The organism is Bradyrhizobium sp. USDA 3262, from assembly GCF_054060035.1.
This window is the reverse complement of sequence record NZ_JBSSCT010000001.1, coordinates 4912634-4965997: the sequence shown is the minus strand read 5'-3', so window position 1 is coordinate 4965997 and position 53364 is coordinate 4912634. Positions and strand designations below refer to the sequence as shown.

60 protein-coding genes (2 of these 60 only partly in view) are annotated in these 53364 nt (G+C 65.6%); 18 read left to right on the top strand and 42 right to left on the bottom strand.

The genetic code is table 11. The features are described from left to right. A protein-coding gene (locus ACVWYP_RS22725) for a nuclear transport factor 2 family protein (RefSeq protein ID WP_304499942.1) crosses the window boundary here: on the top strand, positions 1-242 show its 3' portion. It extends 151 nt beyond the left edge of the window; only the last 242 of its 393 coding nucleotides appear in the window; its start codon lies beyond the left edge, outside the window; its stop codon occupies positions 240-242. Positions 243-280: 38 nt separating this feature from the next. On the opposite strand, the gene ACVWYP_RS22720 is transcribed toward ACVWYP_RS22725, so the two are convergent. From ACVWYP_RS22720 to ACVWYP_RS22675, 10 genes are all read right to left on the bottom strand, one after another. Further along, positions 281-1528 (bottom strand): MFS transporter, encoded by a 1248-nt coding sequence (locus ACVWYP_RS22720; RefSeq protein ID WP_304499941.1) that lies wholly within the window; start codon positions 1526-1528, stop codon positions 281-283. Beyond that, on the bottom strand, positions 1525-2907 hold the full coding sequence (gene der / locus ACVWYP_RS22715) for a ribosome biogenesis GTPase Der (RefSeq protein ID WP_304499940.1): 1383 nt from the start codon (positions 2905-2907) through the stop codon (positions 1525-1527). The genes ACVWYP_RS22720 and der overlap by 4 nt, the downstream gene beginning before the upstream one ends. Positions 2908-2959: 52 nt before the next feature. Continuing rightward, entirely contained in the window at positions 2960-3517 is a 558-nt protein-coding gene (locus ACVWYP_RS22710; RefSeq protein WP_304499939.1) for a hypothetical protein, read from the bottom strand. Between the two features lie 109 nt (positions 3518-3626). Continuing rightward, positions 3627-4283, bottom strand: a complete 657-nt coding sequence (locus ACVWYP_RS22705; protein WP_304499938.1) for a tetratricopeptide repeat protein — start codon at positions 4281-4283, stop codon at positions 3627-3629. 317 nt (positions 4284-4600) lie between these two features. Continuing rightward, entirely contained in the window at positions 4601-5614 is a 1014-nt protein-coding gene (locus tag ACVWYP_RS22700) for an IS5 family transposase (protein ID WP_259244704.1), read from the bottom strand. Between the two features lie 220 nt (positions 5615-5834). Then, positions 5835-7433, bottom strand: coding sequence for a class I adenylate-forming enzyme family protein (locus ACVWYP_RS22695; protein WP_304499937.1), 1599 nt, complete (start codon positions 7431-7433; stop codon positions 5835-5837). Between the two features lie 10 nt (positions 7434-7443). Beyond that, on the bottom strand, positions 7444-8265 hold the full coding sequence (panB, locus tag ACVWYP_RS22690) for a 3-methyl-2-oxobutanoate hydroxymethyltransferase (protein ID WP_304499936.1): 822 nt from the start codon (positions 8263-8265) through the stop codon (positions 7444-7446). Between the two features lie 2 nt (positions 8266-8267). Continuing rightward, positions 8268-8852 carry an NnrU family protein gene (locus tag ACVWYP_RS22685; protein WP_028344769.1) on the bottom strand — a complete coding sequence of 195 codons (585 nt, stop codon included), beginning with the start codon at positions 8850-8852 and terminating at the stop codon, positions 8268-8270. Between the two features lie 193 nt (positions 8853-9045). Then, the gene (locus tag ACVWYP_RS22680) at positions 9046-9657 is read right to left on the bottom strand and encodes a hypothetical protein (protein ID WP_304499935.1); all 612 of its coding nucleotides are present in this window, start codon (positions 9655-9657) and stop codon (positions 9046-9048) included. A 238-nt stretch (positions 9658-9895) separates the two neighbouring features. Beyond that, complete coding sequence (locus ACVWYP_RS22675; protein WP_304499934.1) at positions 9896-11515, bottom strand: peptide chain release factor 3; 1620 nt, start codon at positions 11513-11515, stop codon at positions 9896-9898. Between the two features lie 153 nt (positions 11516-11668). On the opposite strand from ACVWYP_RS22675, the gene sugE reads away from it, so the two are divergent. Further along, a complete protein-coding gene (gene sugE, locus ACVWYP_RS22670) occupies positions 11669-11983 on the top strand; it encodes a quaternary ammonium compound efflux SMR transporter SugE (protein ID WP_016839884.1) in 315 nt (104 codons plus the stop codon). 58 nt (positions 11984-12041) lie between these two features. Here sugE and ACVWYP_RS22665 read toward each other — a convergent pair whose 3' ends face one another. The 7 genes from ACVWYP_RS22665 to ACVWYP_RS22635 form a co-directional block, all read right to left on the bottom strand. Further along, on the bottom strand, positions 12042-13046 hold the full coding sequence (locus tag ACVWYP_RS22665) for an inorganic phosphate transporter (protein ID WP_304499933.1): 1005 nt from the start codon (positions 13044-13046) through the stop codon (positions 12042-12044). Between the two features lie 13 nt (positions 13047-13059). Beyond that, positions 13060-13704 (bottom strand): DUF47 domain-containing protein, encoded by a 645-nt coding sequence (locus ACVWYP_RS22660; protein ID WP_028344763.1) that lies wholly within the window; start codon positions 13702-13704, stop codon positions 13060-13062. Between the two features lie 145 nt (positions 13705-13849). Continuing rightward, positions 13850-14818, bottom strand: coding sequence for a branched-chain amino acid ABC transporter permease (locus ACVWYP_RS22655; RefSeq protein WP_304499932.1), 969 nt, complete (start codon positions 14816-14818; stop codon positions 13850-13852). A gap of 1 nt (position 14819) precedes the next feature. Further along, positions 14820-15683: a branched-chain amino acid ABC transporter permease gene (locus tag ACVWYP_RS22650; protein WP_016839880.1), complete on the bottom strand. Its 864-nt coding sequence runs from the start codon at positions 15681-15683 to the stop codon at positions 14820-14822. Between the two features lie 64 nt (positions 15684-15747). Beyond that, positions 15748-16977 (bottom strand): ABC transporter substrate-binding protein, encoded by a 1230-nt coding sequence (locus ACVWYP_RS22645; protein ID WP_304499931.1) that lies wholly within the window; start codon positions 16975-16977, stop codon positions 15748-15750. 40 nt (positions 16978-17017) lie between these two features. Next, positions 17018-17761 carry an ABC transporter ATP-binding protein gene (locus tag ACVWYP_RS22640; protein ID WP_018271255.1) on the bottom strand — a complete coding sequence of 248 codons (744 nt, stop codon included), beginning with the start codon at positions 17759-17761 and terminating at the stop codon, positions 17018-17020. Then, a complete protein-coding gene (locus ACVWYP_RS22635; protein WP_016839877.1) occupies positions 17754-18509 on the bottom strand; it encodes an ABC transporter ATP-binding protein in 756 nt (251 codons plus the stop codon). The genes ACVWYP_RS22640 and ACVWYP_RS22635 overlap by 8 nt, the downstream gene beginning before the upstream one ends. 327 nt (positions 18510-18836) lie before the next feature. Between ACVWYP_RS22635 and ACVWYP_RS22630 the strand changes: the two genes are divergently transcribed. Together ACVWYP_RS22630 and ACVWYP_RS22625 are read left to right on the top strand one after the other, a co-directional pair. Continuing rightward, positions 18837-19010 (top strand): hypothetical protein, encoded by a 174-nt coding sequence (locus ACVWYP_RS22630; protein ID WP_304499930.1) that lies wholly within the window; start codon positions 18837-18839, stop codon positions 19008-19010. Positions 19011-19013: 3 nt separating this feature from the next. Next, positions 19014-19631, top strand: coding sequence for a hypothetical protein (locus ACVWYP_RS22625; RefSeq protein ID WP_304499929.1), 618 nt, complete (start codon positions 19014-19016; stop codon positions 19629-19631). Positions 19632-19676: 45 nt separating this feature from the next. Here the strand turns inward: ACVWYP_RS22625 and ACVWYP_RS22620 are convergent, their stop codons facing one another. From ACVWYP_RS22620 to ACVWYP_RS22610, 3 genes are all read right to left on the bottom strand, one after another. Further along, on the bottom strand, positions 19677-20045 hold the full coding sequence (locus tag ACVWYP_RS22620; protein WP_143201626.1) for an ArsC family reductase: 369 nt from the start codon (positions 20043-20045) through the stop codon (positions 19677-19679). Positions 20046-20379: 334 nt separating this feature from the next. Continuing rightward, positions 20380-20889 carry a cytochrome P460 family protein gene (locus ACVWYP_RS22615; protein WP_304499928.1) on the bottom strand — a complete coding sequence of 170 codons (510 nt, stop codon included), beginning with the start codon at positions 20887-20889 and terminating at the stop codon, positions 20380-20382. Positions 20890-20909: 20 nt separating this feature from the next. Beyond that, positions 20910-21950 carry an alpha/beta fold hydrolase gene (locus ACVWYP_RS22610; protein WP_304499927.1) on the bottom strand — a complete coding sequence of 347 codons (1041 nt, stop codon included), beginning with the start codon at positions 21948-21950 and terminating at the stop codon, positions 20910-20912. A gap of 164 nt (positions 21951-22114) precedes the next feature. Here ACVWYP_RS22610 and ACVWYP_RS22605 point away from each other — a divergent pair, with 164 nt between their 5' ends. Beyond that, positions 22115-23668, top strand: coding sequence for a winged helix-turn-helix domain-containing tetratricopeptide repeat protein (locus ACVWYP_RS22605; RefSeq protein ID WP_304499926.1), 1554 nt, complete (start codon positions 22115-22117; stop codon positions 23666-23668). A gap of 126 nt (positions 23669-23794) precedes the next feature. Here the strand turns inward: ACVWYP_RS22605 and ACVWYP_RS22600 are convergent, their stop codons facing one another. The 4 genes from ACVWYP_RS22600 to ACVWYP_RS22585 all read right to left on the bottom strand — a co-directional run bounded on the left by ACVWYP_RS22600 (position 23795) and on the right by ACVWYP_RS22585 (position 28279). Then, positions 23795-24607 carry an aminoglycoside phosphotransferase family protein gene (locus ACVWYP_RS22600; RefSeq protein WP_304499925.1) on the bottom strand — a complete coding sequence of 271 codons (813 nt, stop codon included), beginning with the start codon at positions 24605-24607 and terminating at the stop codon, positions 23795-23797. Positions 24608-24780: 173 nt separating this feature from the next. Then, on the bottom strand, positions 24781-25590 hold the full coding sequence (locus ACVWYP_RS22595; RefSeq protein ID WP_304499924.1) for an aminoglycoside phosphotransferase family protein: 810 nt from the start codon (positions 25588-25590) through the stop codon (positions 24781-24783). A 283-nt stretch (positions 25591-25873) separates the two neighbouring features. Continuing rightward, complete coding sequence (locus tag ACVWYP_RS22590; RefSeq protein ID WP_304499923.1) at positions 25874-26518, bottom strand: glutathione S-transferase family protein; 645 nt, start codon at positions 26516-26518, stop codon at positions 25874-25876. Positions 26519-26950: 432 nt separating this feature from the next. Further along, positions 26951-28279 (bottom strand): dicarboxylate/amino acid:cation symporter, encoded by a 1329-nt coding sequence (locus tag ACVWYP_RS22585; RefSeq protein WP_028344753.1) that lies wholly within the window; start codon positions 28277-28279, stop codon positions 26951-26953. A 140-nt stretch (positions 28280-28419) separates the two neighbouring features. Here ACVWYP_RS22585 and ACVWYP_RS22580 point away from each other — a divergent pair, with 140 nt between their 5' ends. Then, on the top strand, positions 28420-28578 hold the full coding sequence (locus ACVWYP_RS22580; protein WP_304499922.1) for a DUF5993 family protein: 159 nt from the start codon (positions 28420-28422) through the stop codon (positions 28576-28578). A gap of 8 nt (positions 28579-28586) precedes the next feature. Next, positions 28587-29141, top strand: a complete 555-nt coding sequence (locus tag ACVWYP_RS22575; RefSeq protein ID WP_304499921.1) for a disulfide bond formation protein B — start codon at positions 28587-28589, stop codon at positions 29139-29141. Here the strand turns inward: ACVWYP_RS22575 and ACVWYP_RS22570 are convergent. Beyond that, a complete protein-coding gene (locus tag ACVWYP_RS22570) occupies positions 29138-29842 on the bottom strand; it encodes a glutathione S-transferase family protein (RefSeq protein WP_304499920.1) in 705 nt (234 codons plus the stop codon). The two genes, ACVWYP_RS22575 and ACVWYP_RS22570, sit on opposite strands and share 4 nt — an antisense overlap. A 94-nt stretch (positions 29843-29936) precedes the next feature. Between ACVWYP_RS22570 and ACVWYP_RS22565 the strand changes: the two genes are divergently transcribed. Continuing rightward, on the top strand, positions 29937-30818 hold the full coding sequence (locus ACVWYP_RS22565) for an SDR family oxidoreductase (protein WP_304499919.1): 882 nt from the start codon (positions 29937-29939) through the stop codon (positions 30816-30818). 32 nt (positions 30819-30850) lie between these two features. Here ACVWYP_RS22565 and ACVWYP_RS22560 read toward each other — a convergent pair whose 3' ends face one another. Next, positions 30851-31195: a Lin0512 family protein gene (locus ACVWYP_RS22560; RefSeq protein ID WP_304499918.1), complete on the bottom strand. Its 345-nt coding sequence runs from the start codon at positions 31193-31195 to the stop codon at positions 30851-30853. 62 nt (positions 31196-31257) lie between these two features. Beyond that, positions 31258-32481 carry an MFS transporter gene (locus tag ACVWYP_RS22555; protein WP_304499917.1) on the bottom strand — a complete coding sequence of 408 codons (1224 nt, stop codon included), beginning with the start codon at positions 32479-32481 and terminating at the stop codon, positions 31258-31260. A gap of 98 nt (positions 32482-32579) precedes the next feature. Here ACVWYP_RS22555 and ACVWYP_RS22550 point away from each other — a divergent pair, with 98 nt between their 5' ends. Beyond that, complete coding sequence (locus ACVWYP_RS22550) at positions 32580-33521, top strand: LysR family transcriptional regulator (RefSeq protein ID WP_259243987.1); 942 nt, start codon at positions 32580-32582, stop codon at positions 33519-33521. 48 nt (positions 33522-33569) lie between these two features. Here the strand turns inward: ACVWYP_RS22550 and ACVWYP_RS22545 are convergent, their stop codons facing one another. The 5 genes from ACVWYP_RS22545 to ACVWYP_RS22525 all read right to left on the bottom strand — a co-directional run bounded on the left by ACVWYP_RS22545 (position 33570) and on the right by ACVWYP_RS22525 (position 37496). Then, the gene (locus ACVWYP_RS22545) at positions 33570-34274 is read right to left on the bottom strand and encodes a PA1136 family autoinducer-binding transcriptional regulator (protein WP_304499916.1); all 705 of its coding nucleotides are present in this window, start codon (positions 34272-34274) and stop codon (positions 33570-33572) included. 153 nt (positions 34275-34427) lie between these two features. Further along, a complete protein-coding gene (gene hchA / locus ACVWYP_RS22540) occupies positions 34428-35303 on the bottom strand; it encodes a glyoxalase III HchA (protein WP_304499915.1) in 876 nt (291 codons plus the stop codon). 100 nt (positions 35304-35403) lie between these two features. Then, entirely contained in the window at positions 35404-36099 is a 696-nt protein-coding gene (locus ACVWYP_RS22535) for a GNAT family N-acetyltransferase (RefSeq protein ID WP_304499914.1), read from the bottom strand. A 108-nt stretch (positions 36100-36207) separates the two neighbouring features. Beyond that, positions 36208-36852 carry an O-methyltransferase gene (locus ACVWYP_RS22530; RefSeq protein WP_304499913.1) on the bottom strand — a complete coding sequence of 215 codons (645 nt, stop codon included), beginning with the start codon at positions 36850-36852 and terminating at the stop codon, positions 36208-36210. Between the two features lie 23 nt (positions 36853-36875). Then, a complete protein-coding gene (locus ACVWYP_RS22525) occupies positions 36876-37496 on the bottom strand; it encodes a PadR family transcriptional regulator (RefSeq protein WP_304500285.1) in 621 nt (206 codons plus the stop codon). Between the two features lie 200 nt (positions 37497-37696). On the opposite strand from ACVWYP_RS22525, the gene ACVWYP_RS22520 reads away from it, so the two are divergent. Next, positions 37697-38050 carry an MmcQ/YjbR family DNA-binding protein gene (locus ACVWYP_RS22520; RefSeq protein WP_028344741.1) on the top strand — a complete coding sequence of 118 codons (354 nt, stop codon included), beginning with the start codon at positions 37697-37699 and terminating at the stop codon, positions 38048-38050. Between the two features lie 21 nt (positions 38051-38071). On the opposite strand, the gene ACVWYP_RS22515 is transcribed toward ACVWYP_RS22520, so the two are convergent. Together ACVWYP_RS22515 and ACVWYP_RS22510 are read right to left on the bottom strand one after the other, a co-directional pair. Beyond that, positions 38072-38638 (bottom strand): histidine phosphatase family protein, encoded by a 567-nt coding sequence (locus ACVWYP_RS22515; RefSeq protein WP_304499912.1) that lies wholly within the window; start codon positions 38636-38638, stop codon positions 38072-38074. A gap of 86 nt (positions 38639-38724) precedes the next feature. Next, positions 38725-39690 carry a GlxA family transcriptional regulator gene (locus ACVWYP_RS22510; RefSeq protein WP_304499911.1) on the bottom strand — a complete coding sequence of 322 codons (966 nt, stop codon included), beginning with the start codon at positions 39688-39690 and terminating at the stop codon, positions 38725-38727. 205 nt (positions 39691-39895) lie between these two features. On the opposite strand from ACVWYP_RS22510, the gene ACVWYP_RS22505 reads away from it, so the two are divergent. After that, positions 39896-40537, top strand: a complete 642-nt coding sequence (locus ACVWYP_RS22505) for an HD domain-containing protein (protein ID WP_304499910.1) — start codon at positions 39896-39898, stop codon at positions 40535-40537. Between the two features lie 7 nt (positions 40538-40544). On the opposite strand, the gene ACVWYP_RS22500 is transcribed toward ACVWYP_RS22505, so the two are convergent. Then, a complete protein-coding gene (locus ACVWYP_RS22500) occupies positions 40545-41003 on the bottom strand; it encodes an SRPBCC family protein (protein WP_028344737.1) in 459 nt (152 codons plus the stop codon). A 77-nt stretch (positions 41004-41080) separates the two neighbouring features. Between ACVWYP_RS22500 and ACVWYP_RS22495 the strand changes: the two genes are divergently transcribed. Continuing rightward, complete coding sequence (locus ACVWYP_RS22495; protein ID WP_304500284.1) at positions 41081-42172, top strand: adenylate/guanylate cyclase domain-containing protein; 1092 nt, start codon at positions 41081-41083, stop codon at positions 42170-42172. A 5-nt stretch (positions 42173-42177) separates the two neighbouring features. Here ACVWYP_RS22495 and ACVWYP_RS22490 read toward each other — a convergent pair whose 3' ends face one another. Beyond that, positions 42178-42426 carry a hypothetical protein gene (locus ACVWYP_RS22490; protein ID WP_304499909.1) on the bottom strand — a complete coding sequence of 83 codons (249 nt, stop codon included), beginning with the start codon at positions 42424-42426 and terminating at the stop codon, positions 42178-42180. A gap of 92 nt (positions 42427-42518) precedes the next feature. On the opposite strand from ACVWYP_RS22490, the gene ACVWYP_RS22485 reads away from it, so the two are divergent. Together ACVWYP_RS22485 and ACVWYP_RS22480 are read left to right on the top strand one after the other, a co-directional pair. Beyond that, complete coding sequence (locus ACVWYP_RS22485; protein WP_456684139.1) at positions 42519-43739, top strand: helix-turn-helix domain-containing protein; 1221 nt, start codon at positions 42519-42521, stop codon at positions 43737-43739. Between the two features lie 134 nt (positions 43740-43873). After that, positions 43874-44521 carry a Vgb family protein gene (locus ACVWYP_RS22480; protein WP_304499907.1) on the top strand — a complete coding sequence of 216 codons (648 nt, stop codon included), beginning with the start codon at positions 43874-43876 and terminating at the stop codon, positions 44519-44521. Positions 44522-44533: 12 nt separating this feature from the next. Here ACVWYP_RS22480 and ACVWYP_RS22475 read toward each other — a convergent pair whose 3' ends face one another. The 3 genes from ACVWYP_RS22475 to ACVWYP_RS22465 all read right to left on the bottom strand — a co-directional run bounded on the left by ACVWYP_RS22475 (position 44534) and on the right by ACVWYP_RS22465 (position 47544). Then, the gene (locus ACVWYP_RS22475; RefSeq protein ID WP_304499906.1) at positions 44534-44866 is read right to left on the bottom strand and encodes a hypothetical protein; all 333 of its coding nucleotides are present in this window, start codon (positions 44864-44866) and stop codon (positions 44534-44536) included. Between the two features lie 158 nt (positions 44867-45024). After that, complete coding sequence (locus tag ACVWYP_RS22470; RefSeq protein ID WP_304499905.1) at positions 45025-46242, bottom strand: MFS transporter; 1218 nt, start codon at positions 46240-46242, stop codon at positions 45025-45027. A gap of 135 nt (positions 46243-46377) precedes the next feature. Further along, entirely contained in the window at positions 46378-47544 is a 1167-nt protein-coding gene (locus ACVWYP_RS22465) for an ABC transporter substrate-binding protein (protein WP_304499904.1), read from the bottom strand. Positions 47545-47757: 213 nt separating this feature from the next. Between ACVWYP_RS22465 and ACVWYP_RS22460 the strand changes: the two genes are divergently transcribed. After that, on the top strand, positions 47758-48324 hold the full coding sequence (locus ACVWYP_RS22460; RefSeq protein ID WP_304499903.1) for an AAA family ATPase: 567 nt from the start codon (positions 47758-47760) through the stop codon (positions 48322-48324). Between the two features lie 8 nt (positions 48325-48332). Here ACVWYP_RS22460 and ACVWYP_RS22455 read toward each other — a convergent pair whose 3' ends face one another. The 3 genes from ACVWYP_RS22455 to bamA form a co-directional block, all read right to left on the bottom strand. Then, positions 48333-48749 (bottom strand): carboxymuconolactone decarboxylase family protein, encoded by a 417-nt coding sequence (locus ACVWYP_RS22455; protein ID WP_304499902.1) that lies wholly within the window; start codon positions 48747-48749, stop codon positions 48333-48335. Positions 48750-48752: 3 nt separating this feature from the next. Further along, complete coding sequence (locus ACVWYP_RS22450) at positions 48753-48884, bottom strand: hypothetical protein (protein ID WP_304499901.1); 132 nt, start codon at positions 48882-48884, stop codon at positions 48753-48755. A gap of 140 nt (positions 48885-49024) precedes the next feature. After that, positions 49025-51535 (bottom strand): outer membrane protein assembly factor BamA, encoded by a 2511-nt coding sequence (gene bamA, locus ACVWYP_RS22445; protein WP_304499900.1) that lies wholly within the window; start codon positions 51533-51535, stop codon positions 49025-49027. 42 nt (positions 51536-51577) lie between these two features. Between bamA and ACVWYP_RS22440 the strand changes: the two genes are divergently transcribed. The 3 genes in view from ACVWYP_RS22440 to ACVWYP_RS22430 are tightly spaced (at most 20 nt apart) and all read left to right on the top strand, a layout consistent with a single transcriptional unit that may run on beyond the window. Continuing rightward, entirely contained in the window at positions 51578-51799 is a 222-nt protein-coding gene (locus ACVWYP_RS22440) for a hypothetical protein (RefSeq protein ID WP_304499899.1), read from the top strand. A 20-nt stretch (positions 51800-51819) separates the two neighbouring features. Further along, positions 51820-52542 carry a response regulator gene (locus ACVWYP_RS22435; RefSeq protein ID WP_026192667.1) on the top strand — a complete coding sequence of 241 codons (723 nt, stop codon included), beginning with the start codon at positions 51820-51822 and terminating at the stop codon, positions 52540-52542. Next, positions 52539-53364: the 5' portion of an ATP-binding protein gene (locus ACVWYP_RS22430; RefSeq protein WP_304499898.1), read on the top strand. It continues 515 nt past the right edge of the window; 826 of the gene's 1341 nt are visible here — the first part of the coding sequence; the start codon lies at positions 52539-52541; its stop codon lies off the right edge, out of view. Before ACVWYP_RS22435 ends, ACVWYP_RS22430 begins: the two co-directional genes overlap by 4 nt.

Below are 53364 nucleotides of genomic sequence, written 5' to 3'. Positions count from 1 at the left end.
GCGGATTGGACGCGTACAGCAAGACGTGGGATCTGTTCTTCAGGTATCACCGCCCCTCCTACGCCTTCGATATCGAGGAGATCGCGATCACGGCCGGCGATGACGTCGCCTTCGCGTTCGCGGTGATGCGGTGCGGCCCACCTGATGCCACGTTCCAGTTCAGGCTGACGATCGGATTGCGCAAGGTCGACGACGAGTGGCGCGTCATCCACGAACACCATTCGGCGCCGGCGACGGAATAGAACGTCTCGCGGTGGATCCGTCGGCGCCTTTGCCCGCCCTAGGCTTTCTTCGCCGCCGTCGCGCGCCAGGCGATGGCGAGCGCGAGCAGCAGCAGCGCGCCGGCCAGGTAGAACGGCGCGCCGGGCATTTTGACCGGCACGTTGTCGCCGATGAAATACGCAAACGTCAGCGTGAACAGGAACGGGCCGATCAATTCCGACATGCTCTGCACGCTCGATGTCGCGCCCTGCAGCTGGCCCTGCTGGTCGGCGGCAACGAGCTGCGTCGTCAGCGCCTGCGTCGCAGCGCCCGAGAGGCCCCACAGCGCCATCACGGGAATGCCGATCCAGAACAGCTGGCCGGTCGGCGCGGCGCCGAAGATCACGAAGCCCAAGGCGCCGCAGACGAGGCCGAGGAACAGCGCGTTGCGCTCGCCGAGGCGCTGCACGATCGGGCCGATCGCCGCGCCCTGCACGATCATGCCGCAGAGGCCGACCAGCGCCAGCGTCGCGCCGACGGTGCCGGTGTCCCAGCCATAGCGATAGGTGGCGTAGAGCACGAACACCGAGGGCAGCACGACATGCGCGAGCTGGCCGAAGAACGTCGCCAGCGACAGGCCGGCGAGCGTCCGGTTCGAGCGCAGGAAATGCAGCGCGCCGATCGGATTGGCGCTCTTCCATTTGAACGGCGCGCGCCGCTCCACGGGCAGCGATTCCGGCAGGATGAACAGGCCATAGAGCCCGTTGACGAAGCTCAAACCCGCCGCTGCCCAGAACGGCAGCCGCGGATCGATCTCGCCGAGCAGGCCGCCCAGCGCCGGTCCGAGAATGAAGCCGGCGCCGAAGGCGACGCCGATCTTGCCGAACATCGCGGCGCGCTGCTCCGGCGCGGTGACGTCGGCGATATAGGCGAACACGGTCGAGATGCTCGACGAGGTGATGCCCGAGATCGCCCGCCCGATGAACAGCCAGATCAGGTTCGGCGCCAGCGCCATCAGCACATAGTCGGCGGCGAGACCGAAATTCGACAGCAGCACCACCGGCCGGCGGCCGAAGCGATCGGACAGCGCGCCGAGGATCGGCGAGCAGACGAACTGCATCAAGGCCCAGATCGAGCCGAACACGCCGAAGATGCGAGCCGCGTTTGCGGTGTCGTTGTCGACGAAGCCCTCGATCAGCTTCGGCAGGATCGGGATGATGATCCCGAGCGCGAGCATGTCGAGCAGCAGGGTGATGAAGATGAAGATCACCGCGCCGCTGCGCGGTTGCGCTACAGCAACCGTGTCACTCCCCGCCTCTTCGCTCACGACGGCCGTTTGCGCTTGTGGGCGAACGGATTGGCCTTCTCGCGCAGCGTGATCCGGATCGGCGTGCCCGGCAAATCGAAGGTCTCGCGCAGCGAGTTGATGAGGTAACGCAGATAGGATCGCGGGATCGCGTCGGCGCGCGAGCAGAACAGCACGAAGCTCGGCGGGCGCGCCTTCACCTGCGTGATGTAGTTCAGCTTCAGCCTGCGGCCCGAGACCGCCGGCGGCGGGTTGGCCTGGATCGCCTGCTCGAACCAGCGATTGAGCGCCGAGGTCGGCAAGCGCCGATTCCAGACCGCATAGGCCTCCTGGATCGCCGTCATCAGGCGGTCGATGCCCTCACCCATCAGGCCGGAGACGGCGACGATCGGTGCGCCCTTGACCTGCGGCAGCCAGTGGTCGGCATCGGTGCGCAGTTGCGAGATCTGGTTGGGCTTGCGCTCGACGAGATCCCATTTGTTGACCGCGAGCACGATGGCGCGCCCTTCGCGCTCGATCAGGTCGGCGATGCGCAGGTCCTGCTCCTCGAACTTGTTCTGCGCGTCCATCATCATCACGACGACTTCGGCAAAGCGCACCGCGCGCAACGCGTCGGCGACCGAGAGCTTTTCCAGTTTCTCCTCGATCCGCGAGCGGCGGCGGAGGCCGGCGGTGTCGAACACCCGGAACTGGCGGCCTTGCCAGGTGATCTCGACCGCGATGGAATCGCGCGTGGTGCCGGCCTCGGGGCTGGTCAGCAGCCGCTCCTCGCCGAGCAGATGGTTGATCAGCGTCGACTTGCCGGCATTGGGACGACCGACAATGGCGACGCGGATCGGGCGCTGCGCGGCCTCCTCCTCCGAGATGTCCTCGTCATCCTCGAGCTCGTCGTCGTCCTCCGGTGTCTCCGGCACCAGCGCGCTCAGCGCCTCGTGGAGGTCGCCCATGCCCTCACCATGCTCGGCCGAGATCTGGACGGGATCGCCGAGCCCGAGCGCGTAGGATTCCATCGCGCCGATCTCGCCATGCTTGCCCTCGGCCTTGTTGGCGACCAGCACCACCGGCTTGTTGGCCTTTCGCGCGAAGTCGGCGAAGGCGCGGTCGGTCGGCGTCAAGCCGACGCGGGCGTCGATCACGAACATCAGGGCGTCGGCGAGCTCGATCGCGGTTTCGGTCTGCTCCTGCATCCGCGCCGTCAGTGAGCCCTTGGCGCCTTCGTCGAGGCCCGCGGTGTCGATGATGGTGAAGTCGAGGTCGTAGAGCCTGGCCTGGCCCTCGCGGCGGTCACGCGTCACGCCGGGCTCGTCGTCGACCAGCGCGAGCTTCTGGCCGACCAGCCGGTTGAACAGCGTCGACTTTCCGACATTGGGCCGGCCGATAATGGCGATGGTAAAAGACATGGATTATCCCGGCGCCGCGTCGCGGCGCGCGTCAATGAATTGAAGCAGGAGCCTAGCGGCTAAATCCGCCGCTCGGTAGCGGTGCGGGGAAGGCGCCGCCGGATTGTTGCGTGGTCTGGGTCTGCTGGGCCGGCGCCGCGGGCTGCGCCTGCTGATCGTCGGCGGGTGGCGCGGTGGTGCGGCGGCGGACGATCTTCTTCGGCTTCGGCTCCGGCGGCAGCGCGGCGGGCGCGCCCTCCTCGGCTGCGGCATCGGGCGCAGCCGCCTGATCTGCGGCTGGCGCTGCCCTGCCCTTGGCGTGCTTCTTGGCGCCCTTCGGCGGCTCCGGCGGCGGGGCCGGCTGGGCGGCAGCGGCTGCCGCGGCGTTCTGCTGATCGAGCTGTTCCTGCGGCGAGCCCTTGTACATTTCCTTCGGCACGCCCTGCTCGAGGCCGGGCACGCCCTCGGGGAAGACCGGCTTGCGGTCGCCCTGCAGCTTCTTCTTGGTATCGAGGAAGTCGAGCAGGTCGCTCGGATCGAAATTGGACATGCCGCCACCGCCGCAACCCGCCAGCACGCTGCAAAGCGCTGTCAGAACTGCGGCTGCGATCAGGCGTTGCGAGCGGCGCATGGTCGATCTCTCACTCAAACTCGGGTTTTGTCTGGGCATGATCTCCGCGCAAACGCTTCGCGTTTGTCGCGAGGGAAAACCGGTTCCCACTTTTGCAGATCATGCCTCCTCAGCTCTTGGCGACCGGCGGCAACAGTGCCTGCAGCGCCTCGGCGCGCGAGCGCATGCTCGGCGGCGTCTCGCCGTCATTGGCAATCTGGTCGAGCCACTTCCGCGCGGCGGTGGCATCGTTGGCGCGCCAGGCCGACAGCGCCAGCAGCTCGCGCGCGGAATGGCGGAACGTCGAGTCCTTCGCCGTTGCCGTCGCCTCGAGCCGTTGCAGCATGTTCGGATAGGTGGTGGTCTCCATCAGGATTTGCGCGGCGCGGATCCGCGCCAGGTCCTGCTCGGGACCGCCGACGCTGCGGTCGGCTGCGATCTCGTCATAGAGCTTCGCGGCGGCCGGCTGATCGCGGGTCGCGACCTCGGCGGCCATGCGCAGCCGCGCCAGATTGCGGTAACCCGACGGCGCCTTGGTGATGAGGGCGGCAAAGGCGGCCTCCGCCTCGGCATGCTTGTTCTGATCGGACAGTTCGACGGCGCGGTCGAACGCCGCGCCGGCCTCGGCGGCCTTCCTGGCCTCGAGATACTGGTAGCCGCGCCAGCCACCGACGCCCGCAACGATCAGGATCGCCAGGGCGATGATAAAGAGCGAGTACTTGTCCCACAGCTTCTTGAGCTGATCGCGACGGACTTCCTCGTCGACTTCGTTAAATAATTCAGACACTTAAGGCTATCCCATCCCCTCGGGACCGCTGCCATCGGTGGGGCCCAGCCCCTACCCGATCCCCACATCGCGGCGGCGTTACCCTAATGGTGTGGCGGAGGCAAGGCAAAGCGAGGCGGATCAAAGCGTTAACGGGGGACGTTTGCAGCTACGCGACGGGACTGCATAGGCTCCCTCTCCCGCTTGCGAGGGCTTTGCGCAATCGGGCGTGCGCGGGTGCAGGCCAGTGTCAGGCATTTTTTTGCGTGGCTTCTGGGGGCGCGCGGGAGTGGACAGCTTCGTTTGGGCGGCCGATTGACGGCATTGCGGAGCGGCGGTCACAGCGCAACACCCGTTGGACGCAGCATTGCCCATCGTTTGAGGTTCATGGCGAGGCAGAGAAGATGCAGATGGGTCTGATTGCGTGCCAAGCCCAGATAGCGAGCGCGCGCCCAGCCATAGACGCCCTTGAGGCGCGCGAAGACCTGCTCGACCGGGGCGCGGCGCCGTCCCACGGCGTCGTTGAAGCGCTTCTGACGCGCGGTCAGGGGATGATGCTTGTTGGGCCGGAACATCAGCCGCGGCTTGATGCCCCGGGCCGCGAGGAGGGCGCGGCGCTCGTGCTTGTCATAGGCCTGGTCGGCGTAGACCGCCTTCTCGTCGCCGCAGATCAACTCGTCGGCCGGCACCGTGTCGTTGACCGCGGCGTCGGTCAGCTTGCTGCGACGGATGATCGCCGAGCCCTGGTCGACGCCGACATGCGCCTTGTAGCCGAAGTACCGCTTGCCACCCTTCTTGGTCCATCGCGCATCCGCATCCCGCTCGCTGTTGACCAGCTTGCTCGGCGCACGCCCGTCCGGGCCGAGCGGCAGCGGGTCTTTCGGCGGCTTCGGCGGCTTCACCGCCGCCGGGATCAGGCTCGCATCGATCAATGTGCCCCGGCGCAGCACCAGCCCGCGCGCGTCGATCTGGCGCAGGATCTCGCCGAACAGCCTCTCCTCCAGATCGGCCTGCTGCAAAGCTTCGCGGAAGCGCCAGATCGTCGTGTGGTCGGGCGTCTCGTCACCGAGCACAAAGCCGCAGAATTCGCGGAACGAGGCCCGATCATCGAGCGCCTCCTCCAGCTCCGGATCAGACAACCCATACCATTGCTGCAACAGCAACGCCTTGAACATCACCAGCCGTGGATAGGGCGGCGCTCCACGCTCCGGTTCAGCAAGGCTGCGCAGCACGCACTCCACAGCCGCCCAATCGACCAGCTCGCAAATCCGCCTCAGCACCGAACTCCCTTTCCCCCGCCGCGACACCAGCGCATCTGCGAAGCTCGCTTGACCAACCTGCCGATACGCCATCCCCGCCTCCCCCTTCAGATCGGTCTTAGAGAATCGCAGATTCCCCTTTGCGCAAAGCCCTCGCTTGCGGGGGAGGGTTGGGGTGGGGGTGTCTCCGCGAGTCGGAGCAGAGATAGAGTCCCATTGGCGCGAGAGCCCCCACCCGCCGCGCTGCGCGCGCCGACCTCCCCCGCAAGCGGGAAAGGTGCACCGAGTTGGCGGAGGGCACGTTGGCGTCGCACTACGGCGCCCCCGCCGACAGGCTCTCCCTGATCTGGCGCTTGATCACCTTGCCGTTGGCGTTGCGAGGCAGCGGCTCTGATGTCAGCGCCATGGTCTCCGGCACCTTGTAGTCCGAGAGCCGCTCGGCGCACCAGGCGCGCAGGCTCTCCGCATTCACGTCCGTGCGGGTCACGATCACGGCGTGCACGCGCTCGCCGAGCACCGGGCACGGTTTGGCGATGATCGCGCTCTCGACCACGGCCGGATGGCCGGCCAGGACCGACTCGACCTCGGCGGAATAGATCTTCAGGCCGCCGCGGTTGATCATGTCCTTCTGGCGGTCGAACACGCGGACGAAGTTCTTCGTATCGATCGAACCGAGATCGCCGGAATGCCAGAAGCCGGCCGTAAAGCTCTCCGCGGTCGCCTTCGGATTGTTCCAGTAGCCCTTGATGACCGAGGCGCTGCGGATCCAGAGCTCGCCGATCTCGCCGCGCGGCAGTTCGCGGCCGTCGGCGCCCATCGCGATGATCTCGGCACCGGGGCAAGGCAGGCCGACGCTGTCGATATGGGCGGCGGTCAGTTCGCCCGGCATCAGCGTCGAGGGCGACGTGGTCTCGGTCGCGCCGTAGCAATTCGCAAGCTTCAGCCCGGGAATCTTGGCGTCGAGTTTTTCGATGGTCGCGACCGGCATCGGCGCGCCGCCGAAGCCGCCGATCCGCCAGCTCGACAGATCGTAGCTGTCGAAATCCGGCTGCATCAGGCAGAGATTGTACATCGCCGGCACCATCACCGTGTAGGTGACGCGCTCGCGCGCCGCGACCTTCAGATATTCCGAGGCCTTGAACTCCGGCATAATGATCAGCGCGCCGGCGCAGCGTGCCATCGTGGTGATGTTGGCGACCGCGCCGGTGACATGCGCGAGCGGGACCGCCGCGATCGAGCGATCAGCCCTGGTCAGCTTCAGGCACGAGGCGAACACCATCGAGGAGTGGATGATGTTGCAATGGGCGAGCATGGCGCCCTTCGGCCGGCCCGTGGTGCCCGAGGTGTAGAGGATCATCGCGGTGTCCTCTTCCCTCACCTGTGCCGGCGCCTGGGGCGGAGCGTTATCGGCGAGGCCGGCGAATTGCGATGCGCCGTCGTCGCTGACGGAAACGCGATGCTTGAGGCCGGGAATGTCGGCCGCACCGGGGATGCGGTCGGCAAGCGTGGCTTCATGGACCAGAAGCGTTGCGCCGCAATCGTTCAGCACATAGGCGATCTCGGGCTTCTGCTGGCGCGTCGAGAGCAACACCGTGACCAGCCCGGCATGCGCAGCGGCGAACATCGTCAGCACGAATTCGATGCGGTTGCCGAGCAGGATCGCGACGCGGTCGCCGGGCGCAAGGCCGAGTTTGGCAAAGCCCGCCGCGACCTTGGCCGATTTCTCCGCGACCTCGCGCCAGCTCAGGCGCGTCGCGCCGCAGACCAGCGCCTCGCCGTCGCCGTTCTGCGCAACGGCGTCCGCGATCATCGCCCACAGGCTGCCGGGCCGCTCCGGGAAAGCCGGCACGACGCGGTCACCGAAGCGCGGCTCGAGCCGCATCGGCGGAATTGCGTGCTGCGACCAGTCCATGTCTGCCCCGTCAGCTCTTCTTCATGCCGTAGACGTGCTCCGGCCCAGGGAAGGCGCGGCTCTTCACGTCGCGCGCATAGCCCGCGATCGCCTCCTCGATCATCGGACCGAGATTGCCGTAGCGGCGCACGAATTTCGGCGCCCGCGGCGACAAGCCGAGCATGTCCTCCAGCACCAGCACCTGGCCGTCGCAGGCCGCGCTGGCGCCGATGCCGATGGTGGGCACGGCGATCGACTGCGTGATCTTGCGCGCCAGCGGCTCGGCGACCGCCTCGACCACGATCGAGAACGCGCCCGCCTCCGCGATCGCCTTGGCGTCGTTCTCGATCGGCGCCCAGTTCTCCTCCTCGCGGCCCTGCGCGCGGAACGAGCCGAGCGTGTTGATCGACTGCGGCGTCAGACCAATATGCCCCATCACCGGAATGCCGCGGTCGGACAGGAACGCCACCGTCTCCGCCATCCGCGCGCCGCCCTCGAGCTTGACCGCGCCGCACAGCGTTTCCTTCATGATCCGCACCGCGGATTGAAACGCCTGCTCCTTCGAACCCTCATAGGAGCCGAACGGCATATCCACCACGACGAGCGCGGCTTGCGAGCCGCGCATCACCGCGCGGCCCTGCAGGATCATCATGTCGAGGGTCACCGGCACGGTGGTCTCAAACCCGTGCATGACGTTGCCGAGGGAATCGCCGACCAGGATGGCGTCGCAATGACGGTCGACCAGCGCCGCGGTGTGCGCATGATAGGACGTCAGCATCACGATCGGCTCGCCGTTCTTGCGGGCGCGCAGATCGGGCGCGGTCTTGCGCTTGATGGCGGATTGAACAGACATAGTCAGGCTCCCATGACAGGCACGCCGATCACGACCGGGTGGAACGCAAACGCCAGCGCCAGATAGACGATGACACCGACCGCGATCGCGATCAGGTCGTTGGTTGGGCCGCCCACCGGAATCGGCGGCGCGCCGGCATCCGCACGGCGCTTCAGCGAGATGCGGTCATAGACCGCCCAGCCGAGAAACGAGCCGAACAGGATGATCGAGCCGAGGTCGCCATTGGCGAGCAGATGCGCGAACGCCCACAGCTTCACGCCGGCGAGCATCGGATGCTTCAGCGTGGTGTAGATGCGGCCGCGGACATAGGAGGCGACGACGAGGATGACGGCGGGCAGCATCAGCGCCACGGCGATGTGCTTGAACGCTGTCGGCGGCGTCCAGACGTCGATCCATCCGGTCGCGCGATAATGCGCAAAGCCCCAGATGATCAGCACGAGCCCGGCCGCGGAGGCGAGCGAATAGGCGATCTTGTAGACGCCCTCGCCCATCGCCTTGATCAGGCCGGCGCGCATCTCGCGCAGGCTCGTCAGCACATGGACGCCGAGGAACAGCACGAGACCCAGGATCATGACGAGCAGTCCCACGATGTTCCTCCCCTGATCAATCAATGCCTTCGCGTATCACCTTCGGGCCGCGAAAAGCAATGCGCTGCACTCTACACCGTCATTCCGGGGCGCGCTGAAAGCGCGAACCCGGAATCTCGAGGTAATCGGGCGCGCAAGCCAACCTCCAGATTCCGGGTTCGATGCTTCGCATCGCCCCGGAATGACGGTGCCATCAAGGCTTGTCGGCCGATTTGGCCAGCTCGCGGTTGTCGACATAGCGGATCATGATCGGCCGGCCGGCCAGCGCCCCGCCCAATCCGCCGGTGAATTTCAGCGGCAGGCAGGCATCCAGCGAGGCATTGATCGCGTTGAGGTAGGTGGTGCGGGTGTCGGCCGGGGTGCCCCGCGTCGAAAATGTCAGGCGCGGCGTGCCGATCATCTCGCCGGTCCGCTTGAAGCTGAAGCGCACCGACATCTGCATGCCCTCGCGCGCGTCGTCCGGTGGTGGCGGCGCCCAACAGGCGCGCAGCGCGGCGAAGAGATCGCCGATGGTATCGAGATCATGATCCGGCTTGCGGTACTTCTCGGCCTGATCCTGCGGCGGCACCGTGAGGATCGTGAGCTGGAGATTTTCGCCGTACGGATAATCGATCTCGGGCAGGCACGGCCCGTGGTTGAACACGCTGCAATAGGATGGGATGCAGGGTCCGCTGTCGAGCACGCTGCAGGGTGTGTGCGCGAACGGCACCGGGTTGGTCTGATGCCGCTGCCGCGCAGAGGCCGAGCCCGCGAGGGCAAAGGCCAGCACGGCAAAAGCGAGGCAGATGGCGACGCGTCGGAGCATGCAGATGGACCCGGATTGCGCTTCCGGGGAAAGTGGTGCCGCAGCCGGAGCGCATCAAGCGGGGGCCGGTTCACGTCCTCGCGCTTTTCGCGCCACAACCTCGCTGTCATCGCCCGGCTCGACCGGGCGATCCAGTATTCCAGAGACGGCAGCGGGTAACGGACAGGCCGCGGCGTACTGGGTCCCCCGGTCGAGCCGGGGGACGACACCGAAGATGCGGCGCGATGCGTATGCCGCGCTACGCCTTCTTCTTCACGTCCTTGACGTTGGAGAAGGTGATGCCCTCGGCGCGCTCGCGGGTGTAGCCGAGATAGAACTCGTTCTTGGCCATGAACACGGGATCGCCGTCGACGTCGTCGGCGATGCCGGAATTGTTGGCGGCGACGAACGCATCAAGCTGCTTGCGGTCGTCGGACGAGATCCAGCGCGCCAGCGAGAATTCGGAGATCTCGAACTCGACCGGCAGCGAATATTCGGCGTCGAGCCGCGCCTTCAGCACGTCGAGCTGCAGCGGGCCGACCACCCCGACCAGCGCCGGCGCGCCATCGCGCGGGCGGAACACCTGCACGACGCCCTCCTCCGACATCTGCTGCAAGGCTTCCTTCAGCTTCTTCGCCTTCATCGCGTCGGTGAGCCGGACGCGGCGGACGATTTCCGGCGCGAAGCTCGGCACGCCGACGAAGGTCAGATCCTCGCCCTCAGTGAGGGTGTCACCGATCCGCAGCGTGCCGTGGTTCGGAATGCCGACGACGTCGCCGGCAAAGGCCTCGTCGGCGACCGAGCGGTCCTGCGCGAAGAAGAACTGCGGGCTCGACAGGCTCATGTTCTTGCCGGTACGCACCAGCTTGGCCTTCATGCCGCGGCTCAGCTTGCCCGAGCACAGCCGGGCGAAGGCGATGCGGTCGCGGTGGTTCGGATCCATGTTGGCCTGGATCTTGAACACGAAGGCACTCATGCGCGGCTCGGCGGCCTCGACCTTGCGCAAATCCGAGTCCTGCGCGCGCGGCGCCGGCGCGAACTTGCCGAGGCCTTCCAGCAAATCGCCGACGCCGAAATTGCGCAGCGCGCTGCCGAAATAGACCGGCGTCAGATGGCCTTCGCGGAATGCCGCGAGCTCGAACGGCTTGCAGGCCTCCGACGCCAGCGCGAGCTCATCCTTGACCTCGGCGACGTCGAGATTGGGGTTGCGCTTGCCGAGATCGGCGATGTCGATCTGCTCGGTGGCGCCGGTCTTGGCGCCGCCGCCCTCGAGCAGCCTCACGCCGCCATTGACGACGTCATAGGTGCCGAGGAAGTCGCGGCCACGGCCGACCGGCCAGGTCATCGGCGTGGTGTCGAGCGCCAGCGTCTTCTCGATCTCGTCCAGGAGCTCGAACGTGTCGCGGCTCTCGCGGTCCATCTTGTTGATGAAGGTGATGATCGGGATGTCGCGCAGCCGGCACACCTCGAACAGCTTTCGGGTGCGCGCCTCGATGCCTTTCGCGGCGTCGATCACCATGACCGCGGAGTCGACCGCGGTCAGCGTGCGATAGGTATCTTCCGAAAAGTCCTCGTGGCCCGGCGTGTCCAAGAGGTTGAACACAAGGTCGTTGAACTCGAAGGTCATCACCGAGGTGACGACCGAAATGCCGCGCTCGCGCTCGATCTTCATCCAGTCCGAGCGCGTGTTGCGCCGCTCGCCCTTGGCCTTGACCTGGCCCGCGAGATTGATGGCGCCGCCGAACAGCAGCAGCTTTTCCGTCAGCGTGGTCTTGCCGGCGTCCGGGTGCGAGATGATCGCAAAGGTGCGCCGTCGCGCCACTTCCTCTGAAAGCGGCGAGCGGGACGGCGATTCGGCTGAAACTGAAATGTCGGACATGGCGGGGCATTTGGCAGGGAAAACGGGCGCAATCAAGGGCGTTTTGTCGCAATGCGGAACGGCCGCACCATCCCCATATGGGCAGCGGAAGGACGACCTTCTCCTCACCATACCATTCGCGGGGACGACCCTGCCTTATCCGGAGGGTTCGTGATGGCTTGGACCATTCTGTTCACCGCTGGCCTGCTCGAGATCGGTTGGGCGATCGGGCTGAAATATACCGAAGGTTTCTCGCGGCTGGTGCCGTCGGTGCTGACGCTGGCGGCGATGGCCGGCAGCGTCATCCTGCTCGGCCTCGCGCTCAAGACGCTGCCGATTGGAACCGCCTACGCGGTCTGGACCGGGATCGGCGCGGTCGGCACCGCGGCGCTCGGCATCATCCTGCTCGGTGAACCCGCGACCGCGATGCGGCTAGCCAGCATCGGGCTGATCGTTGCCGGCATCGTCGGGCTGAAGCTGGTCGGCTGATGACTTCCTTGGGACGCGTTTTGTTAGCGCGAACCGGCTTCCACTTCGCTCGAAAACGCTACTTCAAAATCTGAACCGCCCAATACGTCGCGGCTGCGACCGCGCCCGACGCCGGGATCGTGATCACCCAGGCATAGACGATCGAGCTCGCCACACTCCAGCGCACGGCGGAGAGCCGCCGTGCCGCGCCGACGCCGACGATGGCGCCCGTGATGGTGTGCGTGGTCGATACGGGAACCCCGAGATAGGTCGCCATGAACAGCGTCGCGGCGCCGCCGGTTTCGGCGCAAAAACCCTGCATCGGCGTCAGCTTGGTGATCCGCAGCCCCATGGTGCGGACGATCCGCCAGCCGCCCATCAGCGTGCCCAGCGCCATCGCGCTCTGGCAGGCCAGCACCACCCAGAACGGAATCTCGAAGGTGTCGCCGAGATGGCCCTGTGAATAGAGCAGCACGGCAATGATGCCCATGGTCTTCTGCGCGTCGTTGCCGCCATGGCCGAGCGAATAGAGCGACGCCGAGGCGAATTGCAGGATGCGGAAGGCGCGATCGACCGCGAACGGCGTCGAGCGCACCGAGAGCCAGGACACGATCGCGACCAGCACCAGCGCCAGCAGGAAACCGACCAGCGGCGACAGCACGATCGCGAGCAAGGTCTTGGAGAGCCCGCTCCACACCGCCGCCGAAATCCCCGCTTTCGCCATGCCGGCGCCGACCAGGCCGCCGATCAGGGCGTGCGAGCTCGACGACGGAATCCCCAGCGCCCAGGTGATCACGTTCCAGACGATCGCGCCGACCAGCGCGGCGAAGATCACGGTCGCATCGACCACCGACGGCTCGATGATCCCGGTGCCGATGGTATTGGCAACGTGCAGGCCGAACACCAGGAACGCGACGAAGTTGAAGAACGCCGCCCAGAACACCGCGTATTGCGGCCGCAGCACGCGGGTCGAGACGATGGTCGCGATCGAGTTCGCCGCATCGTGCAGGCCGTTCAGGAAGTCGAACAGCAGCGCGACCGCGATCAGGATGGTCAGAATTGGAAGACCCAGCGTGGCGTCCACGTGATGCCCCGCTCTACACTTGCTCGATCACGATCGAATTGATCTCGTTGGCGACGTCGTCGAAGCGGTCGGCCACCTTCTCGAGATGGTCGTAGATCTCCGCGCCCACGATGAAGTCCATCGTGTTGGCGTTGCGGTGCTTCAGGAACAGCTCCTTGAGCCCGATATCATGGAGATCGTCGACCCGGCCCTCGAGCTTGGTCAGCTCCTCGGTGATCTGGGTCAGCATCGAGACGTTCTGGCCGATGCCCTGCAACAAGGGCAGCGCGCGGACCACCAGATTGGCGCATTCCACGATCAGCGTGCCGATCTCGCGCATCGGCGGCTCGAACTCGCGCACCTCGAACAGCATGACCGCCTTTGCGGTCGCCTGCATCTGGTCGACCGCATCGTCCATCGAGGTGATCAGGTTCTTGATATCGCCGCGATCGAACGGGGTGATGAAGGTGCGGCGAACCGCGGTCAGGACCTCACGGGTGACGCTATCGGCGTCGTTCTCGAACTGATTGACGCGCTGGCAAAAGACGGGTGTCTCCTCCCCGCCCTTCAGCATGTCCTGCAACGCCAATGCGCACTGCACGGAGGTCTGGGCGTGGCGGGCGAACAGGTCAAAAAAGCGCTCTTCCTTGGGCAGGAAAGCGCGAAACCACCGCAGCATGTCTCAGTTCCATCGTTCCGGGACAGCCCTTTTAGCGACTGTCACAGAACTGTCATAGAGCATCTGGCGGGGAAAGCATCGGGATCGACCGCCCAAACGGGCGGTCGTCCACCGCTATGTCGGCCGAAAATCGCCGAGACGTGCCCTACAGCGACCGCCGCAACAGGTGGGCCAGCTCACCGACCAGGCCGCGCCGGAACAGCAGCACGCAGGCCACGAAGATCACGCCCTGGATCACCGTCACCCACTGGCCGAAACCGGCGAGATATTGCTGCATGGCGATGATCACGAAGGCGCCGACCACCGGGCCGAAGATGGTGCCGAGACCGCCGACCAGCGTCATCAGCACGATTTCACCGGACATCGACCAGTGCACGTCGGTGAGCGAGGCATTCTGCGCCACGAACACCTTCAGCGAGCCGGCAAAGCCCGCCAGCGTGCCCGACAGGATGTAGGCCAGCATCTTGTACTGGTCGGTCTTGTAGCCGAGCGAAATCGCGCGCGGCTCGTTCTCGCGGATCGACTTCAGCACCTCGCCGAACGGCGAGTTGATGGTGCGGTAGATCAGCAGGAAGCCGGCGAGGAAGCCGACCAGCACGACGTAATAGAGCACCAGCGGCTTCGACAGGTCGAAGATGCCGAGCAGGTGGCCCTGCGGGATGCCCTGGATGCCGTCCTCACCATGGGTGAACGGCGCCTGCAGGTAGATGAAGTAGAGCAGCTGCGACAGCGCCAGCGTGATCATCGAGAAATAGATGCCCTGGCGGCGGATCGAGATGAAGCCGGTGACCAGGCCGAGCAAGGCCGCGGCCGCGGTGCCGACCAGGATGCCGAGCTCCGGCGACAGCCCCCACACCTTCAGCGCGTGCGCCGAGACGTAACCGGCGGTGCCGAGGAACATCGCGTGGCCGAACGACAGCAGGCCGCCATAGCCGATCAGGAGGTTGAAGGCGCAGGCGAGCAGCGCGAAGCACAGCGCCTGCATGACGAAGAACGGATAAATCCCCGTCCACGGCACGATCGCCAGCAACAGCGCCATCGCGGCGAATACGATCATCTCGTCGCGCATCGCGCGCGGCGTGATCGGAAGTGTATCGTCGGTCAATGCTGACATATCAAGCCGCCCGTCCCGTCAGTCCCGTTGGCTTCACCAGCAACACCACCACCATCAGGACAAACACCACGGTGTTGGAGGCCTCGGGATAAAAATACTTGGTCAGTCCCTCGATCACGCCGAGCGCGAAGCCGGTGATGATCGAGCCCATGATCGAGCCCATGCCGCCGATCACGACCACCGCGAACACCACGATGATGAGATCGGCGCCCATCAGCGGGCGGACCTGGTTGATCGGCGCCGACAGCACGCCGGCGAGCGCGGCAAGACCGACGCCGAGCCCGTAGGTCAGCGTGATCATGCGCGGCACGTTGATGCCGAATGCGCGCACCAGCGTCGGGTTCTCGGTTGCGGCGCGCAGGTAGGCGCCGAGCTGCGTCTTTTCGATCAGGAACCAGGTCGCAAGGCACACCACGAGCGAGAAGATGACGACCCAGCCGCGATAGATCGGCAGGAACATGAAGCCGAGATTGACGCCGCCCTTGAGCTGATCCGGGATCGAGTAAGGCAGGCCCGAGGAGCCGAAATAGTTCTGGAACACGCCCTGCACGATCAGCGCGATGCCGAAGGTCAGCAGCAGTCCGTAGAGATGATCGAGGCCGGTCAGCCATTGCAGCATGGTCCGCTCGAGGATCATGCCGAAGATGCCGACCACGACGGGTGCGATGATCAGCGCCCACCAGTAATTGATGCCGCCCAGGTTGAGCAGGAAATACGCCACGAAGGCGCCCATCATGTAGAGCGCGCCATGCGCGAAATTGATGATGTTGAGCATGCCGAAGATGACGGCGAGCCCCAGACTGAGCAGCGCGTAGAACGAGCCGTTGATCAGTCCCACCAGAAGCTGTGCGTAGAGAGCCTGCATCGAATGAGCTTTCGCTAGATAGATGAAGCCCGCCGGCCACGCGCATGGCCGGCGGGCATGATCGTCACTTCTTCAGAAGCGCGCAGGTGCTCTTGTCGAGCGGCGTGAAGGCCTGGTTGCCCGGCACGGTGCCGACCAGCTTGTAGAAGTCCCACGGTCCCTTGGACTCCGAGGGCTTCTTCACCTCGAACAGATAGGCGTCGTGGGTGACGCGGCCGTTGGCCTCGACCTCGCCCTTGCCGAACAGCGGATCGTCGGTCGGGATCGTCTTCATCTTCGCGACCACCTTGGCGCCGTCATGCGGATTGCCGCCGAGCGCTTCCAGCGCCTTGAAGTAATGGATGAGGCCCGCATAGACGCCGGCCTGCACCATGGTCGGGGGCGCGCTGTTCTTCATCCGCTCCGAGAAGCGCTTGGAGAAGGCGCGGGTCTTGTCGTTGAGGTCCCAGTAGAACGTCTCGGTGAAGTTGAGGCCCTGCGCGGTCTCGAGCCCGATCGCCTTGACGTCGGTGAGGAACAGCAGCAGCGCCGCGAGCTTCTGGCCGCCCTTGACGATGCCGAACTCGGCCGCCTGCTTGATCGAGTTGGTGGTGTCGCCGCCGGCATTGGCGAGGCCGATGATCTTGGCCTTGGAGGCCTGCGCCTGCAGCAGGAAGGAGGAGAAGTCAGCGGTGTTGAGCGGATGCTTGACGCCGCCGACCACCTTGCCGCCATTGGCGGTGACGACGGCCGTGGTGTCGCGCTCGAGCGCCGCGCCGAACGCGTAATCCGCGGTGAGGAAGAACCAAGTGTCCCCGCCCGCCTTCACCAGCGCCTGGCCGGTGGCGTGGGCGAGCATGTAGGTGTCGTAGGTCCAGTGCACGGTATTCGGCGAGCACTGCGCGTTGGTGAGATCCGAAGTGGCGGCGCCCGAATTGATGTAGACGCCGTTCTTTTCCTTCACGACGTTGTTGACCGCGAGCGCGACGCCGGAATTCGGCACGTCGACGATGGTGTCGACCTTGTCGACGTCGAACCACTGGCGGGCGATGGTGGTGCCGATATCCGGCTTATTCTGGTGATCGCCGGAGATCAGGTCGATGGTCCAGCCCTTGGCCTTGAGGCCGGAGTCCTCGATCGCCATCTGCGCCGCCAGCGTCGAGCCGGGGCCGGCGAGATCGGCGTAGAGGCCGGACTGATCCGACAGCGCGCCGATCTTGACCGTCTTGTCGAGCTTTTCCTGAGCGGAGGCGACGCTTGCAGCCGAGAGCACCATCGCGGTGCCGAGCAGGAGCGCCGAAATCTTGTTCTTCATGTCGTATTCCCTCGTCTTAAATTTTCTGGTTCTGGCGATATCAGACGCCGAGATAGGTATGGAGCTTGTCCATGTTGGCCGACAGCTCGGAATTGGCGAAGCCGTCGATCACCTTGCCGTGCTCGACAATGTAGTAGCGGTCCGCAACGGTCGAGGCGAAACGGAAATTCTGTTCGACCAACAGGATCGTGAATCCCTGCGACTTCAGGCGCGCAATGGTGTGCCCGATCTGCTGAATGATGACCGGCGCCAACCCTTCGGTCGGCTCGTCCAGCATCAGGAAGCGCGCGCCGGTCCGCAGGATGCGCGCGATCGCCAGCATCTGCTGCTCGCCGCCCGAGAGCTTGGTGCCCTGGCTGGTGAGGCGCTCCTTCAGGTTGGGAAACAGCGTGAAGATCTGGTCGAGCGGCAGGCCGCCGGGGCGCACCACCGGCGGCAGCAGCAGGTTCTCGCGCACGTCGAGGCTGGCGAAAATGCCGCGCTCCTCGGGACAGAATGCGATGCCGAGCCGCGCAATCCTGTCCGAGGTGGCGCGGATGATTTCCTGATTGTCGAAGCGGATCGAGCCGGAGCGCTTGCCGATGACGCCCATCACCGACTTCAACGTGGTGGTCTTGCCGGCGCCGTTGCGACCGAGCAGCGTCACCACCTCGCCGGCCTTCACGTTGAAATTGATGCCGTGAAGGATGTGGGATTCGCCGTACCAGGCCTGCAGATCCTTGACCGTCAGCACGTCGGCGCCGGCCGCAGCCACGGGCTTCTCCGCCAGTTTTGCCTCAGCCATGACCCGCTCCCAGATAGGCTTCCTTCACGCGCTCGTCCTTGGAGAGGTCGGCGTAGTTGCCCTCCGCCAGCACCTGCCCGCGCGTCAGCACGGTGATGATGTCGGAGAGGTTGGCCACCACCGAGAGGTTATGTTCGACCATCAGGATGGTGTATTTCGCGGAGATCCGCTTGATCAGCGCCGCGATCTTGTCGATGTCCTCGTGGCCCATGCCGGCCATCGGCTCGTCGAGCAGCATCATCTCGGGGTCGAGCGCGAGCGTCGTTGCAATTTCAAGTGCGCGCTTGCGGCCGTACGGCATCTCGACCGCCGGCGTGTTGGCGAATTCGCTCAAACCGACGTCGTTCAGGAGCTCGTGGGCGCGCGGATTGAAGCGGTCGAGCACGCTTTTCGAACGCCAGAAATCGAACGACGAACCGTGTTGCCGCTGCAGCGCCACGCGAACGTTCTCGAGTGCCGTCAGATGCGGAAATACCGCCGAAATCTGAAACGAACGGACCAGCCCGAGGCGCGCAACGTCGGCCGGCGGCATCGCGGTGATGTCGTGGCCCTTGTAGCGAATCTGGCCTGCCGACGGCTTCAGGAATTTGGTCAGCAGATTGAAACAGGTCGTCTTGCCGGCGCCGTTCGGCCCGATCAACGCATGGATACTGCCCCGACGCACTTTCAACGCGACGTCGCGAACGGCGAAGAAACCCGCGAATTCCTTGGTCAATCCGCTGGTTTCGAGGATGAACTCATCGGCCAAATAGATTCCCCCATACGCCATCGCTGCGAAGCCCCTCGCCCGCGTGGCCAGCTTTTTTCGTGTCCGACAGGCGTCCGATCCGTCTTGGAAACCGTCCGGGGCCCGTCGCCTCCGGGCCGGAATATGCCGTCATCTGCGGCGGTTACGCAAGGTGGAAAGCTGTGCAGTGCGGCATCCGCGTGACCGGTTCCGGTTGATCCTTAGTCGAATGGCATTTCGGCGCGCTTTGCGCCTCGGGAAAGCGGTCGTTAACGGTGTTTTGCTCCGGACTCCCACTTTCATAGAATATTTCCGCGCCTCGGCGAAGCTCCGGCCATTGCATGATGAATGGCCAGAGCCTTGCATTTCGAGCGCGCCAGTTCTTCGGTCGTCAAGTCGATCCCGCAACGTGATGTCCTCGGCACGTGGCTGCGACTTTATGCCCGCAGCCAAACCATCCCGCACATCGATGAACTTGTCCCTGGCCGCATCCCGTTCGGGGATGTGCCTGAATTCGGCTAGCCGATGCAATTCAGAAGTGCCGATCCATCGGTGGTCAAGTCGATCACGCAGCGGGTGCTGCTGAACGCCTGGCTGCGCGCGCTGCGCATGCCGGACGCGCTTCCCCTGTTGTGCGACTTCCATACCGAGGGCAGCGCCGACGAGCGCGCCGACATGATGGGCTTTGACGTGGTCGGCAGTGGCGAGGCCGCGCGTTTCCTGATTACGCAGCAAGGCGCGAGGCTGACGACGGTCTATGGCAACGAGCACGTCGAACCGCGGCTGCGCACCAACCGCTATCTTGACGATGCGATCGGACCCGAGCGCTACGCGGGGGTCGTCCTGTCCTATCGTGCCTGCCTGGCGCGCAAGCGCCCGACCTACACCGTTGCGACGGTCGCCGACGCCGAGGGCAAGGAGGTTTCCTATGAACGGCTGCTCTTGCCGTTCGGACGTGGCGATGCCGTCGAGCACATCATCGGCTCGTACAAGGCGATCAGCATCGAGGGCGGCTTCCGGCTGCACAATCTGATGGGCGTGAAAGCGAAGGCCGTCCCGATCGTCACCGTGCGCGCGGTGATCGACCGCAGGTTCGTGCCCGCAGATCGTCCGACGAGCCAGGATTCGGTCGAGTTGATCTAGACGCGTCGCTTCACGCGAAGCGCTAACCTCATCGCTGGAAGCGCCTCAACCCTTCTTGCGTGCCTTCGCCGGCACTTCCTTGGCATAAATGTCAGGCTTGAAGCCGACGACGCGCTTCGGTCCGAGATCGAGCACCGGGCGCTTGATCATCGAGGGCTGCTCGGCCATCAGCGCCAGCGCCTTGCGTTCGTTCAACCCTTCCTTGTCGGCATCGGGCAGCTTCTTGAAAGTCGTGCCGGCGCGGTTGAGCAGCGTTTCCCAGCCGACCTCCTCGCTCCACTGCTTGAGCTTGTCCTTGGCGATCCCGGCGGTCTTGTAATCGTGGAAGTCGTAGGCGACGCCGTGGTCGTCGAGCCAGCTGCGCGCCTTCTTCATGGTGTCGCAGTTCTTGATGCCGTAGATGGTGATGGTCAAAGCCGTTCCCCGCATGCGATTGCGGCGGGGAAACTAGCCTCACTGCAACGGCAACGCCAGATCAGACCGCGCCGCGAGGACGTGAAGAAGGCGTAGTGCCATCCCTCGGTGTCGTCCCCCGGCTCGACCGGGGGACCCAGTACGCCGCGGCATCTCCGTGATCGGTGCATGGCGCTCGCCAGAAACACCGCCGTCGTCCTGGCGAAAGCCAGGACCCATAACCACCGCAGTTGATTGTGAATGGGATCGCGGCCCCAGCGTCGCGCAATGACTGAGATTTGGGGTAATGGGTCCTGGCTTTCGCCAGGACGACGATGAGGGCGGTTGATCGCACTCAGTGCGCGTAGTGTGTGAAGACGAAATCGTGATCGCTGGCGTGGGCCTCGTGGCAGGCGAAACAGGTCTCGTGCTGCGCGGCATCGACCGGCTTGCCGTCGATGAAGCGGCCAAAACCCCAGCCTCCGGTCGCGGCATATTTGGCGGAGTCCTTGACCATCACCTGGATCGTGGTCGCGGGCCCCGTGATGAAGGCGCCGTCGAGGCCTGCAACCGGCTTGCGCTTCCAGGCCAGCTTGACCAGGACGGTGCCGTCGGGGAAACGCGCGGCGCCGTCCTGATAGGCCTTCACGGCGGTCGCGTTGCCGAGCACGCTGCGAAGTTCATCCAGCCCGGTCTCCTCGCCGACCGCGATCAGCTTCCAGTCGCGATAGCCGTCAGGAATTTTCACGCCGAAGATCGGCGACGCCAGTGCCGCATCATCGGCATGCCCGACGGCAAACGGCAATGACGCACTGATGCAGGCTGCCGCGATCGCGGCAGCTGCCCATTTCAAAACCTGTCTCATGATCCGTGATCCGCTCCGTCTCAGACCTTGCTGACGTCGATGATGGCCTGGACGAAGGCCTGCGGCGCTTCCTGCGGCAGATTGTGACCGATGCCGCCGGTCAGGGTCCGATGCTCGTAATGCCCCGAAAACTTCTTGGCATAGGCCGCGGGCTCCGGATGCGGCGCACCGTTGGCATCGCCCTCCATCGTAATGGTCGGGATCGCGATGACAGGCGCCTGGGCGAGCGTCTTCTCGAACGCGTCGTACTTCGCCTCGCCCTCGGCGAGACCAAGCCGCCAGCGGTAATTGTGGATCACGATATCGACGTGATCGGGGTTCTCGAAGGCCGCCGCGCTGCGGTCGTAGGTGGCGTCGTCGAATTTCCACTGCGGCGACGCCAGCTGCCAGATCAGCTTGTTGAAATCGTGCCGGTTCTTGGCATAGCCCTCGCGGCCGCGCTCGGTCGCGAAATAGAACTGGTACCACCATTGCAGTTCGGCCTTCGGCGGCAGCGGCATCTTGCCGGCCGCCTGACTGCCGATCAGATAGCCGCTCACCGACACCATCGCCTTGCAGCGCTCGGGCCAGAGCACTGCCATGATATTGGCGGTGCGCGCACCCCAATCATAGCCGCCGAGCACGGCCTTCTCGATCTTCAAAGCATCCATCAGCGCGATGATGTCGGCGGCGACCGCGACCGGCTGGCCGCTGCGCATCGAGTCGCTGGAGAGGAAGCGCGTCGTGCCATAGCCGCGCAGATGCGGCACGATCACGCGGTAGCCGGCCTCGGCCAGCGCCGGCGCGACGTCGGCATAGCTGTGGATGTCGTAAGGCCAGCCGTGCAGCAGGATCACCGCGGGACCGGACGCAGGACCCATCTCGACATAACCGGTATCAAGCACGCCGGCATTGATCTGCTTGACGGGACCGATCGAGGTGTGAGTGCCAGCCTTGATCGCAGGCAGCGCCGGCTTGGACTGGGCCTGAGCCGAACCGATGAAGCCGAGCCTGGAGGCGGCAAGGATCCCGCCGGCGATGCCAAGGAAGCGGCGGCGTTGCTGATTGATGGACTGCGACATGGCGATCTCCTTAGGTCTGGTGTCGGGATGGAATATTGCAGAGACCGCCCCCGTCCGCTTTCAGAGGGCGTGGATTTATCCTTCAGACCGTCGTGATTTTGGCTCCGGGCGGCCTGTGCTAGGTTCCGCCACCAATTCAGCCGCCGGCCGCCGGACTTTTCGATTTGACTTACCATTTCAACGACTTGACCCTCGATTCCGAGCGCCGTGAGCTGCGCCGTGGCGACGCCCTGGTGGCCGTCGAGCCGCAGGTCTTCGACCTCATCGAGTTCCTGATCCGCGCCCGCGATCGGGTGGTCAGCCGCGACGAGGTGCTGGCCGCGGTCTGGCACGGCCGGATCGTCTCGGAAGCGACGCTGTCGAGCCGGATCAATGCCGCGCGGACCGCGATCGGCGACAATGGCGAGGAGCAGCGGCTGATCCGCACCCTGCCCCGCAAGGGTCTCCGCTTTGTCGGCGATGTCAGGGAGGACACCGCGCCCGATCGTCCGGTTGCAGACAATGCCAGCCCGCCGCGGCCGAGCGAGGGCCCGTCGATCGCGGTGCTGCCCTTCACCAATATGAGCGGCGATCCCGAACAGGATTATTTCGCCGACGGAATCGCCGAGGACATCACGACCGCGCTCGCGCGTTGCAGCCGCCTCACCGTGATCGCGCGTAACTCCGCCTTCACCTACAAGGGCAAGGCGGTCGATATCCGCCAGGTCGGCCGCGATCTCGGCGTCGGCTATGTGCTCGAGGGCAGCGTCCGCCGCGGCGGCGATCGGTTGCGGATCACCGGGCAGCTGATCGACGCCGTCTCCGGCGCGCATCTGTGGGCCGACCGGTTCGATGGCGCCGCGACTGATGTGTTCGACCTGCAGGACCGCATCACCGAGAACGTGGTCGGCGCGATCGAGCCGACCCTGCTCGTCGCGGAAGCCGAGCGGGTACGCGCCGCGCCGCCCGACAGGCTCGACGCCTACGACCTGCTGCTGCGCGCCTACAGCCTGCGTTACGAGTTCACGCCCGAGAGCATGGAAGCGGCGCTCGCTTGCCTCGATCAGGCGCTGGCGCTCGATCCCGCCTACGCGCCGGCGCTGGCGGCCTCGGCCTATTGTCATGCGATGCGCCATGTCCAGGGCTGGCTGAAGCCGAACGATGCCTACCGCGAACGCGCGGTCGCGCAAGCCTGGCGCGCGGTCGAGCTCGCGCCCGGTGACCCGCAGGTGCTGTGGATGGCTGCATTCGCGATCTGGAACATGGCCGACGAGATCGAGCCCGCGCGCGACCTGTTCGAGCGCTCGCTAGCGATCAATCCGAACTCGGCGATGGCGCTCGTGCTCGGTGGCTGGATCGAGGCGATGCGCGGCAACCAGAAAGCCGGCCGCGCCATGATCGAGCGCGCGCAGCGGCTGAATCCGCGCGACCCGCGCGGCTGGTTCGCCTCCGCGGCGCTGGCGATCTGCGCGGTGCTCGACCAGAATTTCACTGAGGCGGTGATGTGGGCCGACAAGGCGCTGGCGCAGAACCGCCGCTTCGCGGTGGCGCTGCGCGTCCTGATCGTGGCGCTGGTCAAGACCGGCGACACCGCGCGTGCGGCCCAGATCGCGCGCGAGCTGCTCAGGATCGACCCGGAGTTCACGATCTCCGGCTTCCTGTCACGAATCCCGTTTCCGGTGGAATCGATGTCCGCGACCTACCGCGAGACGCTGAAGGCGGCCGGCGTCCCGGACTGATGCCGCTCGGAGGACGCGACGACCATTCACCCGTGATACGCCGCGGCTTGCTTGGCAACATCGGCGTGATGGCAGTCCATTCCTCATCGGAGAGTTCGTAGCGCTCGCGCGCGCGACCAAAGCAATTCAGTCTTCCGAGCGCAGAGCCGCTTCGATGCGCTGGATCAGCCGCTCCCGCAGCGAAGGCACCGCGTTGCCGAGAACGGCGAAGGTGCGGACGATGGGCAAATACGGCTCCATTGCCGCCGTTAGCTCCACGAGAGACATGCCGGCCAGCCGGGCATATTCGGATTGCGCCGCCGCATTGGTCGCGCGCGGCCGCTCCGGATTGTCGGCGACTTCCGGCCCGAGCTCGGACAGGATCACGCGCAAGAACCCAAGCTCGAGGACGGCGGGCCCGCACATCGCGCTGACCCAGTCGACCAGCTTTGGGCCTTCCGCTGTCATGATCACGTTACCGGGGCTCAGGTCGGTATGGCAAAGCCCGTCGCCCGGCGGCAAGCGATCGATCAGCGCGAGGATTTCAGTAGCGATGTGCTTCGGGAGCTTGCCGTCGTCGCGCCCCAACTGAGCCTCCATATACTCGCGCATGGAGAGGACCTCCGGCGGCAGGGGCGTCTTGTGAATGGACATCGCAAGAGCCGCGATGATCGCGCCGGCCTGTTCGAACGTGACCGCGCCGGTTCGGGTTAGCTGCAGCAGGGTCGGTCCGTCGAGGCGCTGCAGCACAATGCCGAAGCGCCCGTCCAGGGTCACCTCGCCGAACACCTCCGGCACCGGCGCGCCGACGGCGTGGACGGCGCGGATCATGCGCACCTCGAACCAGGGCATCCGCCGCGGCAAGCCGGGCTTGAACAGTTTGACGACTTGCCCCGGCGCCCAGGCGTAGGCTTCGGAGTAGGCGCCTTCACCGATCTTTTCCCCCAGCGATCCCTGCATCTTTAGCTCCCGTGTTGCTGTGACCCTCACCCTATGGTCACTCGTCATGGGTGGTGCGAAGCGACGCCGTTCTTCGAACGGCTATGGCCGGGCATGCCGCCTTCGCTGAAGCTTCGGCGGCCGAGCGCGTATGTTGTCCCGGCGCAGCGCGTAGACGGGATGACCGAGAGTAATCACCCCGCCGAGCGCAGGGCCGCCTCGACGCGCTGGATCAGCCGCTCCCGCATGTCGGGCATGGCCCCGCCGAGCAGGAGGAAGACGCGGACGATCGGCAAATAGGGCTGCATCGCCGCCGTTAGCGCCGCAGGAGCTATCCCGGCCAGCCGCGCATACTCCGCCTGCAGAACCGAATTGACCGTGGCCCGCTCCGGATCGTCGGCGTGTTCCGGGTCAAGCTCGGCAATCAGGACATGGCACTGTGCAAGCTCGTAGGCGGCGGGCGCACGAGCCGCGCCGAGCCAGTCGATCAGTCTCGGACCCCGCGCCGTCATGATCACGTTGCCGGGGTGAAGATCGGAATGGCACAGCACGTCATCGGGCGCGAGGTGCTCGATCAGCGCGAGGACGCCGGTGGTGATGCGCTCCGGAAGCACGCTGCCGCCGAACCGCAATCTGGCGTCCATCGCCTCGCGCAGCGAGAGTGCGTCCGGCGGCGGTCGCGTCTTGTGAACGGCAAGGCAGAGCGTCGCGAGGATTGCGCCCGCTTGTTCACGCGTGATGGCGCCGGTGCGCGTAGCCTGCGTCAGGGTCGGCCCGTCGAACCGCGGCAGCACGATGCCAAAGCGGCCGTCCAGGGTGACTTCGCCGAGCACCTCCGGCGCTGGGCCGCCGGCGGCGAAGACCGCGCGGGTCATTTGCGTCTCGTGCTGGACGACCCACTGCGGGATACCTGGCTTGGACAACTTGACGACCTGACCGGGCGCCCAGGCGTGGACATCAGCGAAGACGCCTTGGCCGATCTTCTCTCCCAGCGATCCCCGCATGCCCGTTCTCCGCCGTGCAGAGGAAACACCGGCGGCGAGCAAAAAGGAACCCCTCCCGTCGCGGGCCGCCGGACGCGATGATCGCGTTTCAACCTGCAGAGACCATCGTTCACTCCGCTAAATGGTGCCAAGTCCGGTTGTGGCCCTTCGACGATCTCGGGAGCTGTCCGCTTTTCCGCCGCTGTTGGGGGTTAAGCAGGCATCAGGCGCCAACTGCTGAATGAGTACACGGCCCAGGCAGTAGATTCGTAAGGGCGGAGTCACAGCCGGATTGAAGCGAGCACTACAATCCCGGTGACCTCGCCGCCCAAGCCTTGGTGGCCTTGCAGCTTTCCATCGCTCGGAAATAGGCAGGGCGTGCCGTCGTGCGGGCGAGATAGTCACGCTCGGCAGGACCGGGGACGTAGTTGCCGGTTCGCATGCCGAGCAGGAGGGCGTAGCTCACCGAGATATCGGCAGCAGTGAATCGGTCGCCGGCGAGATAGGGGCAATCCGCGAGGCGGCGGATAACCAGCCCCAGCCGGCTCTCGAAGGTCTCGAGAGCCCAGCAGGTGACCCGGGCATCTCGCTCGGCTTCGGGCGCCAGTTGGCGACCGACAATGACGGCGTTCATCGGCCCGGCGAGCCCGGCCTCGCCCAAGTGGAGAAATTGCAGATAGGAAGCGAAGGCGGGATCGTCGGGGGCGACGGCAAGCGAACCTGAGCCGTGGCGGGCGAGCAGGTACTCAAGAATCGCGATCGATTCGACCATGATCGTCTCGCCGTCCTGCAATGCGGGAATGAAGCCGGCGGGGTTGATCGCGAGGAAATCGCGATCAACCCCGCCGGCTGCGAGCAGATCGACCGGGCGCAGCCGATAAGCCAATCCCAATTCCTCGAGCAGCCAGACAACACGGAAGCCACGACCTTCGCCATAGACGGTGAGCATAGTTAAGCATTCCTGGATTGGGCTGGATGTACGAACTCGCAGAGGCAAGCCAGCGGCGCAACGGACGATCGATGACGCATCATGCACTCAAGGCTTGGCGCATAGTCGTCATCCTACCGTGCGCACGCTTCCGACTTTATGGGTTCACGACCCAGGCTGCGGCCGCGAACAAGACGCGTTCCCTCTCCCGCCTGCGACCTGGGAGCTTCAGTTGCGGAAGCCCGCAAGTGCCATATGCGACAGCCTTGGGACGGAGCGACTTGGGACGGAGCGACACTTGGCGCAATTTCGGAATATTAGAAGAATACCCCTGAGTTGCCCGACATGTCAAGTTGCCTGGTCGAACGCCGGCCGCCGCGGGCTCCTTTGCATGGGGTTGTTTTCGATATTTTGGCAGCGCCCCCTGCGACGGCCCCATCACTTCATATTGCTCTAGCCGGAGCCGCCCGGCTCCAGCGCCTCGCCGAGCTCGAGCGGATGCGCCATCGTCTCGTGCAGCGCCTGCTTGTCGAGCTCGCCTTCCGACAGGCTGATCACGACGCAGGCGACGCCGTTGCCGATCAGGTTGGTGAGCGCGCGGCACTCGCTCATGAACTTGTCGATGCCGACCAGGATCGCGATCGACTGGATCGGAATGTCGGGCACGATCGACAGCGTCGCGGCGAGCGTGATGAAGCCCGCGCCGGTGACGCCGGAAGCGCCCTTCGAGGTGATCATGGCAATGCCGAGAATGCCGAGCTCCTGCCAGATCGTCAGATGCGTGTTGGTGGCCTGCGCCAGGAACAGCGTCGCCAGCGTCATGTAGATGTTGGTGCCGTCGAGATTGAAGCTGTAGCCGGTCGGCACCACGAGGCCGACCACCGAGCGCGAGGCACCGAGATGCTCCATCTTCTGGATCATCTGCGGCAGCACCGTTTCCGACGACGACGTGCCGAGCACGATCAGGAGCTCGTCCTTGATATAGGCGATGAAGCGGATGATCGAGAAGCCGGCGAGCCGTGCGATGGCGCCCAGCACGATCAGCACGAACAGGATGCTGGTGAGATAGAAGGTCGCGATCAGCGCTGCCAGATTCAACAGCGAGCCGAGGCCGTAGGCGCCGACCGTGAAGGCCATCGCGCCGAATGCGCCGAGCGGCGCGACGCGGACGATGATCCGGATGATGCCGAAGAACATCTTGGCGGCCGTGTCGATCGCGGACGCAATCGGCTCGCCGACCTTGCCCATAAGAGCGATGGCGAAGCCCGAGAGGATCGAGATCAGCAGCACCTGCAACAGGTCGCCGCGCGCGACCGCGCCGAGATAGCTGTCCGGAATGATCGCCATCAGATGGGCGACGATGCCCTGCTCTTTGGCCTGCGTGACGTAGTTGGAGACCGATTTCGGATCGATCGTGGAGGGATCGATGTTGAAGCCGTGGCCGGGCTGCAGCAGCTCGCCGACCAGAAGACCGACCGCAAGCGCCACCGTCGACACCGCCTCGAAATAGATCAGCGTCTTCAACCCGACCCGGCCGACCCGCTTGAGATCGCCCATCGAGGAGATGCCGTGCACCACGGTGCAGAAGATGACCGGCGCGATCATCATCTTGATCAGCGCAATGAAGCCGTCGCCCAACGGCTTCAATTCCTTGCCGAGATTCGGGTAGAAATATCCGATCAGGACACCTGCCACGATCGCGATCAGCACCTGGACGTAGAGGATCTTGTACCAGGGCTGATGATGGGGACGGGCAACGGGCTTGATCGCGGCTGTGGTCATGAGGCGCCCCGGCTAGGATGAACTCAACTGGTGATGCCATCTTGGCGGAGCCGCGCGCAAGCGACAATGCCCATTCGCGCCGTCGCGAGCGCACACGAATCTGTCATAGACTGCGGCCGGCTCGCATCGGGAGGCTGGGAATGGAATTCACCGCATTGTTTCTCGCCATCACCATCGCCATGCTGGTGGCCTGGCGTGGCCGACGCCCCGTCGCGATCGGCCTGTTCGCGGTGATCCTGATCGCCTGCGCCGCGACCTTGCTGCACCACGCCACCGACCGTCTGACCTTGTCGTTCTGAGGCCGGCCATGAACGACACGCAGGCCGTCACCCTCAATGCCGTCGCGCTCTATGGGCTGGCGCTGGTGCTGGCCGCCGCCTTTGCCGCGCAGCTGCTGCTCCACGAGCTGCCCTGCCCGCTCTGTCTGTTGCAGCGCATCCTGTTCGCCCTGCTGGCGGTCGGGCCGATCCTCAATATCCGCTTCGGGCCGCGGCCGAGTCATTATGCGTTGTCGCTGCTGACAGCCGTCCTCGGCGCCACGGTCTCGACCCGGCAAGTGCTGCTGCACATCCTCCCCGGCGATGCCGGCTACGGTTCGGCGCTGCTCGGCTATCACTATTATACGTGGGCGCTGATCGGCTTCGTCGCCGCGATCGTGCTGCTCGCGGCGATGCTGCTGTTCGACCGCCAGTTCGAGCACCGCGCGGCGCCGGGCAGTTCGCCCGGCAGGTTCGCGCAAGGCGCGGTGTGGCTGGTGATCGGGCTGACCGCACTGAATGTGCTATCCACCCTGCTCGAGTGTGGCTTTGCCGCCTGTGCCGACAATCCCGTCGTCTATGAGCTGCTGACGTCGGCGCGTTAGGGGCGCTTCGGAATATTCAAGCCGCGCTCCACCGCCGGCCGCTTGAGACCGCGCTCCAGCCAGGCCGCGACCTGCGTGAACTGTTCGAATTCGACGAGCTCGCGCGCGCCGTAGAAGCCGATCAGATTGCGCACCCAGCCGAGCATCGAGATGTCGGCGATGCTGTATTCATCGTCCATGAACCACTGCCGTCCGGCGAGATGCGTCTCCATCACGCCGAGCAGGCGCTTGGACTCGGCGACGTAGCGCTGCAGCGGCCGCTTGTCCTCGTAGTCCTTGCCGGCGAATTTGTGGAAGAACCCGACCTGGCCGAACATCGGTCCGATGCCGCCCATCTGGAAATGCACCCACTGGATGGCCTGATAGCGGCGCGCGACGTCCACCGGCAACAGCTTGCCGGTCTTGTCGGCGAGATATTGCAGGATGGCGCCGGATTCGAACAACGGCAGCGGCTTGCCGCCCGGACCGTTGGGATCGAGGATCGCCGGGATCTTGCCGTTCGGGTTCAGCGACAGGAACTCCGGCGTCTTCTGGTCATCCCTGTTGAAGTCGATGAGATGGACCTCGTAGGGCAGCCCGATCTCCTCCAGCATGATCGAGACCTTCACGCCGTTCGGCGTCGGCAGCGAATAAAGCTGCAGGCGGTCCGGATGCTGGGCGGGCCAGCGTTTTGTGATGGGAAAGGCAGACAAGTCGGTCATGTCGACATTCTTTGCATGGTTGTTGCTTTGCACGGTTGTTGTTGGATGGCTAATGTACGGAGCTCAGTGAAAGCCGCAAGGTCTGCAACCGGCCATGAACGATCAACAGACAGGCGCAACAACGGCCGCAACGCTCGGCCTCTCCGACGATGAACTCGCAACGCACCCGACCGTGTTCGCGGCCGATGCGCTCGCCGGTCAGGTGGTTGTCGTGTCGGGCGGCGCCGGCGGCATCGGCCGCGCCATCGCATGGCTGTTCGCCCGGCTCGGCGCGCATGTCGTGGTCGCCGGCCGCAATGCCGACAGGCTCGACGCACTGGTCGATCGTCTCGGCCATCGCGGGCTCAAGGCGTCCGCGCATGTCGCCGACATCAAGGATCCCGACGCGGTCAATGCGATGTTCGAGGCGCTGTGGACCGAGCACGGCCGTGTCGATCATCTCGTCAACAGCGCCGGCGGCCAGTTCCCGCAACCCGCGATCGATGTCTCGATCAAGGGCTGGAATGCGGTCATCAACACCAACCTCAACGGCACCTGGTACATGATGCAGGCCGCGGCGCAGCGCTGGCGCGACCGCAAGCATCCCGGCAGCATCGTCAATATCGTCGTGGTCACGACGCACGGCCTCTACGGCATTGCGCATTCGATCGCGGCACGCTCCGGTGTGATCGGCCTGTCGCGCGCGCTCGCGGTCGAATGGGCGCCGCTGAACATCCGCATCAACTGCATCGCGCCCGGCGCGATCGAGACCGAGGGCTGGAACGTCTACAGCGAAGCGGCGCGCGCCGCCTATCCGCGCTCGAATCCGATGATGCGCCCGGGCACGCCCTGGGACATTGCGGAGGCCGCCGTCTACCTCGCCGCGCCCTCCGGCAAGTTCATCACCGGCGAGACGCTGACCGTCGATGGCGGCGGCCAGCATTGGGGCGAGACGTGGACGACCGGCAAGCCCGACTATTTCAGAGGCGGCGAATAGCGCAGGCATGCCGGTCACCTGACGCGCTTCCGTCACTTGCCGTCGTCGAAGCTGACGATGACGGCGGCGTTCGCGATCAGGATCGGGTCGTTGCCGAGATCAGACGGAATCTCGAGCCCGCCCGCGATCGCCTTCACGGTCTTGGTGCCATAGGGCAATTCCTTCGCGACCACTGCGGTATCGACATCTTCGGGATTCGGCACGGCGATCGTGACGTCGACGAACATGTCGTTGGCGGTCTTGCCGAGCATACGGAAGAAGCCGAGGCTGGAATGGCGGATGGCATCCGAGACGGCCCGCTTGGCGGCCTTGGTGGCGTCGCGGCCGTGAACGTCAACGCCCATGCCCATTTCGGTGATACAGCGCACGCGTGTCATGAAGGTTCCTGTTGTCGTTGGCGTGAGAGACCTTCACTCCTTCGGCCCCTGCGCGCGCGGCGTCAAGCCGGGTCCGTCGCCTCGCTTACGCGCTTGTGATCGCCGCGCGCCAACATCCACGCAGCGAGACTGGCAAGGATCGCCGCGGCCACCACCATCGCGCAAGCCGCGCCCCAGCCCCATGCCGAGACCACAGCGCCGACCGCGATCGGACCGGTGACCTGGCCGAAATTGCTGCCCGTCATCAACAGGCCCATCATGACCGGCACCATCGCCGCCGAACGCGCTGCGGCGGGTGCGGTTGCAAGCAACGTCGCCGGGATCAGGCCGCCGATCGCGGAGAACAGCAGGCACAGCCAGAATGCTCCCCACCCGCCGAGCGCCGGCAGGAAAATTCCGAGCGCGGACGCGCCCATCACGAATGCCGCCACGGCGATCAGCAGGTTGCGGCTGACGCCGCGCGCCAGCAGATGACCGGCGGCGAGATTGCCGACGACGTTGCCGGCCGCGGCCAATGCACTGAGCGCGCCGGCGCCTTGGCTGGACACGCCGAGCCGCTCGGACAACAGGATCGGCAGGAAGCTGAACAACGCAAAGAACATCAGGCTGTAGAGCGCAAACAGCACCATCAGAAGCGCCGGGGTGCGGCGCCGCGCCAGCGCGGTGGCTTCCTGCATCAGACCACTCCGCGCCGCGCCGGTCCGCGATGCCACTTCAGGCGCGATAAGGCTCGCAAGGATCAACAGCACGGCGACAAAGGCAGCACTGGCCCACCAGATCGTGCGCCAGCCAGCGAAGATCGGGCCGGCGACCAGCGCCAGCGCGATCCCGAACGGCATCACGCAGCTCCACACCGCCATGGTGACGTCACGCGCGCTGACATCGACGACACGATCGAGCAACGCAGGAGCCGCGACCATCACCAGCAGGAAGCCGAGCCCTTCCAACAGGCGCGATGCCAATAGCACCGCGAGCTGTGGCGCGAGCGCGCCCGAGGCCGCCCCCAGCGTGATGGCCGCAAGGCCGCACAGCAGCACCCTGCGCGCGCCAACCGCGGCAATCACCACGCCCGCCGGGACACTGCCGACAAGGCCCAGGACCGCGAAGATGCCGGCGATCATTCCGACCGCGGCAAGGTCGATGCCGAGGCTCTGTTGCAGCATCGAGGCGGCAATCGGAACCTTGCCGACCTGAAGGGCCGCGCCGATACCGCAACCGATCACGATGGCGACCGTCGCCCATCGCTTCGCCTCGCTCTGCTGCATCACGGCCGTCTCGATCGTCATGCGTCCACTCCGCCCCTGGCTCACGGCACAGAGATAGCGTTTCCCGACCATCGACAGGAGTGATATGTTTTGCATCCGATTGATCGATTTCATAGATCATGCTCGACAACCTCACGCTCGATCAGATCCGCACCTTTGTCGCCATCGCCGAGAGCGGCAGCTTTCGCGCCGCCGCGGCCAAACTGGCGCGGGTGCAATCCGCGGTCAGCCATGCCATCGCCAACCTCGAGGCCGAGCTCGGCCTCACGCTGTTCGACCGCTCCAGCCATCGCCCGGCGCTGACGGCCGAGGGCACGGCACTGCTGGGCAACGCGCGCGATCTGCTGCTCCGTGTCGACGCGATGCGGGCGCGGGCGCGCGGCCTGGGCGACGGGGTAGAATCGGAACTCTCGCTCGTCGTCGACACGCTGTTTCCGATCGCCGCGGTCGGCGCGGCGCTGACGGAAATGCGGGCGGCCTATCCGTCCGTCAGCGTGCGGCTCGCGGTCGAACCGATGGGCGGTCCGATCACCGGCTTGACCGAACGGCGCAGCGCGCTCGCGGTCACGGTCGGTGAGGATTTTCGCGATCCCCGCCTCGCGCTCGATGCGATCTGCGCGGTGCAGATCGTCGCCGTCGCCTCCGCCAGCCATCCACTCGCGCGCCGCGGCCGCAAGAGTGTGGCTGATCTCGCCGATCATCTGCAGATCGTGCTGTCGGATCCGACCCCGCTGTCGGAGGGCCGCAGCTTCGGCGTGCTCTCGCCGCAGATTTGCAGGGTGAGCAATCAGGACACCAAGCACGCCATGATCCTGGCCGGGCTCGGCTGGGGCCGCCTGCCGCTCTGGCAGGTGGCGCGCGACCTGAAGGAGCGCCGCCTTGTGCGGGTCGAAACCGGCGCGCTCGGCCGCAACGCCGCGCTTGCAATGGAGGCCTATCTCGCCCACCGGCTCGATGAACCGCTCGGTCCCGCCGCACGCGCGTTCGCGGACGCGTTGACGCGGATCGCTGCGGGAACGCATACGCCGAAGGTCAGGGCGAAGACGGCGAAGAGACATTGAGCCGCAGCGATCGCTCGCCGGGCTCTGTGGCGGCCGTCCGCAAGCGCCTCAGTCCTCGATCTCGCCGCTGCGGATCGCGAGCCGGATGGCTTGCGCCGTCGTGGCGACGCCGAGCCGAAGCCGCGCGCGCCGCAAATGGTTCTCGACCGTGCGTTCCGACAGGCCGAGCGATGCCGCGATGTCGGCCTGGCGCCGTCCGGCGGAGATCCAGCGCAGCACCTCGCGCTCGCGCGGCGACAGGCTCGACGCACCGTTCGGCTCGTGCGCTTCCATCAGCCCGCGGGCGGCGCGGAAGGCGGCAGCGCCGATCATCGTCAGCGCCGCACGCGTCCGCGGTGACGCATCGATCCGCGTCCCGGCGAAGCTCATCGCGCCTTCAAGGCCGGTGCGCCCGAACACCGGAACCTGCAGTCCATGGAAACCGGGCCCGCGCGGCGTGCGCACCACGCGGTACTTCTCGCCGCGCGCCGACATCACCTTGGTCCAGAAAAACGCCTCGTCCACATTGAGGAAATTGCGCGTCACCGGACAATGCCGGACGTAGGTTTCGGCATCGACGGTCACGCCTGTGCCGAACCAGTCGCCTTCGACCCAGTAGATCCGGTCAACCAGGTCCTCACGTGCCGGCGATGCCGAGAACATCACGAACCGGTCGTAGCCGAGCGGAACGCTCGCAGACCGCACCGCCGCCTGGATCGCGGGCAAGCTCTCGCTACCCTCGATCGCAACCACGGCTTCGATGTAGCGGTCCATGCGGTGCCATCGTGTCTTGCGGAAGGCCGGAGGCGCGGCCCAGCGCGTTGAGGATTTTCCCTCAAGCGAGGTCGGCCTGCAAGGCGCGTGACATTGGCCCGCCGCCGGCGGCGCGGCGAGATCGCGCCGCCCGGAGGTTGAGCCGCCGCCCGCTCAGCGCCCGCCGAGCGTATCGAGCAGCGCCTTTGCGGCCGCCTTGCCGACATTGTTGGCGGCGAACGGGCTGTCACCGGTGATCAGCTTGCGATCCTGATGGGTCTTGCCGGTGATGTCCTTGTTCAGGATCTCGACGCCGAGTGCCTGCAACTTTTCGCCGAAGGCCCAGGTCAGCGCGCCGGGCATGTAGCCGATATCGGGTGTCGTCCGATCGATGGCGTCGGGAAATGCACAGATCTTGTAGCCCTTGAAGGGATAGTCGCCCTTGGCTTCGCCGACCGCGGACGCCAGCAGCGCCGCCGGCCCATGGCAAAGCGAGATGATGTGCTTGTCGTTGTCGAGCGCCCATTTCAGCGCGGCCTTCACGTCGGTGCTTTCGGGCAGGCCGATCAGCGCACCATGGCCGCCGGGAATGAACACCGCGATATAGTCGGAATCCTTGCCGAGCTTTTTTTCGGTCACGTCGGAGAGCTTCAGCGGCTGCTTCAGCCTGGCGAGATATTCCTGGTAGATGCTCTTGACCGCGTCGTCCTCCTTCGGAAACGCCCAGTGCTCGAATTTGACCGGATTGCCCGACACGGTCGCGATGTCGAATTCGAAGCCCGCCTTGTCGAGGTGATACATCGGCAACAAGGTCTCGACGGGATGGTTGCCGGTCGAGAACATCGTGCCGTTCTGCAACAGCAGATAGCGCTCGTCCGCGGCGATCATCAGAATTTTCCAGCGGCCACCCCTGTAGGCGTTGGGATAATCCGCGCCGGAGAGATCCGACTTGGCCGAGGTGAATTGCCCAAGCGAGTAAGGCGACGGAAAGAAAGCGTTGTTCTCCGCCGGATCGGCTACGGGACGCTTATCCTGGGATTGCTCGGACATCGAGATATCCTCTCTCATCGTGTTGCGATCCGGCAAAGGTAAGCACGAGATCGGCGATGAGGAATGAGGGATTTCCCTCAACCCACTTTGCCGCGCATCCCTATCCCTGTTTCTGCAACACCGTGATGTGCAGGCGGCGGCGGATCTCCATGCCCTGGCGGCGATAGAGCGCGATCGCCGAGACGTTGCTGGTGAAGACGTGCAGGAATGGAATTTCGCGGCGCGCCACGATCTGGCGGGCGACCGCCGACAGCAGCGCCTGCGCGTAGCCGCGGCCGCGGTGCTCCGGATGCACGCAGACAGCGGTCATCTCGGTGTAGTTCCCCGGCTTCATCCGCTCGCCGGTCATCGCGACCAGCTCGCCGCCAACGCGGATGCCGAAAAAGCTGCCGAGCTCATGCGTCCGCGCACTGAACGGTCCGGGCTTTGTCAGCTCCGTCAACGCCATCATCGCAGGAACGTCGGCAGCGCCGAGCGTGACGATCTCGACGCCGGGCACAGAATGGTCCGCGGGCGTGCCGATCATCTGCTCGCCGGTCTCGGCCAGCAGCACCTTGAACTCCGGCGGCACCGGGACAGGATCGGGCGTGAACAGCACCGCGATCTCAGGTCCCGACAGCAGCGCACCCAGCGCGGCAAAGCTCTTTGGCGACATGTCGACCATGTCGGCGAAGGGTGCGATCGCGAGAGGAAAGCGGCGCGCGTCAGCGCCGCCTTCCGCCAGATCGCGTTGTCTCGTGGTCAGCGCGCTCCAGATTGGGCGATCGAGCGGATGAATCGGCGGGGCTTCGGACATGCGGCGCTTCGCTCCTGATTTTCCTCGAACAGAGCAAGAAGCGCCGGCAAAATCCAGCATGGCGTGTTGTGGTTGCGGCTCACAATCACGCCAGCAGGTGAAACCCCGCTACGCTACCTTCAGGCAGAGCTCGGTGCCCCCCTTGAGCGGCAGCGTGATCGACACGAAGCCATTGTTGGGATCGCGCACGAACTCCAGGAAATCCGCCTCGGCATTGTCGTTCATGACGTAGCCGCCGACACGAAGCTGCGGCGCGACGATCTCGATCACCTGACGCGCCAGCGTCGGCCCCTTGTCGCCCGGCCAGCCGTCGATCAGGATGAAGTCGACGGGACCGCCGAGATCGCGCAGCGTCTTGCGCGCATCGCCCTCGCGGATGTCGGCGTAATCGGCAAGGCCGGCGTCTGCGAGATTGCGCTTCGCCGCTGCGACCTTGGCCGGCACGATCTCCGATCCGATCACGGTGCCGCCGCCATTGTCGCGCATCGCGGCGGCGAAATAGAGCGTCGACATTCCGACCGAGGTCGCGAACTCGGCGACGCGCCGGGCGCGCAGGCCGCGGCACAACAGATAGATCAGCTCGCCCTGCTCCGGGTGGATCGAGAATCCCTGCTCGGCATAGTCGTGCGGGTCGCGGCTGCCGCTCTGCATCGGGTTGCCGCGCACCGGCGCCCGGCGGGTGGCCTGCAGGCGCTCGATGACGGCCGTGACGCGAGCATCACGGATCGCGCTGTGCGGTTCGGCGTTGTACATGAAGGGTCTCCTTTGCGACTGCGTCATTGCTGCAGGATCTCAGCGGCCGCGCGGTCGAGGATCTTTGCGATCCGCCGCGCCTCGGCGGCATCGCAGCCGCGCTTCTGGCGCAGCGCGCTCTTCAGCGCGTGACGGGCGCGGTGCACCTCGTCGGACGCTTCGCCATCGAGATCGCTCACGCCGGCGAAGGCTTCGCGCACCTCCTCCATGCGGCGGCCGATCCGCGACAGCGCCTCGAGGATGGTATCCGCGGTCGTACGGTTCTCGCCGAGATATGCCCTGCCCTGCTCGGTGATGCTGTAGAGCTTGCGCGCCGCGTCCCGGGTGACGCTGGCATGGCCGATCTCCTCTAGGAATGTCAGCGCCGGATAGATCACGCCAGGGCTCGGGCTGTAGAAGCCGTCCGACCGCTCCTCGATCCTCTTGATCAGCTCGTAGCCGTGTGCCGGCTGCTCGCCGAGCAGCGCGAGGATGACCAGTTGCAGATCCTGCGACGAAAGCCGCCGCGATCCCGGAAAATCGCCACCGCCACCCCGCCCGAAGAAGCCATGGCCGCCGCGGCCAAAGCGGTGGCCGCCTCGGCCGTGCCGGCTCATGGCGAAGAACCCAAACCGGAAGCCGTCATCGTCCCGGTCATGAAACATCGGTTTTCTCATCGTTCATTCCTTACTGAAAACATATCTTACGATATATCTACAGATAAAGCGGCGGCAACCCACGTTTTCGTGAGACGTCGGGGGTGAAACGGCGGCTGGTTTGGCCAAGGGCTTGCCGGCTCAGTCCGGGGCTTGTCGACCTTCATGCGGCTGGCCTATGGCTTTGAAGCCCTCCAGCCCTCCGACTCATGCGCCCCAAGACCTTCGAAGCCCATTGCCTGCGCCTACCCGCCGCCACCAAGGTGGTGCAATGGGAAGGCACGTCGGTGTTCAAGGTCGGCGGCAAGATGTTCGCGCTGGCCGGCGGCTACATCGAAAGCACCGGCGGCTTCATGTTCAAGACCTCGAACATGGCCTACCAGATCCTGATCGAGCAGGGCCTGGCGCGGCCCGCGCCATATCTGGCGCGCGCCACATGGGTGCAACTGGTGAGGAACGACGCCCTGCCCGACGCCGAACTCCAGGCCTATCTTGACCAGGCGCATGCGCTGATCGCCGGAAAGCTAACGCGGAAGTCGCGCAAGGCGCTCGGGCTCGACTGATCGGCCAAGCTGCGACGCTATTCAGCCGTCCAGCGGCTTGTCGGAATCGCCCGACAGCAATTTCGGAAACAGCTCCTTGAAGGTGAACTCGTCTTCGCCCTTGGCGCGATGGAAGCGCAGCACGACGTCGAACCGGCTGGCGTCCCATTTGGTGGGCGGCTTGCCCCTGCTGACTGGTATCAACGGAAGGACGTCGGCGATGATAGCCTTGTGCTCCCAGCACAGCAGCACGACGCCATTGAGTGCCAGCAGCGCCTTGATCAGCGCCGGTTCATGACCTTTGCCGAAATCTACGTTGGACGTCGCGCCAAGACGCGCCGCCAGCGCCGAGATCGTCTCGGCGGGACGGCTGCTCGGGCCCCGGTTGGGCGTGGTGCCAGGCGTCGCGGCATAGATCGCGTCAGGCTTGGCGTAGTCGCCCTTGGCGAGGTCGGTGCCAAACAATGCAGCCCAAGCGCCGGCGCGCTGCCAGCCGCGGAGGACAAGCGACTCGGTATCGGACACACCGTCCGCGGTGAAGCCGGGCCCCGGCCAGCCATCATCAGGCTTCTCGGCATGACGGATGATGAAGAGCGTGAGCGCGTCCATGGCGGCCTCGCGGGAGAACATGTGCGGCGGGAAACGGCGGCGCCGTCGATCCTATCCCTAATGAAGCGCCGGCGTCATGAACGGCGTCACAATTTGCGAAAACTCGCGCGGTACTGCGCGGGGGACACGCCGAGCCGCTCGGTGAACACGATCCGCATCCGGTCGGCCGAGCCGAAGCCGCAGTCGAAAGCAACCGCCTTCAGCGGCCGGTCTGAGCCCTCGAGCAGCCGTCGCGCGGCGTCGACCCGCGCCCGCTCGACGAATTCGTGCGGCGTGATGCCGGTCTCCTGCGCAAAGGCGCGGCCGAAATTCCGCACGCTCATGCCGACGGCCTCCGCCAGCGACAGCAGCGTGTGACGCTCGCCGACATGCTGCATGACATGTGCCTGCGCGCGCGCAATCGGCGAATCCTCATCGACCGGCGCGGTGAGATAGGGACTGAATTGCGACTGCCCGCCCTGGCGCTGCGCCACCACGACCAGCCGCTTGGCCACCGCGACCGCAACCTGCGGCCCGTGCCGCTCGGCGACCAGCGCGAGCCCGAGATCGATCCCCGCGGTCACGCCGGCCGAGGTCATCAGATGTCCGTCGCGAATGTAGATGCGGTCGAAGATCACCTCGGCCGCTGGAAAGCGCGCCGCCAGCCGCTGCGCATTCTGCCAATGCGTCGTCACCTTGTGGCCGTCGAGCAGCCCGGCATGGCCGAGCGCGAAGGCGCCGGTGCAGATCGAACCGTAGAGTTCGGCGCGCCCGGGCGCCCCGCGCAGCCACCGTGTCAGTTCGGGGTCCGGCGCGGCGTCGGGCAATGCCGGCCCGCCGGCGACGAGCAGGATATCGACCTTCTCCTGTGCCTCGGCGAAGCTGAGGTCGGCCGATATCTTCATGCCGTTCGACGCGCGCAGCGGTTCGCAGCCGGCCCCCACCAGCACGGTCTCATAGCCATCGCCCGCCGGCACAAAGCCATTCGTCTCCGCGAACACGTCGACGGGACCCGCGACGTCGAGCGCCTGAACCCCTTCGTGAATCGCGATCGCGACCCTCTGAACCGCCATACCTTCTCCCTGCCCGCTGGCGCGAAACGACGTCTGGTTGGCCCGATCCGGCGGCGCGCGATCGTTGCGGGATCGGGCCAAAACCGGCGACAAACACACCACGGATCGCGCCACCCGGCGATCCGCACACACCGCAGAGACGAGCGCCGGGCTCGCGTGTTCGCACGCCACAGCATCGTCTTGCCACATCAAGGAGCGTCTTGAAATGACCGAGATCATCGCCGGCATCCGCGTACCCGACAGCGCGATGGCCCGCGCCGCCACCCAGCTGGTGCGCGATACCGAGGACGACCTGCTCTACAATCACAGCCGCCGCGTGTTCTTCTGGGGCGCGCTGACCGGCAACCGCCACAGGCTGAAATTCGATCCCGAGCTGCTCTATATCGGCGCCATGTTTCACGACATGGGCCTCACCGCCGCTCATGCGAGCCCCAATTTGCGCTTCGAGGTCGACGGCGCCAACGCCGCGCGCGACTTCCTCAAGAGCTATGGCGTTCCGGAGCGCGACGTCGAGGACGTCTGGACCTCAATCGCCCTGCACACCACGCCCGGTGTCCCCGAGCATATGCGTCCGACCATTGCGCTGGTCACCGCCGGCGTCGAGATGGACGTGCTCGGCATCGCCTACGACGATTTCTCGCACGAGCACCGCGACCACGTCTGCGCGCACCATCCGCGCGAGGCGAACTTCAAGGAGAACATCATCGATCATTTCGCCGCCAGCACCATCAAGAAGCCGCTGACGACATTCGGCAACGTCAAGGCCGACGTGCTGGCGCTGAAGGACATGAACTACACCAGGATGAACTTCTGCTCGATCATCCTCGGCTCGAAATGGCCGACATGACGCGACGTCAATGGCGATTGGCGGGACCGTGGTCGGGGCCGGGATCCCGACCGGCGGCCGCGTGCGAGAGCCGGCTCATATAGTGTGCCCAACCCTTGTCGTGGCTCTCGCACTGCGCGGCGTTCGGCAGGCCGCTATGAGTCATGCGGAGCAGCGTGCCGTTGTCCTGCTCCATCAGGTCGATCTCGATCAGGCTCGATCCCGGCGGCACTTCCTCGCTGCCCTCCCAGCCGAAGCTGTAGGCCAGACGATGCACCGGCACGACCTCGCGGAACGCGCCGCGCGCGGCGCGGCTGCGATCGCTGCCGAGCCCCTTGAGGAAGTAGAGGCCCCCGGGATGCGTCTCGGTCGCAGCTTCCAGCCCCATCCAGCTCACGATCTTCTGCGGATCGGTCAGGAAGGCGAACACGGTTGCAGCCGGGGCTGCGATCTGGATCTCGCGTTGAACGATGAAGGCTTCAGTCATCGATCCATGCTCCATTGACGGTCGGTGCTCAGGGATAATTCGTGACAAGAGTGGTGCGTCAACCCCATGATGGCGTGATGCAATTGTCCTCGACGTTGAGCTGGCTGGTCGACGCCGCCGCCGAGACCGCGGGCGCCAACCGGTTGTTGGCGGACCTCGGTAGCCACCTTATCACGGATGGCCTGCCGCTTGCCGGCGGCGCTCTGACGCTCGAGGTTCCGCACCCCCTGATTGCAAGACGAACCTGGCTGTGGCGTGCCGACAATGGCGAGGTCATCGAAGCGCTCGGATTCGCGCCGGAACAACCTTTTGCGATGCCCGATATGGTGGGATCCGGCGACGCCGGCCGGCGCTGGCTCGGAACTCTCGCGCCCGGCCCGATCCATGAGGGCACGATCGGAACGCGGCCGGATGGCCCGACCCTCGGCTGGATCGGGACACGCGCGTTCACACCTGCCGAGGCGGACCAATTGCGCGAGGCGGCGCGGTTCATGGCCGCGCCGCTCGCCGCGCTGGCGGCGCGCGCGACACTGACGGCGGCGCTGGAGGCGTATCTCGGCCGGCGCAGCGCGGCGCGCGTGCTGGCATCGCCATTGCGGCGCAATACCGGCGAAACCATCCGGGCGGCGCTGCTGTTCGCCGACCTCCGCGGCTTCACCGCGCTGTCGGAAAGCCATCCGCCTGCCGAGGTGATCGCGGCGCTCGATGCCTGGTTCGACCGCATCGCGGGCGCCATCCACGCCTTCGGCGGCGAGGTGCTGAAATTCATCGGCGACGGCCTGCTTGCGATCTTTCCGGTCACGACCAGCGCGCGCAACGCATCCGAGGCGGCATTGCGCGCGGTGTCGGCGGCGCGCGTCGGCATGGCGCATCTCGATGCAGAGCGACGCAAGCAGGGCTTGCCGCCGTTGCCATTCGGCGCGGCGCTGCATCTCGGCGAGGTGCACTGGGGCAATATCGGCGCCGCCGACCGCCTCGACTTCACCGCGATCGGCGCCGCGGTCAATCTGGTGAGCCGGCTCGAAGGGCTGTGCAAGCCGCTGGAGCAGCCCGTGCTGGTTTCGGGCGCCCTCGCCGCCGAGACCGAGACGCCACTGGTCGCGCTCGGCAGTCATGAATTGCGCGGTATCGCGCGGCCATGCGCGGTCTTCACTTTGCCGGAGGGGTGAGCCGATCATCTGAACAGGCGCAGCCATGGCGCCAGATGAAATGCGCTCATCAGCGCGTACATCGGGACCATGCCCTGCAATGACAGCGGTCCCTGCATCGCGCCGCAGATCATGTCGGCCGGCGCCATCGCGGCAATCAGCGCCATCACGGTGAAGGTCGGCGCCGCCGCCAGCGACAGAAAGCGCGCCACGATGGGCCCGCGTCCACTGAGCCGCCCCCTCGCCCAATCTTCTCGTGTTTCAATACCGGTCATCGTTCGATCTCTCTGGGGATGATCCATGTCGTCATGTGCTAGGTTAGGACCGGGCCCCGGAGGGTGAGAGTGACAAGTGTGTCGGGATTCGAATGGACTCGCTGATCATAGCTGCGGCGCGCGCGCTCGCGGCGGGTGATCCCCTCGGCGCACTGAAACGGGTGGCCCTGCGCGACGATGCGCCGGCGCTGGCGCTGCGCGGCATCGCGATGGCCCGGCTCGGCGATTTCGCCCGCGCCAAGGAGCTGTTGCGGCGCGCAGGCCGCGCCTTCGGCCCGCGCGAAGCCGTCGCGCGGGCGCGCTGCGTGGTGGCGGAGGCCGAGATCGCGCTGGTGTCGCGCGACCTTTCCTTTCCCGGGAAGAGCCTCGCCGCGGCACGCGCAACGCTCGCGGCACGAGGCGATGCGCTCAATGCCGCCCATGCCGGCTATCTCGAAATCCGCCGCCTGCTGCTGATCGGGAGCCTTGATGCGGCCGAGCGCATGCTTGACGGCCTCGACCCGGCGCCGTTCCCGCCGGCGCTGCGGGTCGGCCATGAACTGGTCGTCGCCGGGATCGCGATGCGGCGGCTGCGGACCAAGCCGGCACGCGAAGCGCTGGCCCGCGCAAGGGAAGCCGCGCGCCGCGGCGGCATCGCCGAGCTCGCGGCCGAAGTCGAGAGCACCGCGCGCCTGCTCGCCACGCCCGCGGCACGTCTGATCGCGCGCGGCAGCGAGCGGCCGCTGCTGCTCGAGGAGGTCGAAGCCCTGATGGCGTCGAAGGCCCTCGTCGTCGATGCCTGCCGCTATGTCGTGCGCGATATCGGCACGACGGTCTCGCTGACGCGACGGCCGGTGCTGTTCGCGCTCGCCCGCGCGCTGGGCGAAGCGTGGCCGCAGGACGTGTCGCGCGGCACGCTGATCGCGCGGGCGTTTCGCGGCAAGCACGCCGATGAATCGCACCGTGCGCGGCTACGCGTCGAGATCGGACGGCTGCGCCGAGCGCTGCGGCCGCTCGCCGATCTCAGCGCCACGCCTGACGGCTTTGTGCTGGAGCCACATGGCCGGCGCGAGGTGAGCGTGCTGGCGCTGCCGGTCGAAGAGGAGCATGCGGCGGTGCTGGCCTTTCTCGCTGACGGCGAGGCCTGGTCGAGCTCGGCGCTGTCGGTCGCGTTGGGCGCGAGCCAGCGCACCGTGCAGCGTGCGCTCGACACATTGGCCGCCACCGGCAAGGTGCAGTCGGTCGGCCGGGCCCGCGCCCGGCGCTGGATGACGCCGCCGGTACCGGGATTCACGACGACCTTGTTACTCCCTGCCCCGCTGCCGAACGGCTAGCATCAGGGCGACATCAGAGCATTTTCGAGCGAAGCGGATACCGGTTCGCGTGAAGAAGACGCGTCAAAACAGGAAATCGGGAGCCTCGATTCTGATTCCATCAGAACCGAAGCTCCAGGCGACAGGAGCGCAGCATGAAAAAGGCCACGGCCGAGATCATCCGGGAATACGGTCCCTTCGACGGCGTCGAGAACGTCGGCGGCGTCAGCTTCGACGGCGAGCAGGTCTGGTTCGCGGCCGGCGACCGCCTGGTGGCCTTCGATCCCGACAGCGGCAATACCACGCGCACCCTCGATATCGCGGCCCATGCCGGCACCGCCTTCGACGGCAAGCACCTCTATCAGATCGCCGAGGACCGCATCCTGAAGATCGAGCCGAAGAGCGGACGCGTGGTGTCCACCATCCCCTCGCCCGGCGGCGGCCGCGACTCGGGCCTCGCCTGGGCGGAGGGCTCGCTGTGGGTCGGCCAGTACCGCGATCGCACCATCGTTCAGATCGATCCGGAAACCGGCAAGGTTCTGCGCACCATCGAAAGCAACCGGTTCGTCACCGGCGTCTCCTGGGTCGATGGCGAACTCTGGCACGGCACCTGGGAAGGCGATGAAAGCGACGTGCGACGGATCGACCCGCAGACCGGCGAAGTCATGGAAAAGCTGGAGATGCCGCAGGGCACGTTCGTCTCCGGGCTGGAGTCCGACGGCGGCGACCGCTTCTTCTGCGGAAGCGGCTCCGCCAACAACAAGGTGCGTGCAATCCGGCGGCCGAAGCGCAGCCGCGCGTGAAGCGATTTGCGATCACCTTTCGGCTAGGGAAAGAATAGAGCGGATCACCTGGCGCTTCTCGTCCGACAAACCCGCGAGCAGCGCCTCGTCGAGATGCTGTTCTCGGATGAGCCGCGCGAAGACAAGCGGGAGCTGCGAGTATCGATAGTCGAACATCTCATCGAGCTCCCTCCTTTGCTGGTGCAGATAGGCGCCAACTTCCCACATCTCCGACGGCGTCGCTGCCGCAACGGCCCTGCTCTTGAATTCGACCATCACCTTGGCGAATGCACACTCCACCGCAGAATCATAGGCCTTGCGCGCAATCTTCTTTTCAGCCGGGGACCATTGGAGATCACGGTACATAGTGGGCTCACATGCGTCTGGCGTCGTGTCAACAATCATGGCATTCAGCCGTGGACGCCCGACCGATGCAATGACGCCACAACGTTGCCCCTTTGCCCGCCGCTCGGCAAGAACAATGCGTCTGTCCGAGCGGCGCGCTGCATGACCTAGGTCAAACCTCATGCCGGCGCCGGCACCGCCACGGGCCGCGCCGCCGGCATCGGGCGGAAGGTCATCATGATCAGGAACGCGCCGATGCCGACGGCCCAGGAGCCGACATAGAGCCACGTGTAGCTCGCAAAGGTGTCGTAGATCAGGCCGCCGGCCAACGGACCGGTCGCCATGCCGAGGCTGCCGGCCATCGCGGTGCCGCCGATTACCGTGCCCATCATTCGCAGCGGGAAGTTCTCGCGGATCAGCACGGAATACAGCGGCATGGTGCCGGCATAAATGAAGCCGAAGATCGCCGCGACCGCGTAGAATGCGGCAAGCTCGCGCACGAAGACGTAGCCGAGCGCGCCGAACGCCTGCGCCAGCAGGCCAAGCACCAGCACGCGCTTGGCGCCGAAGCGGTCGCCGAGCAGGCCGAACGCGATGCGGCCGCCCATCCCGGCGAGCCCTTCGACGCTGTAGATCGTCACCGCGGCAACCATCGGAATGCCGCAGGTGACCGCGTAACTCACGGTATGGATGATCGGGCCCGAATGGGTAGCGCAGCAGAAGAAATTGGTCGCGATCAGGATGATGAATTGCGGCGAGCGCAGCGCCTGCGCCAGCGACATCGGCGGTTCGCCGTTCTCGGAGACCGCTTCAGCGTGCTCGCCCTGCAGCGCCGGCGGGCGGCGCACCAGGAACGAGACCGGGATCATGATCGCACCGACCACGCCCGAGACGATCAGCATCGCGGTGCGCCAGTCGTGGTGGGAGATCAGCCAGGCCGCGAGCGGCGACATCGTCATCGGCGCCATGCCCATGCCGGCCGACACCAGCGAGACGGCGAGGCTTCGATGGGTGTCGAACCAGCCGGTGACGCAGGCCATCATCGGGGCGAAGATCGCCGCCGTGGCCGCGCCCACCAGCGCGCCGAACACGAACTGAAAGGCCAGCAGCGATGTCGCCTGGCTGGCCAGCGCGAGGCTTGCCGCCAGCACGACCGATCCAGTCAGCACCACCGGGAGCGGCCCGAAACGGTCGGACAGCGTGCCCCAGATCATGCTGGTGAAGGCCATCGCGAGGAAGCCGATCGTCATCGCGCTGGAGATGCCGGTCACCGACCAGCCGGTCTCGCGCGCCATGGGCTGGAGGAACACCGGCAGCGAAAACATGCCGCCGATCGCGACGCAGCCGAGCAGGCCGCCGGCCGCGACGATCACCCAGCGATAGGTCGAATTGCTCATTCCGGAACTCCCATGCAGCTCATTCTGGCTGGAAGACGAGCGGGACGACGCGAAACCGACAGCTGACGAGCGCGCCAGCTCACTTTTTTGCGAGCATCGCGGCCTCGAGCGCCGCTACCGAAATATTCCTCCTGGTCAGCGGCCAGCCGGACTGCACCCCGGCTCCGGCGCGATCTCGCCGAGTGCTCGCACCTGCACGAGTTCCGAACCCTGCGTCTTGGCGATGAACATGTTCATCGCCGCGTGATGATCCTGACCGAGCGTGACAGGGCCGGTCGGCGACGGAATGGCGAGGCCCGCGATCGCGTCGATGATGGCCTCCTTGTCGAGCTTGCCGGCCTTCTCGGCCGCCGCCTTCAGTGCGATCAGCGTGTTGTAATGCGTCATCACATAGTTCGACACCGCGACACCCGCCTCTGCGGCGGCGCGGGCCTTCGCGATGAACGCCTTGACGGCCGGATCCTCGCTCGCCGCAACCGCCGGCACCACGGTCACCATGTTCTGCCCCTTGCCACGGAAGATGCCGAGGTCGACTTCCGACAATCCGAGGAACGCGACGGTGATGTCCTTCAACAGCCCGGCCTCGTCGGCCTGCCGGATGAAATCCATCCCGTCGCCCTTCAGCGCGAACAGCAGCACCTCGGCCTTGCTCGCCGCGATCTCCTTGATCAGCGGCGAGAAATCGGTCTCGGTTCCCAGCGTGTATTTGGTCGCGACCACCTTGCCGCCGAGATTCTCGATCAGGGGCTGCGCGATGCCGAACATCTGATGCGGCCAGACCCGGTCGGCGCCGAGCAGGAAGTAGGTGTTGCCGAACGTCCGGCTCATGTAGGGCAGCAGCTGGCCGAGCTCCTGGTTCGGCACCGCGCCGAACGAAAACAGATAGCGGCTGCATTTGCCGCCCTCGTAATTGGTGGCATAGAGCAGCGGCGTCTTCGAGCTCTCGGCAATCGGCACCAGCGCATTCAGGTTTTGCGAGGTGATCGGACCGACCACCGCCAGCACGTCCTGCTTTTCGACCAGCGAGCTCATCGCCTCGGCGGCCGAACCCGGCCGTGTCTTGTCGTCGACATAGATCACCTCGACCGGCCGGCCAAGAATGCCGCCGGCCGCGTTGATGTCCCTGACGGCGAGATCGAGCCCAAGTTTCGCCTGCTGGCCATAAAGCTCGACCCCACCGGAAAACGGCAGCACCGCGCCGACCCGGATCGGTTCGCCGGGTTCGGCAGCGCGCGCCGGCTGAAGCATCGCACCGCAGAGCAGAAGCGCGAGCGTCGTGCAGATGATCGAGCGTGATGCCATGTGCGTCTTTCCTTCAGACAGGAAGCATCCAGTCTGATCGATCTTATCGGCGTGGCACTGAAGAATTCGTCAAGCGCGCCCCCATTTGCGTCACATTCGAGGCTATGCTCACTCCGCGCGTCGAGACATTTCCGCGCGCCTTCCTCCTCAAGATTTCTGGTCTATCGGGCACCCCGCCTTCGCGGCGTGCTCGTTCGCGCGGTGTGACGATTGATGAAAGGACACCCTTTGCAAAGCCGCTTCGTCCTGATCTCTGGCTGCTCCGGCGGAGGAAAATCGACCCTGCTGGCCGAACTCTGTGCACGCGGCTATCCGGTCGTCGAAGAGCCCGGCCGCCGCATCATCGCCGATGAGCTCGCGTCCGGCGGCAACGCCCTGCCCTGGGCCGATGCGGCGGCCTTCCTGCGTCGCGCCATCGACGTCGCGCTGAAGGATCTGGCGATGGCCAAGGCTCAATCGGGATGGGTGTTCTTCGATCGCGGCGTCGTCGACGCGGCATCGGCATTGCAGGCGTTGACAGCCAAGCCGGTGCTGCACCCGATCTGCGCCGCACATCGCTACCACCGGCGCGTGTTCATGACACCGCCGTGGCCGGAGATTTACGTCACGGATGCGGAGCGACGACACACCTTCGAGATGGCGGTGGCGGAGCATCGGCGCTTGATGGAGACGCTTCCGGCGCTTGGCTACGACGTCATCTGCCTGCCGAAGCTATCGCCATCCGCTCGCGCCGATTTCGTGCTCACGACGCTCGGCGGCTGCGTCACACCGACGGCTTGATCAAACCGTCACTCCGCGGCCTCGCGCTGCGGAACGCCCTGCTCCACGTCGAGCTGCAAGATGTCGTTGAAGCGGTTGAAGGCGCCGCACAGCGCGATCCGCCATGTCAGCTCGACGATCTGCGGTTCCGAGAAGTGTTCGCGCAGGCGTGCGAAGATCTCGTCGCGAGTCTTGTTCCAGTTGTTGGTGACGGCGATCGCATATTCGACCACGAGCTTGTCGAGCGCATCGAGCTCGGGATGATCCTGATAGTCGAGCAGCCGCTCGGCGCCCGCCTCCGAGACCCCCTGGATCGCGAGCTTGGGCGCATGGTGCGACACGCAATAGTCGCACTTGTTGAGCAGCGACACCGTCACCAGCGCGAGCTCGAGATGCCGCTTCGAGACCACCGCCTCGTCGGCGAGATCGACCAGCAGCGACCACATGTGCTAGAAGATCGGCGGGCGCTGCGCCATGACGCCGGCCTGGTTCTCGAACGCGCCATAAGTGGTCATCTTGTCCCACAGCGGCTTGAGCTCGCCCGGCAGGTCGTTCCTGATCTTGATTGACACGCGTGACATGGATCTTGCCTCGGATCGGAAATGAACCGAAGCAGCCTGCCCCGCTTCGCCTGATACCGCAAGCCGCAGGCCAGCATGGCAAGTATCGCGACAGGTCGGCGCCGGCGAGGACGCGCGCCGCAGGCACGACGATTGTCACCTCAGAATGACGTCCCGCCTCCGAACCGGAACTCCTGCACGATGTCGTATTTGCCCTTCGTGATCGGCACGGCGTAATCGAAGCGCAGCGGGCCGAACGGCGAGGCCCAGATCAGGCCGACACCGACCGAGGTTCGCACCACGTTCCCGTCGTCGTATTGGAGGCCGCATTTGCAAGCAGCGGTATTCACCTCGCCGGTGGCGGCCCACGACGTCGGGCCTTCATAACCCCAGAGCGAGCCGGCGTCCGCATAGACAGCCCCCTTCAACCCAACCTCGGAAGGCAGGAACCAGAACGGCATCTGCAGCTCCATCGACGCGCCCCAATATTTGGTGCCGCCGAGCGCATCCCCGACTGCGCCAAGGCTCGCATAGGTGATGTCACGCGGCCCGATGCCGTTGGTGGCAAAGCCGCGTACGAGATTCGGCCCCATCTGGAAATGGTCCAGCATGCGCAGATCATTGTCGCCGACCTTGGTGAGCAGGCCGCCCTGCAGGTGGATCAGCCCGATCAGGTCGGACACCAGCGGCGTATAGTATTTCGCGTCGACCGCGCTCTTCAGATATGTCACGTCGCCGCCGACGCCGGCAAAATCCTGCTTGAAGTCGATCAGCAGGCCGTCGGTCGGGTTCTTGTTGTTGTCGAGGGTGTTGTAGGTCAGCGTGTAGCCGATCTGCGAGGTCCAGGTCGCCCCTGCGGCCAACTCCTTGCGCACCGGCAAGGTGGATTCTCCGTCGCCGTAGCAGCCATATCCATAAAGCCCTGACGAGACCGAGTTCGTCGGATCGACGCCGCCGAGCACACTCTGGATGTAGGCCGGTGTCGGATTGAACGCGAGCGACGGGTTGGACGGATTGTTGTTGCAGTTCGCGTAGGCGCTATCGAGCGAGATTTCCTGCTGATAGAGCGAATATCGCAGCTGGAGGGTCAGGTCTTCGCGCAAGGCCAGGCCCAGCCGCGGCGAGAACCCGATCGTCTTCACGCCATAGGTCGTGTAGTCCGTCGGCAGCTGCTCCTTGTAGTACGCATCGAGCCCGAGCGCGACGCGATAGTCGAGCAAATACGGCTCGACAAAGGACAGCGACAGGCCGCGCGAGTACTGGCCGTAGCTGACCGTCGCCTTGGCGAACAGGCCACGGCCGAGCAGATTTCGCTCCGAGATGCTGACCTCGGCAAGCGCGCCGTCCGTCGTGGAATAACCGCCCGACACCGAGAAGTCGCCGGTCGACTTTTCCTCCAGGTCGACGACCAACACAACGCGATCGCTCGTCGAGCCGGGCTCGGTGGTGATCTTGACGGTCTTGAAGTAGTCGAGATTCTTCAGCCGCCGCTCGGCGCGATCGACCAGCGCACGGTTATACGCATCGCCCTCGGAGAGATCGAACTCGCGCCGGATCACGTAGTCGCGGGTGCGGCCGTTGCCGCGAATGTCGATCCGCTCGATATAGGTGCGCGGCCCCTCCTCCACGCGAAACACGATGCCCACCGTGTGGGCCTCGAAATTCCGGGCGCCGTCCGGACGGACCACCGCGAAAGCGTAGCCGCGGCGCGACGCTTCGATCTGCATGTCCTCGACCGATTTCTCGACCGCCTCGACGTTGTAGAGCGAGCCTTCGCCGACGCGCGACAATGAACGCAGCGTCGTCGGATCGAAGCCCGCTATGTTCGAGCGGAAACTGACCGTCGCGACGCGGTACTGCTGCCCCTCATCGATCTTGAACGTCACCTGAAAGCCCTTGCGCTCCGGATCATACTCGGCGAGTGCAGCCACGACCTGGACGTCCGCGTAGCCGTGCCTCAGGTAGAAGCGGCGGATCAGGTCACGATCGGCCTCGACCCGATCCGGGTCGTAGATGTCGGCATTGCCGAGAAAGCTCAGGAAGTTCGTCTCGTGGGTCTTGATCACGTCCTTCAGGCGCGCCGCCGAGAAACTGTTGTTGCCCATGAACTCGATGGTCTTGATGCCGGTCTTCGCTCCCTCGTCGACGGTGAAGACGAGATCGACGCGGTTATTCGAGCGTTCGATGATTTCCGGCGTGACGTGCACGTCGTAGCGGCCTGACCGCCGATAAATCTCGGCAATCCGCAGTGCATCCGACTGCACCATCGGCCGCGACAGGGTACCCCGCGGCTTGGACTGCATTTCGGCCGAGAGCTGCTCGTCCTTGATCTTCTTGTTGCCCTCGAACGCGACGCGGTCGATCACCGGATTCTCGATCACGGAAACGACGATCCGACCGCCCGTCTGATTGATCTTGACGTCCTGGAACAACCCGGTCCCGACCAGCTCCTTGAGGCCGTCGTCGACGGCAGCCTGATCGAGACGGCCACCGGGCCCGGGCCTGAAATAGGAGCGGATGGTCTCCGCCTCTACCCTCCGGTTGCCTTCGACCGTGATCGCATCAACCGATTGGGCCGCCACCGGAGCCACCAATGGCCATATCACCGGCGTCCCCGGGATCGAAAACCCCGACAGCACGATCGCCGCGACAAAGCCCCGCCACGTCTTCATTCCACACCTCGCGAACAAGAAGCCCGTTGTGACGGGATGGTGATGGCTGCGGTGTGGCTGCAGGATTGCGGGATTATTTCCAGTGGTTTGGGTCTGTTAGCGCGACGCGACGCGGCCGGCATCGCGGATTGTTTCGGGCTGCGCGCGACGCTTACAGTTCAGAAACACTATGCTTACGAAAAGGCGCAATGCCGCCCACAAGCGACGCGTATGCTGGTCAATTGGTGGCTGAGCGCGCTGGAACGCGCATCAGTAACGTCATGATGAGGACCCAGTCGCGGATCATGCTTGCAAACACCCCGAAGATCCTGATCGTCGAAGACGATCTGCAAACCAGGGACTTGATTGCCCGCTACCTGCGCGACCAATCCTGCCTGGTGGCCACCGCCTCGAACGGCAGGGAAATGGATCGTTACCTTGCCGGGCATTCGCTCGATCTCGTCGTCCTCGATTTGATGCTGCCCGGAGAGGATGGACTAACCCTGTGTCGCCGCCTGCGCGGCGACTCGACGATCCCGATCATCATGCTCACGGCAAAGGGCGAGGACCTCGACCGGATCCTCGGGCTTGAGATGGGCGCGGATGATTATCTCGCCAAGCCGTTCAATCCGCGCGAGCTGCTGGCGCGGATCAACGCCGTGCTGCGCCGCCAGGCCCAGGCCGGCCTTGCCGGGCGCTCGGGCCAGAGCGCCGCGCGCCTGCGCTTCCAGGACTGGACCATCGATCTGCGCCTGCGCGAACTGCGCGATCCCGACGGCGCCCAGGTCCCGCTGACCAGCGCGGAGTTCGACCTGCTGCAGGTGTTCTGCGAGCGACCCGGCCGGATCCTGACGCGGGATGGCCTCTTGACCATGACGCGCAGCCGGCCGGCCAGTCCGTTCGGGCGCAGCATCGACGTGCTGGTCAGCCGGCTTCGCCGCAAGCTCGATACGAGCGAAGGATCGTCGGTGATCCGGACGGTTCGCACCGGCGGCTACATCTTCACGCCGCATGTGGAGGACGCATGAGCTGGACCCGCAGGATTGCCGCGCTTTTCAGCTTCCACCGGATCAGTGGTCAGATCGCCGCGCTGATCCTGCTTTCGCTGGTGCTCATCCATGCGCTGATCGGGCTCTATTTCGTCAGCCAGAAGCCGAGATCGTTTGCGGACAGGCCGGTCCATCAGTTCCAGCTGGTTGCCAGGCTTCTGGCCGAGGCCCCTGCGGCCGATCGCGCTACGTTGTTGCGCGCTGCCGATCGCGCCTTTCCCCGCCTGCATCTCACATTGCGCGACGCAGGTCCGGGCTTGGCCGATGAGGCTTCGTCCGAGGCACCTGGCGTCGACGATGTCGATGAGTTTTCCTCGAAGACCGCGCCGGCGGCGATTCGGTTGCCGGACGGAGCCCTGTTCGAAGCGACGATCGGCCCGACGAAAATGCCGCCCTTCTTCGGCGGGTTCTGGGTCAGCACGTTCCTGTTCCTGTTCGTCAGCGTCACGCTGCTCGGCGTGTGGGCCGGCCGCGCGCTCAGCGCGCCGCTCTCCGCGTTCGCCCGCGCCGCCGAGAATTTCAGCATCAGCCAGGCCGCCGCGCCGCTTCCGGAGACCGGCCCGGAGGAAATCCGCGCCGCAGCGGTTGCGCTCAATCGCATGCGCGAACGCATCACCACGCTGATGAATGACCGCACGCGCATGCTCGCCGCAATCAGTCACGACCTGCGCACGCCGATCACCCGGCTAAGGCTCAGGTCCGAATACATCGAGAACGACGCCCAGCGCGCGGAGACCCTGCACGACCTCGACCAGATGCAGGCCATGCTGGAGTCCGTGCTGTCATTCCTGAGCGGCGGCA

What these genes read in the sequence shown, in the direction of transcription:
- der (WP_304499940.1), bottom strand. Translation starts at nt 2,907, where the DNA reads ATGTCTTTTACCATCGCCATTATCGGCCGGCCCAATGTCGGAAAGTCG.
- ACVWYP_RS22710 (WP_304499939.1), bottom strand. Translation starts at nt 3,517, where the DNA reads ATGCGCCGCTCGCAACGCCTGATCGCAGCCGCAGTTCTGACAGCGCTT.
- ACVWYP_RS22700 (WP_259244704.1), bottom strand. Translation starts at nt 5,614, where the DNA reads ATGGCGTATCGGCAGGTTGGTCAAGCGAGCTTCGCAGATGCGCTGGTG.
- ACVWYP_RS22695 (WP_304499937.1), bottom strand. Translation starts at nt 7,433, where the DNA reads ATGGACTGGTCGCAGCACGCAATTCCGCCGATGCGGCTCGAGCCGCGC.
- panB (WP_304499936.1), bottom strand. Translation starts at nt 8,265, where the DNA reads ATGTCTGTTCAATCCGCCATCAAGCGCAAGACCGCGCCCGATCTGCGC.
- ACVWYP_RS22680 (WP_304499935.1), bottom strand. Translation starts at nt 9,657, where the DNA reads ATGCTCCGACGCGTCGCCATCTGCCTCGCTTTTGCCGTGCTGGCCTTT.
- ACVWYP_RS22675 (WP_304499934.1), bottom strand. Translation starts at nt 11,515, where the DNA reads ATGTCCGACATTTCAGTTTCAGCCGAATCGCCGTCCCGCTCGCCGCTT.
- sugE (WP_016839884.1), top strand. Translation starts at nt 11,669, where the DNA reads ATGGCTTGGACCATTCTGTTCACCGCTGGCCTGCTCGAGATCGGTTGG.
- ACVWYP_RS22660 (WP_028344763.1), bottom strand. Translation starts at nt 13,704, where the DNA reads ATGCTGCGGTGGTTTCGCGCTTTCCTGCCCAAGGAAGAGCGCTTTTTT.
- ACVWYP_RS22655 (WP_304499932.1), bottom strand. Translation starts at nt 14,818, where the DNA reads ATGTCAGCATTGACCGACGATACACTTCCGATCACGCCGCGCGCGATG.
- ACVWYP_RS22650 (WP_016839880.1), bottom strand. Translation starts at nt 15,683, where the DNA reads ATGCAGGCTCTCTACGCACAGCTTCTGGTGGGACTGATCAACGGCTCG.
- ACVWYP_RS22645 (WP_304499931.1), bottom strand. Translation starts at nt 16,977, where the DNA reads ATGAAGAACAAGATTTCGGCGCTCCTGCTCGGCACCGCGATGGTGCTC.
- ACVWYP_RS22640 (WP_018271255.1), bottom strand. Translation starts at nt 17,761, where the DNA reads ATGGCTGAGGCAAAACTGGCGGAGAAGCCCGTGGCTGCGGCCGGCGCC.
- ACVWYP_RS22630 (WP_304499930.1), top strand. Translation starts at nt 18,837, where the DNA reads ATGGCCAGAGCCTTGCATTTCGAGCGCGCCAGTTCTTCGGTCGTCAAG.
- ACVWYP_RS22625 (WP_304499929.1), top strand. Translation starts at nt 19,014, where the DNA reads ATGCAATTCAGAAGTGCCGATCCATCGGTGGTCAAGTCGATCACGCAG.
- ACVWYP_RS22615 (WP_304499928.1), bottom strand. Translation starts at nt 20,889, where the DNA reads ATGAGACAGGTTTTGAAATGGGCAGCTGCCGCGATCGCGGCAGCCTGC.
- ACVWYP_RS22610 (WP_304499927.1), bottom strand. Translation starts at nt 21,950, where the DNA reads ATGTCGCAGTCCATCAATCAGCAACGCCGCCGCTTCCTTGGCATCGCC.
- ACVWYP_RS22600 (WP_304499925.1), bottom strand. Translation starts at nt 24,607, where the DNA reads ATGCAGGGATCGCTGGGGGAAAAGATCGGTGAAGGCGCCTACTCCGAA.
- ACVWYP_RS22595 (WP_304499924.1), bottom strand. Translation starts at nt 25,590, where the DNA reads ATGCGGGGATCGCTGGGAGAGAAGATCGGCCAAGGCGTCTTCGCTGAT.
- ACVWYP_RS22590 (WP_304499923.1), bottom strand. Translation starts at nt 26,518, where the DNA reads ATGCTCACCGTCTATGGCGAAGGTCGTGGCTTCCGTGTTGTCTGGCTG.
- ACVWYP_RS22585 (WP_028344753.1), bottom strand. Translation starts at nt 28,279, where the DNA reads ATGACCACAGCCGCGATCAAGCCCGTTGCCCGTCCCCATCATCAGCCC.
- ACVWYP_RS22580 (WP_304499922.1), top strand. Translation starts at nt 28,420, where the DNA reads ATGGAATTCACCGCATTGTTTCTCGCCATCACCATCGCCATGCTGGTG.
- ACVWYP_RS22575 (WP_304499921.1), top strand. Translation starts at nt 28,587, where the DNA reads ATGAACGACACGCAGGCCGTCACCCTCAATGCCGTCGCGCTCTATGGG.
- ACVWYP_RS22570 (WP_304499920.1), bottom strand. Translation starts at nt 29,842, where the DNA reads ATGACCGACTTGTCTGCCTTTCCCATCACAAAACGCTGGCCCGCCCAG.
- ACVWYP_RS22565 (WP_304499919.1), top strand. Translation starts at nt 29,937, where the DNA reads ATGAACGATCAACAGACAGGCGCAACAACGGCCGCAACGCTCGGCCTC.
- ACVWYP_RS22560 (WP_304499918.1), bottom strand. Translation starts at nt 31,195, where the DNA reads ATGACACGCGTGCGCTGTATCACCGAAATGGGCATGGGCGTTGACGTT.
- ACVWYP_RS22555 (WP_304499917.1), bottom strand. Translation starts at nt 32,481, where the DNA reads ATGACGATCGAGACGGCCGTGATGCAGCAGAGCGAGGCGAAGCGATGG.
- ACVWYP_RS22550 (WP_259243987.1), top strand. Translation starts at nt 32,580, where the DNA reads ATGCTCGACAACCTCACGCTCGATCAGATCCGCACCTTTGTCGCCATC.
- ACVWYP_RS22545 (WP_304499916.1), bottom strand. Translation starts at nt 34,274, where the DNA reads ATGGACCGCTACATCGAAGCCGTGGTTGCGATCGAGGGTAGCGAGAGC.
- hchA (WP_304499915.1), bottom strand. Translation starts at nt 35,303, where the DNA reads ATGTCCGAGCAATCCCAGGATAAGCGTCCCGTAGCCGATCCGGCGGAG.
- ACVWYP_RS22535 (WP_304499914.1), bottom strand. Translation starts at nt 36,099, where the DNA reads ATGTCCGAAGCCCCGCCGATTCATCCGCTCGATCGCCCAATCTGGAGC.
- ACVWYP_RS22530 (WP_304499913.1), bottom strand. Translation starts at nt 36,852, where the DNA reads ATGTACAACGCCGAACCGCACAGCGCGATCCGTGATGCTCGCGTCACG.
- ACVWYP_RS22525 (WP_304500285.1), bottom strand. Translation starts at nt 37,496, where the DNA reads ATGTTTCATGACCGGGACGATGACGGCTTCCGGTTTGGGTTCTTCGCC.
- ACVWYP_RS22520 (WP_028344741.1), top strand. Translation starts at nt 37,697, where the DNA reads ATGCGCCCCAAGACCTTCGAAGCCCATTGCCTGCGCCTACCCGCCGCC.
- ACVWYP_RS22515 (WP_304499912.1), bottom strand. Translation starts at nt 38,638, where the DNA reads ATGGACGCGCTCACGCTCTTCATCATCCGTCATGCCGAGAAGCCTGAT.
- ACVWYP_RS22510 (WP_304499911.1), bottom strand. Translation starts at nt 39,690, where the DNA reads ATGGCGGTTCAGAGGGTCGCGATCGCGATTCACGAAGGGGTTCAGGCG.
- ACVWYP_RS22505 (WP_304499910.1), top strand. Translation starts at nt 39,896, where the DNA reads ATGACCGAGATCATCGCCGGCATCCGCGTACCCGACAGCGCGATGGCC.
- ACVWYP_RS22500 (WP_028344737.1), bottom strand. Translation starts at nt 41,003, where the DNA reads ATGACTGAAGCCTTCATCGTTCAACGCGAGATCCAGATCGCAGCCCCG.
- ACVWYP_RS22495 (WP_304500284.1), top strand. Translation starts at nt 41,081, where the DNA reads ATGCAATTGTCCTCGACGTTGAGCTGGCTGGTCGACGCCGCCGCCGAG.
- ACVWYP_RS22490 (WP_304499909.1), bottom strand. Translation starts at nt 42,426, where the DNA reads ATGACCGGTATTGAAACACGAGAAGATTGGGCGAGGGGGCGGCTCAGT.
- ACVWYP_RS22485 (WP_456684139.1), top strand. Translation starts at nt 42,519, where the DNA reads ATGGACTCGCTGATCATAGCTGCGGCGCGCGCGCTCGCGGCGGGTGAT.
- ACVWYP_RS22480 (WP_304499907.1), top strand. Translation starts at nt 43,874, where the DNA reads ATGAAAAAGGCCACGGCCGAGATCATCCGGGAATACGGTCCCTTCGAC.
- ACVWYP_RS22475 (WP_304499906.1), bottom strand. Translation starts at nt 44,866, where the DNA reads ATGTACCGTGATCTCCAATGGTCCCCGGCTGAAAAGAAGATTGCGCGC.
- ACVWYP_RS22470 (WP_304499905.1), bottom strand. Translation starts at nt 46,242, where the DNA reads ATGAGCAATTCGACCTATCGCTGGGTGATCGTCGCGGCCGGCGGCCTG.
- ACVWYP_RS22465 (WP_304499904.1), bottom strand. Translation starts at nt 47,544, where the DNA reads ATGGCATCACGCTCGATCATCTGCACGACGCTCGCGCTTCTGCTCTGC.
- ACVWYP_RS22460 (WP_304499903.1), top strand. Translation starts at nt 47,758, where the DNA reads ATGAAAGGACACCCTTTGCAAAGCCGCTTCGTCCTGATCTCTGGCTGC.
- ACVWYP_RS22455 (WP_304499902.1), bottom strand. Translation starts at nt 48,749, where the DNA reads ATGTGGTCGCTGCTGGTCGATCTCGCCGACGAGGCGGTGGTCTCGAAG.
- ACVWYP_RS22450 (WP_304499901.1), bottom strand. Translation starts at nt 48,884, where the DNA reads ATGTCACGCGTGTCAATCAAGATCAGGAACGACCTGCCGGGCGAGCTC.
- bamA (WP_304499900.1), bottom strand. Translation starts at nt 51,535, where the DNA reads ATGAAGACGTGGCGGGGCTTTGTCGCGGCGATCGTGCTGTCGGGGTTT.
- ACVWYP_RS22440 (WP_304499899.1), top strand. Translation starts at nt 51,578, where the DNA reads ATGGCTGCGGTGTGGCTGCAGGATTGCGGGATTATTTCCAGTGGTTTG.
- ACVWYP_RS22435 (WP_026192667.1), top strand. Translation starts at nt 51,820, where the DNA reads ATGCTTGCAAACACCCCGAAGATCCTGATCGTCGAAGACGATCTGCAA.